This is a genomic window from Photobacterium alginatilyticum (assembly GCF_009910675.1).
GTDB classification, from domain to species: domain Bacteria; phylum Pseudomonadota; class Gammaproteobacteria; order Enterobacterales; family Vibrionaceae; genus Photobacterium; species Photobacterium alginatilyticum.
On the sequence record NZ_RSEJ01000004.1, the window covers coordinates 229,657 to 287,327 of the forward strand.

Sequence of the window (57,671 nt, forward strand, 5' to 3'; positions counted from 1 at the left end):
CAGTGTTGCAGCTTGTGCTCCGGCGACACCACCGGAAACAGGGGCATCAACAAACTCGAATCCCTTCTTTGCAGCCTCTGCGGCCACGATACGAGCCGACTCAGGATCGATTGTCGAAGAGTCAATCAGGAAAGTATCATCATCAACAAGGTTGAGCAGCCCGACGCCTCCATGATGATCGCCAAGATAGACAGCCCTAACATGTTCACCGGCAGGAAGCATCGTAATAACAATGTTTACTCCCTTTACCACCTCTTCAGGAGACGAGGCAACAAAGGCGCCGTGGCTTTCAAGCTTTTTTGCCGCCTCGGTATTCAAATCATAAACTCTTACGTTACAACCAGCTTTCAATAGATTTTGAGCCATTGGGTTGCCCATGTTACCCAACCCGATAAACGCGATGGTGCTCATGATAAACCTCCAGAGTAATAGAAATGATATTGCGTTAATTCAGTCTTGATGCTTAACACCTAATGTGGCCAGAGGGTTTTCGTGCTCAGGCCATAGCGGGGTAAATAAAGAATCGATGACGTTTTGATCAACTTCGCTATAGTTTTTATATAACCAACCAGGCTGACCGCATTTATCAATCAACCTTGCCCTGACTCCCTCTTCAAACTCACCAAGTAAACCGCAATGCACAGATAGGCTTAACTCAAGCCGGAAACACTCTTCCAACGACAAGTGGTGATATTGAGTCAGCTGGCGAAAGCAAATATTTGCCGTAATTGGACTGCCTTCCTCAAGCGTTCTTTTTGCTCTTTCCAGCCAACGACTATCTCCTTCAATCGACATGATTTGGCGGGAGATATCAACCAAATCGTCCGCCTTACAGGCGAGCTGAATCTGAGAAAAGTAAGGACGGATATGACTAACCGGACGATGTGGTTCTGCGGTGTCGGCAAAGCCGCTCAACACCTCTGTGACCAACTTATTGTTGAACGCCAAATTACTAGAAGTTGTTATATCTTTGTTTTTTATGTGACTTTTAGTATCTTCGATACCGCCGCCCCAATTGCTACCCTGTAACTTCTCAAGCACTGACTGCTTCTGTTCGGGCATCAACATATGTTCCGCCATCCCTAATTCAAGCGCATCAGTAGCGTTGATCTGTGCACCGGTAAGCCCAAGAAACAAACCGATACCGTCAGGAAGTTTGTTCAGAAACCAGCTTCCGCCAACATCCGGATATAGCCCGATACTTATCTCTGGCATGGCCAGCCTGGAAGTTGGTGTCGTGACTCTATGACTGGCTCCCATATAGAGGCCCATCCCGCCCCCCATTATTATTCCTTCCCCCCACACTATCACCGGCTTGCTATAGCGATGAATTAAGTAATCGCAGCCGTATTCAACCGTAAAGTACTCTGTAAGAAATTGCTTTGCAGCACTAGCTCGCTCTTGTCTTTCAGACGCGTCGTGCATCATGTTATACATGGTGCGGACATCACCTCCTGCGCAAAACGCCTTCTCGCCAACACCATACAGAAAGACACACACAATACGTTCGTCGTCTTCCCATTTTTCCAGCTTTGCTTTCAGTTGCCTGAGCATGTCCAGTGTCAGCGCATTGAGCGAGGTTGGGTTGTCTAGTTCCACTACCCCAATCTTGTTCCCATCAACACAATCAAGCTCACTGCAGTTCACTTTGCCAACCATTGTCTACCTCATTATTTTGATTACTTGTTCTTCCATTGGGGTGGGCGCTTTTCCAAAAACGCCTTCACACCTTCGGCTTGATCTTCGGTATCAAACAACTGAACAAACAATTCACGCTCTTTCATCAGGCCATGTTGCAATGGCGCTGTCCGGCAGTTCTGAATCAGTTTCTTACAAGCAGCCACAGATGAGGGAGACTGGTTAGCCACAGAATTAGCCAGCTTCATGGCGCTCTCGAGCCCCTGTCCCGATGCCACAACTTCTTCAACCAAGCCAATTTCAAGCCCCTGAGAGGAACTAACCCGCTCCCCGCACAAGATCATTCGTTTCGCCCAACCTTCTCCCACCAGCCAGGTCAGATTCTGCGTACCTCCAGCACATGGCAACAGACCAACCTTGGCTTCTGGCAATGCCATTTCGACATGGGCCTCGGCAATTCGAATATCACAAGCCAGTGCAACTTCTAATCCGCCTCCCATGGCAAAGCCATTGATTGCCGCAATGGATACCCCTCGAAAAGCTGACAAAGTCTCAAAAGCCATCCCAAAGCACTGAGCCATTTCAACTGCCACGGCTTTATCACCATCGGCGAATAATTTCAGATCAGCGCCGGCAGAAAAGAACTTCTCGCCCTGCCCGGTTATCACCAAGGCATAGACATGTTTATCTTTGTTCAATATCTCGATTATCTTTCTGAGCTGAACAAGACTCTCTGCCGTCCAGGTGTTCGCTGGTGGGTTATTCATGGTAAGCACGGCGACATGGCCGTCAATGTCGACTAAAATCGCGTTGTTGTCTGACATAATGGCTTCCTTTATCTCTGTTGGCTTGGTCTATCCAAGTTCGAATTAAAGTAGCTCGGTTCCTTCTTTCAGTACCCGCCGTGAAATAATAAGCCTCATTATCTCATTGGTTCCTTCTAGGATTTGATGGACTCTTACATCACGGAAATGGCGTTCCAGCGAATACTCTTTGATATAGCCATATCCACCGTAGAGTTGCAGTGCCTGATCGCAAACCTTGAAACCAATGTCTGTCGCAAACCGCTTCGCCATCGCGCAGTATGCTGTCGCTTCGGGATCTTGTCGGTCTAGCTTGGTTGAGGCATAGCGCACCAACTGCCTGGCTGCGACCAATTCTGTTGCCATATCTGCAAGCTTGAACTGAACCGACTGAAATTGAGACAGTGACTGGCCAAATTGCTGCCGCTCGGTCACATATTGCTTTGCCTGATTAAGGGCATGCTGGGCCGTACCTAGCGAGCAAGATGCAATGTTTATCCGCCCGCCATCTAACCCCTTCATCGCAAATTTGAAGCCTTCTCCCTCACTACCGAGCAAGTTAACAGCAGGGAGTTCAACATTTTCAAATGTCACAGCACGGGTTGGCTGGCTATTCCAACCCATTTTAGGCTCTTTTCTTCCGTAGCTGATCCCGGCAGCCTCCGCCGGTACAATAAAGGCTGAAATACCACTTGCTCCAGTCGCTTTCGAACCATCACTGCCAGTTCTTGCCATTACGACAAGCACATCCGTTTTACCTGCGCCGGAGATAAAAGCCTTGGCTCCGTTAAGCACATAACTATCACCCTTCTTAACAGCCGTTGTGGTTAGTGATGCTGCATCGGATCCGGCATTGGCCTCGGTCAGACAATAAGAAGCCAACCATTCTCCCGTCAGTAATTTCGGACAAAACGCCGCCTTTGCCTGCTCGGTAGCAAACGAGGCAATCATCCAGCTAACCATGTTATGAATGGTCATAAAGGCCGTGGTTGAGGTGCAGCCCATCGAAAGCTGCTCGAAGATAATAGAGGCATCCAGGCGACTTAGCCCTAACCCTCCCTGCTCTTCCGGCACATATAGACTCAGAAAGCCTAGTTCACCCGCTTCTCTTAGCACCTCTTTAGGAAATATCTGCTTTTCATCCCATTCAGCCGCCTGTGGCGCCAAACGTTCATTGGCAAACTGACGGGCAGTTTCAGCAAAAGCACGTTGTTCTTCATTGAGTTCAAAATCCATCTTCGTCTCCCTTAGCGTTGGTAAATCAACGTAGGTGGATCGTCAAATTTGGTCCGGTTGGAATATCATCATCAAACCACCGAGAGGTGACTGTTTTTGTCTCAGTGTAAAAACGAACAGCCTGCTTGCCATACGCATGCAGATCACCGTAAAAACTCCCTCGCCACCCGGTGAATGAAAAGAAAGGTAACGGCACCGGAATAGGTACATTAATACCAACCTGACCAACCTGAATTTCATGCTGATACTTACGTGCAGCAGCCCCGCAAGCGGTAAAGATTGATGTGCCGTTGCCATACGGATTGGCATTCACAAGTGCAATAGCCTCTTCCAACGTTTCAACCTCAACACAGAGCAGCACCGGGCCAAATATCTCTTCCTGATAGACAGACATTGATGTATTAACACTACTGAATAGTGTCGGTGCGACCCAATTGCCATCGGGATAATCTTCAACTTCACAGTGGCTACCGTCCAGCTCACAAACAGCACCTTGATCTTTACCTTCGCGGATCAAACGTAAAACACGATCTTTGGCTTTTTGGCTAATCAAAGGGCCGTAGCCGGCATTCTCGTCATCCCAGGCCCCGGGCCGGATCTTTGCCATAGCCTGCTTTAGCTCTGGTATCCATTCCTTGGCACCATCAACCAGTACCGCAACAGAAATTGCCATACATCGCTGACCGGCAGCACCAACAGATGAACCCACCAGGTTATTAATCACCTGCTCTTTATTGGCATCCGGCATCACGACCATATGGTTTTTTGCCCCGGCAAACGCTTGTACACGTTTTAGGTGATGAGTCCCTGTCTGGTAGATATGACGGGCAACCGGCACCGAACCAACAAAAGAAATCGTTCTAATTTGCGGGTGCGCCAGTAAATAGTCCACCTGCTCGCGTTGGCCATGGACTATTTGCAACACGCCTTTTGGCGCACCGGCTTGTTCAAACAGCTCTGCTAAGCGAATGGAAGTCAGCGGCACCTGATCAGAAGGTTTCAGTACAAAGGTATTACCCGCGGCTATGGCCATCGGAAACATCCACAGCGGTATCATCGCCGGAAAGTTAAATGGGGTTATCCCGCAACACACTCCTAGTGGTTGCATGATCGAATAAGTATCGATCTCTTTGGCAACGTTCTCGACTGTTTCCCCCATCATGAGACTGGCGATATTGGCGGCCTGCTCAACCACTTCAATTCCGCGCCAGACATCCCCTTTGGCATCAGCAAATATTTTTCCGGTTTCACTGGAAAGCAATGTGGCTATTTCATCATGATGTGTTTTCAGCAGTTGCTGATAGTTCAGCATTAACCGGGCACGTTCCGGTACCGGCACTTCTTTCCATGACTTGAAAGTCTCGTAAGCGCTGGATATGGCCTCTTCAATTTCATCTTCTGTCGCACAAGGTAGCTTGGCAATGACACTGTTCTCTGCCGGGTTGGTAACGTCTACCCACTGCAGCGATTGCGACTGGCGGAACTCACCATCAATAAATAAAGGAACATGCTGGGTCATAATTGCTCCTCAGGGTTTATCGCCCTGTATAAAAAGAAGGGAAAATTCGTGAATTAATGTTTTTCATACACAAAGTGTACTAGCCGGAGTTCGCTGGAACTTCAATAGCTATGGCCGTCGCTTCACCTCCCCCTATACATAGCGAAGCAATGCCTTTCAAAGTCTGCTTATTCGTCTTGGCTTGTTGCTTGTTGTTCAGTGCATGGATTAAGGTGACGAGAATTCTCGCTCCACTTGCTCCTATTGGATGGCCAAGTGCACAGGCTCCTCCGTGAATATTGACCTTTGACGGGTCTAGCTCCAGCTCACGAACGGCTATTTGGGTTACAACAGCAAAAGCCTCATTTATTTCCCACAAATCAACATCATCGACAGACCATTCAAGTTCGGAAAGCAATTTGCGGATCGCGTAAACTGGCGCGGTTGTAAAATCAGCTGGCCGCTGTGCATATGTCGCGTGCCCTTTGATGATAGCGAGCGGCGCAAGCCCTTGCTGACGGGCCGGCTCGGCATCCATCACCAACAAAGCTGCTGCGCCATCTGATATTGAGCTGGAATTGGCCGCGGTAACACTACCATCGCTGGCAAATGCCGGTTTTAACGCAGAGATCTTCTCGATGTTTATTTCACCAGGGTGCTCATCTTGAGAAACCAAAGTGACTCCGTGTGTATTCTCTTTCTTAATAGGGACAATTTCGCAGTCAAACATCTGCTGTTGCTGCGCAGCAACAGCCCGCTCGACAGACATAATTGCCCATTGGTCCATCTCTTCGCGGGAAAACTCAAATTTATCTGCTACCTGCTGAGCATAAACGCCCATTAAATGACCGTCATAAGCATCTTGCAGGCCATCAAGAAACATATGGTCGTAAACAGTGTGATGACCTAATCGCATTCCGCTGCGGGCTTCTTTTTGCAAATACGGTGCATTGGTCATGCTTTCCATTCCACCCGCAATAATAGCTTCAGCACTGCCAGCGCGGATCAAGTCATTCGCGAGCATGACGGATTTCATCCCAGATCCGCAGACCTTATTTATGGTGGTGCAGCCAACCGAATGTGGCAACCCGGCACCGAGGGCGGCCTGTCTTGCCGGAGCTTGGCCGCACCCGGCGGGTAACACGCACCCCATGTAAACTTCATCAATCTCTGGCGGGGTGATTGCTACCTCTTCGAGCACAGCTTGAATAGCAAACGTACCTAGCTCAGGTGCCGAGTATGAAGAAAATTGCCCCTGAAAGCTTCCGAGTGCGGTACGGCGTGCTGCGACAATCCAAACGTTTTTGTCCATTACTTCGCCCTCTTTGAAGACAGCAATAACAGTGAAAACTGAAACCCTTTGATAATAGTCAGAACCGGCTCAATTCCTTGACGTTTACGTAAGCATAGCACTAACATTTACGTAAACGTTAAGAAACAAACTGATCACACTTGTAATTCTGTTGGCAACTCTATGTACAGCATAATTGCCAAACGTAGTCGCAGACTGAGTTCAACATTTCAGTCCCGGCTGTTGCCGGACCTCACCATGTTGTGAGTCCGCGCCTTGAGGAGGCTGTAAGGTGGAGACTTTCAAAATCAGTGACTTAGCGAAAGAGTTCGATATAACAACCCGTAGTATTCGGTTTTATGAAGATGTCGGCCTGCTACACCCTTCCCGAAACGGTAATACTCGGGTCTACAAACGCCGGGACAAAATCAGGCTCAAGCTGATTTTACGAGGGAAACGACTGGGATTCTCATTGGCTGAAATTCGTGAACTGTTCGAGCTCTATGATACCAACCAGAGCCACGCCCAGCTCAATGAAATGCTGAAGATCATTGACGATAAACAGGCCGTTTTAAAGCGCCAGCTTGATGACATCAATGTCGTGCTAAATGAGCTCCAGATTGCCAAAGCCCGTTGCCATCAGGCCCTGAACAACTCAGACACACACTGACTACGACCACTACGCTATCGAAATTAAACCGTTCACCACAACTTGGTTAACCGGAGATGTTATGAAAGATCTGTTTACGCCCCTTAATTTTGGCCTTGACGACACCCTCGATATGCTCCGCGAACAGGTCAACAATTTTGCCAGCGAGGCCATTGCCCCTCTGGCAGCACAAGCGGATCAGGACAATCAGTTTCCCAACCAGCTTTGGCCTCTGATGGGCGAGATGGGGTTGCTCGGTGTCACCGTAAGTGAAGAGTATGGCGGTGCCAACATGGGATATCTCGCCCATGTTATCGCCATGGAAGAAATCAGCCGGGCATCAGCCTCTGTGGGTTTGAGCTATGGAGCGCACTCGAATCTCTGTGTCAATCAAATCTATCGCAACGGGACAGCTGAGCAAAGAGCAAAATACCTGCCGCCGCTAATTACGGGCGAACATGTTGGAGCTCTGGCGATGAGTGAACCCAATGCGGGCTCAGATGTTGTCAGTATGCAACTTAGGGCCGAGCGACACGGAGACAGTTTCGTCCTCAATGGCAGCAAAATGTGGATCACCAACGGTCCTGATGCCCAGACCTTTGTCGTCTACGCCAAAACAGAGCCAGAGTCCGGTTCACATGGGATTTCAGCGTTTATTATTGAACGTGATTTTGCAGGTTTTAGTCATGCTCAAAAGCTCGACAAACTAGGGATGCGTGGCTCCAACACCTGTGAACTGGTATTTCATGACTGTGTCGTGCCGGCCGAGAACCTCCTTGGCGAACTCAACAAAGGGGTTAACGTCTTGATGAGCGGGCTGGACTATGAACGTGTCGTTCTTGCCGCAGGCCCCTTGGGGATCATGCGGGCATGTCTCGATCTTGTTATGCCCTACATTCATGACCGCAAGCAGTTTGGTCAATCTATTGGAAAATTCCAACTGGTTCAGGCCAAAGTTGCCGACATGTACACCCGAACCAATGCTGCACGTGCCTATGTCTATGCCGTTGCTGCGGCCTGTGACCGGGGCGAAAGCACAAGAAAAGATGCTGCAGGCGCCATTTTATACAGCGCCGAACTGGCTACCCAGTTGGCATTGGATGCCATTCAACTGCTCGGCGGAAATGGGTATATCAACGAGTTTCCTGCTGGTCGTCTGCTCAGGGATGCCAAATTGTATGAAATAGGTGCCGGCACCTCTGAAATTCGCCGCATGCTGATCGGCAGAGAACTGTTCGAGGAATCAAAATAAGGACACGGCTTGATGGCAATTATTCAAACACATATTCATGCCAATGAACCCCAGTTCAAGCAAAACAAGCAGAGTATGGCCGAGCTGGTTGACGAGCTTCATTCTCATGTTCACCTATTGCTGCAAGGTGGTGGTGAGCAGGCAAAAGCCCGGCAGAAAGAAAAAGGGAAACTTCCGGTGCGGGATCGGATAGATGCGGTACTCGATCCTGGCAGCCCTTTCCTTGAAATCGGACAATTTGCAGCCTGGCAGGTCTATGACGAAGAAATTCCTTGTGCAGGTGTCATTGCGGGAATTGGCAGAGTGGAAGGTGTCGAGTGCATGATTATCGGCAATGATCCCACCGTCAAAGGCGGCACCTATTACCCACTCACCGTTAAGAAACACCTGCGTGCACAGGAGATTGCCGAACGATGCCACCTTCCCTGCATTTATCTGGTGGACTCCGGTGGGGCCAACCTTCCCCATCAGGCAGAAGTTTTTCCCGATCGGGATCATTTTGGTCGGATATTTTTCAATCAGGCCCGGATGTCTGCCAAGGGGATCCCGCAAATTGCTGTGGTACTGGGCTTATGTACCGCAGGTGGAGCCTATGTACCGGCCATGGCCGATGTTTCAATTATCGTTAAAGAGCAAGGCACAATTTTCCTGGCTGGCCCCCCACTGGTAAAAGCCGCTACAGGTGAAATTGTCTCAGCCGAAGAACTGGGTGGTGCCGATGTGCACTGCAAAACATCAGGCGTTGCCGATTATTTTGCCCACAATGAGCATCATGCTTTAGAGCTAACCCGACAAGCAATAGCAAGCTGTCACATTGAAGCTCAACCCAAAGCCGAATGTTCAATAGAAAACCAGCCGTTGCCGCCACGTTACCCTGCCGATGAACTTCTCGGTATTGTCGGCACCGATCTGAGAAAGCCCATCGAAATCAAGGAAGTGATAGCGCGCATTGTTGATGACTCCGCCTTTGATGAGTTCAAGGCCCTGTATGGAGACACACTGGTCTGTGGTTTCGCAACACTCTATGGCCACCCTATCGGCATTGTTGCCAACAACGGCATCTTGTTTTCAGAATCGGCTCAGAAAGGCGCCCACTTCATCGAACTTTGCGCCAAAAGAAAAATTCCCCTGCTTTTCCTCCAGAACATAACCGGCTTTATGGTCGGCAAAAAGTATGAATCGGAGGGAATAGCCAAACATGGCGCAAAAATGGTGATGGCAGTGGCCTGCGCCGATGTTCCGAAGTTTACCGTAATTATTGGTGGCTCATTCGGGGCCGGTAACTACGGCATGTGCGGCAGAGCCTATAGCCCAACCATGATGTGGATGTGGCCCAACGCCCGCATATCCGTCATGGGTGGTGATCAGGCTGCGGGGGTGATGGCCCAGGTCACTCGCGATATCAAAGAGCGCAAAGGCCAACCTTGGACAGACGAAGAGGAAGCTGCGTTTAAAAAGCCTATTCGCGATCAGTATGAAAAGGAAGGCTCCCCATATTATGCCAGTGCCAGACTGTGGGATGACGGCATTATCGATCCAAGACAGACACGGGAGATAGTCGGCATTGCCCTGTCAGCATCGTTAAGGGCACCGATACCTGAAAGCCAGTTTGGTATTTTCAGGATGTAAGCCATATACAGCTTTATTATGAGTATTTCTGACTAGGGCTTCAAAGGAGATGATCATGAGTCAGCACCCGAATAGAAGCAATTGCCTCAACCACAGTAACAGCTTTAAAGTTGAAAACCTGCACACCGAGCCCGATGCAGATGTACTATGCTCGATTAACGAAACCGGAGTTGCGACAATAACGCTCAACCGGGTCAACAAACACAATGCATTTGATGCCACTATTATTCGTACCCTGCTGGAAGACCTTTCTCAGTTAAAAGCACATCCAACACTCAGAGCCCTCATCCTTAAAGCCAACGGCAAGCATTTTTCGGCCGGTGCCGATCTACAATGGATGAAGTCCATGGCCGATAAGCCCCTTGATGTTAACCAAGCTGATGCGCTCCAGTTGGCCGAACTGCTACATGAACTGGACAACTTCCCAGCCCCCAGCATTGTCTATGTTCAGGGAAGTGCTTTTGGCGGCGCTTTAGGGCTCATTTGCTGCTGCGATATTGCAATCGCTGATAAGACAGCTCAGTTCTGCCTCAGTGAAGTCAAACTCGGCTTGATCCCCGCGACAATCGGACCTTATGTCTGTCGCACTATCGGGCAACGCCAGGCACGACGTTATATGCTGACTGCAGAACGCTTCAATGTCGAAACCGCCCATCAGCTCAACGTGATCCATGAAATAACCAGCACCCAAAAAGAAGCCAGTGAGCTCGTTACTACACTGACTTCCCATATCCTGGGCAATAGTCCTAATGCGATGGTTCAAGTGAAGAAGTTATGCCAACTGTGTGACAGCCACAGTATTGATGAAGAACTAATAAACACTACCAGCGAACTCATTGCTGAAATCCGTATCTCACCCGAAGGACAAGAAGGACTGAAAGCCTTCTTCGCCAAGCGCCCACCGGCATGGAGCATTGATAATGAGTAAAATTACGGATGATAAAGTCATTTCCCTAGCTAATAACACCGGTGACTCTCTGACAGCACTCAATGAGCCAAGAGACATTAGCAGGATACTTATTGCCAATCGTGGTGAAATCGCGTGCAGGGTTATTGAGACCGCCCAAAAAATGGGCATTGAAACCATCGCTATTTATTCTGAAGCAGACAGGCTAGCCAAGCATGTCAGCATGGCCGATCACGCTATTTTGGTAGGTGAAGCGCCAGCCGCGAATTCCTACCTCAATATTGCACGGATTATACAGGCCGCCAAGACACTCGAGGCTGATGCCATTCATCCGGGTTACGGTTTTCTTTCTGAAAATGCATCGTTTGCCGAAGCTTGCCTTGAAAACGATCTAATCTTCATCGGTCCACCGTCTTCGGCGATGAAAGCAATGAGCTCAAAATCTGATGCCAAATCCATTATGGAACAGGCCCATGTTCCCTTAATACCGGGGTACCACGGTGACGATAATAGCGTTGAAACGCTAACTGCGACAGCCAACCAAATCGGCTACCCTGTCCTACTCAAAGCGGCACTCGGTGGCGGTGGTAAAGGCATGCGAATCGTCGAATCTGCACATGAAATGCCCGAAGCCATTGCCAGCGCCAAACGCGAATCAACGACGTCGTTCGGGGATGATTTACTGCTTATTGAAAAATACCTGGTCGAGCCAAGGCATATTGAAGTTCAGATGTTTGCCGACCAATACGGTAACGCGATCTATCTTTCTGATCGTGATTGCTCAATTCAACGACGTCATCAAAAAATCGTCGAAGAGGCACCGGCTCCCAATCTCCCTGCCACCCTTCGCCATGCAATGGGCCAGGCTGCTGTCGATGCCGCCAAGGCGATTGGCTATATCGGTGCCGGTACTGTCGAGTTTCTACTTGATGCTTCCGGCAAGTTTTACTTCATGGAAATGAACACCCGACTCCAGGTCGAGCATCCGGTTACAGAGCTCATAACAAGGCAAGACTTGGTTGAATGGCAGATTAATATTGCCAAAGGTATCCCGCTCCCGCTCAGCCAAAGCGAGATAATCCATCAGGGTCACGCGATGGAAGTAAGGATTTATGCAGAGGATCCAAACCAGGACTTCTTGCCTTCATCGGGTCATATTCATCATCTTAGTGAGCCAGAAAAAAACAGCGAGCAAACAATTGTCAGGGTAGATTCCGGGATCCAACAAGGTGACACCGTCACCTCTCATTATGACCCAATGCTGTCAAAGCTCATCGTCTGGGCAGCAACAAGAAACTCAGCAACATTGGCTTTATCTCAAGCTCTTGCAAATTATCGCTTAATAGGTCCGGCAACCAATATTGATTATCTGCAACGAGTCATTAACCACCCCGCTTTCAAGAATGCCGATCTCACTACCCATTTTATAGAGCACCATCAAGCTGAGCTTATTAGTGATCATGCTCCCGGCATCGAGCTAAAAGTGACTAACAATACCGATAGTAAGAAATCCGGCAACAACTCAGATTTACTCACTATTTCCAAACTTTCGCTTTTCGCTGCGATCTCTTCCATCCACCGGGAGGGTAAGTTCACTCATTGGCGCTTAAATCAACCATCTAGCCAAGAAATAACTGTGAGCGACTCCCACGGTGAACATTTTCAGTTTGTTTTTCAGTTCCCGGGTATATCCCAACCATTCTCAAATACTTATACGAGCACTGGTATGCAGATCCAATTGGTCCAAGTAGCTTCGAATGACCGACATTGTGACCTGGCAGCTCAGGTTATCCACTTGTTATCTATTACCAATACCGATGGTGGGAATCGCTACCAGATAGAAGTTAATGGTCAGAAAGAGCACTTTACGCATATTGAATCAAATGAAGAGCAGCATATTTATTATCAAACCTGGCATGATAATTATTTCATCGGTAACGACACTGACCATGTCCATTTACATAATGAAGAAGAAAATCAAGCCATTGCTCCCCTGAATGGCATCATCACCGCCCTACTCTGCCAACCGGGTGATAACGTCGACAAAGACCAGCCTCTGTTAGTTATAGAAGCCATGAAAATGGAATATACCGTCAGAGCACCATACAAAGGAAGAGTTTCGAAAGTGCTATTCGCACTCGGTGATCAAGTGGATCATGGCGAACTACTCGTGCGCATTGACCCAGAAAAATAACAGACGGAGAGCCCTGATGTCGATTTTACCCAAGTATGTTTCTATTGTTGAAGTCGGCGCACGAGATGGCCTGCAGAATGAAAACCAAGTCACGACTGCTGACAAGGTCCACTTTATTAACCAACTCTCAGAAACAGGCCTAAAACATATTGAAGTTGGTGCATTTGTCTCACCGAAATGGGTTCCACAAATGGCCGACTCTCTATCTGTTATAAACCAGATAAACCGTATTTCTGGCATTACCTACTCGGCGCTGACACCAAATGTAAAGGGTTTCGAGCTCGCTCTTCAGGCTGGCGCAGATCAAGTCGCTATATTTGGTTCAGCCTCGGAAGGTTTCAGCCAACACAACATCAACTGTTCGGTCAGCGAAAGCTTGAAACGATTCGAACCTGTGATGGAACTGGCCCAGCAATACAAGATACCCGTGCGGGGATACCTTTCATGCGTCGCTGATTGCCCCTATGATGGTGCAACACCACCAACCAAAGTAGCCGAAGTGGCCAACGAGCTGATCAACCTTGGTTGTTATGAAATCTCACTTGGCGACACAATCGGAACCGCCACCCCGCTGCGTATTGCCAAAATGCTTGAATCAGTTAACCAACATATTCCCATTAACCAACTCGCCGTTCATTTTCACGATACTTGGGGACAAGCACTGGCCAATATTTATCAAGCTTTAACCATGGGAATCAGTGTCATCGACAGCAGCACTTCAGGCCTTGGCGGTTGCCCCTATGCCGACGGGGCGAGCGGTAACGTGGCAACCGAGGATGTTATCTACCTCTGCCACGGATTAGGCATCGACACTGGTATCGACTTAGACAAGGTTGCTGACGCAGGCTGGAATATATGCCAACAACTTGGCAAGTTACCATCATCAAAGGCCTCTCTTGCTATTCGAGCCAGAAAGATCAGAGACGAACAAAAAAGATGATAGTTACTTCGATCAGTGTAACCATCGTCAAAGACAAACGGGGCATTGCTTTATTGCTCAGACCTTAAGAAACGTTGCTCGGCTTCAAGTTCGTTCACTGCCCGCCATATTTTCTGCTCCCTGGATTGATGCTTTTCAAAGTTATTAGTGATCCCTTCAACACTAAGCTCATCCATTGGGCCAATATATTGATCCGCATATCCAGAAAACAGTTTCCTAAACTCTTCCATCGTCGGCAAGCAGTTGTTGTCTTGCTCAAAGTCTTCGAAAATATCATTTACCGTTAGTGAAATATCTCTTTTAATTCCATCAAAGTCCGAACTATCCATCGTGTTATTACTCCGCAAATAATCCTGTACTCCAATGTACAGATTTTCAAATCAAATAAAGTGTAGTTGATAATTTATTACTTATAAGATTTTTGACTTTTTTTAACATTCAATCTGTAATTAACTGTAAGACACTGTTTCTGTTCCTGTTAACTATCTGAATATCAAGACACAATGAAATTAAATAACGCAAAAAAGTTAATTTTTTAGAAAAACATCTCATTTTTCAGGCGCAAGGTTTCAGAACAATAAAGTGACAGCTGAGTAAGCTACACTTATATTATCTTTATTTCAAAAGCTTATCCGAGGTGAGGCAGTGATAACCCCGTTTCATTATCACCCCAGAAAGCCAGTGTGGTTTCAGGCTACTGCGCTCACAAATTCGATTAAATACTCATCTTTGGTAATAAGTATTTTGCTCTCACCGCCTTCTAATGGGGAGGAATCATCATCTGAGTCTATGCTCAATGAATACAAAGGTGAGAAGGTAACTGAACCTGAGCAAGACGAGACCTTCCAATCATGGATTGACGACACACAACTGTCCATATCCGATACTATCCAAGAATATGGTGCCTCAGTTGACCACTTTGTCGGTAAAGCAGAAGATGAAGAACCCATAAGCAACCGAAGTTATTTACGCCTTCGGTTCAAGAGCCGCTATACCCACCGTGAACATTTCGATCCTGATGCCAGTGTCTATTTAAAACTCGACCTTCCGCATACCAAGAAAAACTGGAAACTGATCTTTGAAACCGATCCGGATGACTTCGACCGATTAGAGGATAAAGAGCGGAGTATTAGCAATAACAGTGACAATAGTCTAAACAGCGCAATCGGCGGTGTGCGCCTCCAGGGGAGAAAACTGGGAGAATGGAAAACCAATATAGACCTTGGGGTAAAACTCAAATGGCCATTAGACCCCTTCACTCGCGCTGACCTTCGTCGAGTTGACCAACTCAGTCACAATTGGACAAGTCGGTTCAAACAAGAAATTTTCTATTATCATTCAAAGGGACCGGGCAGCCTGTCCTCACTTGATCTCTATTACGCTCGCCGAGATGACCCCTCGACAATATTAAAACTCAGTTCAAACTTGCAGTATCTTGATACAGACAATAATTGGGAATTTGTACAACAAACAGAAATCCTTGATCGTATTGATGATGATAACTTACTTCAATACTCACTCGGTATCAGCGCAGACTCAAGACCCTCATACTCTATAACAAACTCATGGATATCCGCAGGGTGGAAACATCGGTTATACAAGCAGTGGTTATACCTGACAGTTACGCCCGAAATCGATTTTCAAGACAAATTTAACTACAAACTAAATCCGGGAATTATGGTAGAGCTCGAACTATTCTTCAGCTCAGACCGCGGTATCGACAGGTTAAAAAGAACCATACCAACACCTTAATATGGTTTATCTCAAGCAGATAACCATTAGTTCAGCGAGATACTTACCCCAATAGTAAATGAAGACGCTGACAGTTCATCAAGCCCGATAAGCGTACTGGCTTCAGCATAACCGTGCCAATCCTCATTAAAAGCACCAGAAAGCCCGAAATGCATCCGTCCATATATAGCATCATCAGACTCAACAATAAGCGGCAGTACACTGCCAGAATGATCAGCTTTAAGCTGGCTGATGATCCGTTCGGATCCGCTATCAATATCATAGTGGACATAACCGCGGACATAGGGCTGGAATATCCCCAAACTTGAACGGAACGGGTGGGATATGCTGACTCCCGTGATCACCATCGTTGATTCCAGATTGTTAATATTATCAACCTTAGATATCAGATAATTTGCATTACCTTTAGAAAGCCGTTCGGCATAGCGATCGGTGTCAGAAAGTGTATATTGGAGGCTACTTTCAAAGGCGATATTCAAATAATTGAAATCAATAACATAGCCGCCACCAAGCGAAAAAACCCATATGTCTGAATCAGCTTCACTCGTATCATTGATAACACTATCACTGTAATGCGTGATACGCCTTTCTATATCAGTGTCCATTAATGCGTAGCTTGCAGTAAAATCAACATACCAATCATCTTGGAAATAACTGAAGTAACCGGAGGCGACCAATCCGTCGACATCACTTTCAGTATTTTCCTGGGCACCATCGTAAAACGGCAAACCAAGCGCCAGACCAAATAAATAATGGTCATTCAATAAGTAATCACCCCCGAGAGTTAATGAGTACCCTTCTTGCTCCTGGTTTCTCGAGCCAGTAAACATCGAATTGTCATTATTGACGGCATTTGAGTTCACTCTGAAATAGGCGCCAAGCCGGGAGTAGTTTTGATCTCCCAGCAAACCATCCTGATATAGTGTTAGCTCAGAGTATTGGCCACCATAAGTCGTTGGCTGGGCATTCGATTTCATTGCGGTCCGTAAATTACTTGCCCGTTGGCCCATTTCACTGCTATTGCTGGCAAAATATGGCATCGAAGAAACTTGCCCAAGAGGAGCAGAAGCTGAGTCCGGTTTATCGCCTCTAAAATCACTAGCCAACGCCATCAAATCAGAAATTGCCTTATACACTTCAGAAGATAATCGGCTTGTAACCGACTCTTGCTGCTCGGCATCTGCGGCACTTACGGCGGGATGGCTCAACATGGTTCCTGCAACCAAGGCTGGTGTAATTAGTCTAATTAGCTTCGCAGACATACAACTTCCCCCAGAAATTATTGCCCTTCATCACAGTTAAATTGTTAAAATAGTCAGTAGCAATGAAGTCACTAATTAGTATAGGAAGCGAGCACTTTTGCCCCTGTCGCAAAAATGACCATATCGATAATTTTTCAAACAAAAAAATCTGAACTGAAAAATAAATGCTAACAAGCAGTAAATGTTCATCTATTTAATTGATATACAGCTCTTTTCTACTAAGACTCAAACTAGCTTCTATATATATTCTGTGGCAGTATTTAACTTTCATGTCATAGGATTTTGCATGAAATCAATGGATTGTTTTGTGTCGAAATCTATAAAGCTAAAGTCACCTTCTATTGAGCAATACCAGCATGCCTGATAACCACGAACAAACAGATAAAGTTATAATCGGCAAAGCCCTCGTTTTTGATTGCTCGACTAAGCAGCTCTTAAACAAACAGCAAATCATTAAGTTAAACCGTGCTGAACGAGAAGTACTCTATACTCTGATAGCCAATGCACCCCGAATGGTGACAAAGGCCGAGCTGCTGAAGGCAGGCTGGGTAAGAAAAGAAGTCACTCCAACCTCTCTGTTTCAGACCATCCGTAACCTCAGGATAAAGCTCAAAGAAGAAGAGAAAGGGCAAATCATTGAGCTAGTACCTAAGCTGGGTTACAAAATAAACATCATGCAGCCCAGCAAGCCAGCCCCTTCGGATGAAACGCCTCATGAAACAATTAATAAATCACGACGCGGAACCAAGATCGCACTTTGTTTTGCATTTACTCTATTCGCAGGCCTCTCCATATTGTTATACAGCCATCTGAAAAGAGACCAATTTTATCATCGGACTATCACTGATGATGATAACAATACTGTGGTACTGCTATCTAAACTCGAAAGTGATCTTATTCCACTACATGGTTATAGCAATCAGTATATTACCCCCAAAAGCATTCACGATAAGCTATTTTTCATTTCAAAATCAGATGAATACTATTCAATAGCTTTCTGTAATAAGACTAAGCAAAATTACTGCGATCCAGATTCAGCCCGTGCAGTAACCTTTAAGCATTTTGACATTGATACGTTTTGGCCGCTCTTAACCGAGGAGTCAATGACGATAGGTGCGATGTCAGTTTATGAAAATAAGACCAATATGCAGGCTTCTGCAAAGTCATATAATTTATACCTCGAGAACGGCAACATCTACCCTAACCTGTCTCAATACTTCGTACGCAAAAAAGGCAAGGACACATGGAAGTTTACCGGGATCAGCTTCCGTATGAATAAAGATAAATCGGAGTTTGTCGCTATTTCATTTAAAGGAGGGCAATTCTCGTTGATTGAATCTAACATTTCGCCATTCATTGCCACCAGCAAGATAACCCCCGGATACTTCTATTGGATTAATTCTCAGGAAGAGCTCAAGAAAATGGGCGTGAAACTCCCTGGTGAAGTAAAGAACTATGAAAATAGCCTGTATACCAAGGCTGTTGGTTATGACACTTACATGTTATACCGGCAAAAAGGGCTCTTCCTTTGGTATTCACCGGATGTAGGTTTCTATTGGTATGCTCAGCAAGGAGAAACCGACTCAAACTTCGACGAATATTTCCAGTTTGCCAAATGCCATGGGGATCTTCAGCTCAATCCTGATCCAGAATGTGACTAGAGAACTCCGGTATAGTCTTGGTTCCGGCCCCCCTGCCGGAACCAAGACTATAGCGATTCAGCTATACTATCCATGACATCAGATCCTCCATACAAATTCATAACGAAACGTGAGTATCCAATGAATCGGTATATCTTCCCTGCTACAGTACTGGCGCTAGCTCTCTCCCCACATCTCTTTGCGGCAAACCTCGAAGCGGCTGCTGATGATGTCTGTGTTTGCCTTGAAGGGCCTTACCAACATGCGGAAGAAACATTAGCGCTCGTAAACGAGGCGCTGCAATCCGGCGACATGTCCAAGATATTAGCTTCACAAGATGAGATGATGAAAGTGATGAACACGTCTGAGCTGTGTATTGAAGACCTAAGTAAAAAATACCCAGATATCAGTACCGACGAGTCACTCCAGAAAGAGGTTATGCGTATTGCAGACGAAAAATGCCCGAACCCTTTAGAACAGTTAAAAAGCGCCTCAGCCCCTTCAAGTTAAGTACATAGCGAATACCTGAAAGTGCTTAATATAGCTATTGCCATCCCCGCGTTATTTGTTAAATTATTGTAACAGCAGCTTAGGGGGGGGGTTGGTATGTTAACGTTGAAACGGCTACTGTTTAGCACATTCATAAACTTACAGCCCTTTTTTAACCTGGCTTATCCGCTTTTGTTTGGCTTAAGTGTACTAGGTACTACATTAGGGATAATACTTATGGCGACACCTTCCAACGTGCACGACTCCAGCCAACTGATATGTTTGGGCTTTGTGCTGACTGGAGTGTATCTGATGTTATTGAAAAAACACTACGCGTTGATCCTGGCCTGGGCTGATACTCGTGAGTGCCAGGTCATTCCGCTTAGAACTGATAACAGCCGACATTTGTGAGCAACAACTAGAAGCCTGGTGCAATATCTAACTAACAAGCTAGTTGATGTCACTCAGTTATTTTTTCGCTTCGCGACGTTCCAATAGCGCTTCAATATTTGCTGTCAATTGATCGATCTTGTCATCAATACTGTCTAGGCGCTCATTATCCATACCAACCATTTTCTGAACCAATTGGTGAGCACGTTCTTCAGCAGAAACAGACTTATGGATACGAGTTGTATGAATACGCTCTTTCAGCTCAGATTCAACGCCTCGACCTTGTTCGATCAGGTCGTTGTACATAGCCTTACCTTTGCCCGAGAGCTGATTCAATTCATCCCCACCTTTCGCGTATACACCTAGCCCAGCAAGCCAAACCTTATTATGGAGCTTTTCTTCACGGGCTGAATCTTCTATTTTTCGTTCTTGGTCTTTCATGATCTTGTCCTCATACACTAGCTTACAACTGCCAGCCAATGATAAAGCTGACTTCTTAGTATCAGGATAATGCTTTCAATTAGAGTGATCCCACTAATTTAGCGAATCATTCAGGTAATATGTACAGAATGAGGTAAACAAAAGCGGGAGTGCATCTCCCGCTTTCAGCTTAGTTAGATATTAATGCTAGGCGGGATTTTACTTGGTAACAGGAAGCTGTATTCTTCACGCGTTTCATTTCGGTCGTTGATGATTTTTTCAATCTCTTGCAAAGAGGCATTAAAGTCACAAAGCGGACCGCCTTCTTTCGTTATCCTGTCATCTTCAAACCACTCAAGGTATGGAAAGTTATTCGTACGGTATTCACCTAGCCTACGATAATAAACACCGCCAAGAATCTGCAATAATGACAACTGCTCAAGCGACTGCTTCATAGGCGGGAAGTTATTCAGCCACCCCTCTTCCGTGTGTACATTCGACGGATCTTTGCCCCATACCGCCCCGGTTACTGCAGGTGCAAAGCTCATCAATGAACTTTGTGGAAAGTTAACAGCTGCATGTTGTGCGCTGGCAGTGAATATAATCATCGTGAGCACTTCGGACAACTGCTCACGAGTTGTGATCGGCTTAAACCCTTTTATTGAACCTTCTTTCATCAAAGATTCTGTCCAAGCTGTTAGCTCATAATCTTCAGTTACAGCGGCATCCTCAGAGTAATAAACATTGATATAGGACGTCGTCCATTCCTGAATCGCATCCCAGATCAAAGTAGCATCATCACGGTATGGGTAATCCAGAATATCTTTATTATCTACACAGCGCGTTGCTAAATCAGCAGGCAGCATATACCCATAAAAGTCCAGATTAAGCCTGTCTATACCAGCTGCCTGTTGGGTAGCTTCAATCTTGGCTCCAAAGATACTATCAATAGGCCCACCTCCTGCGATTAGCGAACCTGCGGCGCTATTGTTGATAAACAAGGTCCCTTCGAAATGAGGTAACAGCAACACATTAATCGGGTGAGATTCAGCAAGGTAGCGATTAGTCGCTATGGTAAAGGCTTCAATAATCAAGTGAGTTCGGCCTAGGTGTACAAAAAGCTCATGGTAGTTACCATCCGCAACCTGAACCAAAGTCATAGCAGCCTGCCACTGCCAGTATTCCGCAGGATTTTCATTATTCTCAACCGCATAGGTTAAGATGGATTTGTCTTTATCCTGACCACTTTGTATTGCTACGGGCGCTAGTGATTTTTGGCCCTTGGGAATAGCAAACAGTGCCATTGGTGCAAAGACTTGCTTTTCTGGCCCCTGAGGGTTGTCGGCAAGCATCTCTAGCTCATGGTAATCAAGCAGGTAGACACGATTATTGGCCAGAGCCTCGGCTAACGAATCATCGGCCCCCATTACTTTTTGAAATCCTGCTTCACTGACGGGGAAATTACCCGGAAGACTAATAACACCTTTGATTAGCATTGGGTTTTGACCCGCAACCCGGAATCTGGCAAAAATCTCATTTTGCTGGAACACTTCGGCGACTGCTGGTAGAGGGATCTTCTTAAACAGATCTTTGTACGCATCAAGGCCGGCCTCATTGCGGTATTCCTTCACCTCCGATTGCACCAACCTCAAATACATCTCGACCAGTGTCTTCAGCATTTCGGATGTGTTTCTGATCAACGTCCACTCTTGCCCAGGCTTCAGGCTAACAGCTGCCTCGGAAACTTCTTTCAAGCCATCCTTGATATCAACCAGATCTGCTGCATCTTTGACATTGGCGATAAGATTCTCAACTATAGGTACCAAGGTTTGTAGAACGGTGATCTTCCAACTTAAAGTAGGATCCGCCTCTTTCGGCACTTCTTTTACCATAGGTACAGGCGCAACATTTGGATGCTTAAGATCCCAGACATATTGATCTTGTGTTGTCTCTAATTGCTTCCGGCGCTTTTCTTGTTCTCGTTTACTATCATTTTGCGGCAACGTCGGGTGCATACGAGGAAATAAGTTAAACATGGTGAGTCCTTTCTTCTTAATAGTAGGGATATATAAGAATGACCGTTACATGCAAAAACTAAAAATGGTCATTGGCATCACTCATCGAGCCACTGTATTACTACAGGTCAAACCACTATTCGATAAGATTGATAAAGAAGATAGTTCAGGGGCTTTAATTAACCAGCCAAAATCAAACCAGTTGCATATCGTATATTCTAAACTGTTAATTCACTCACCTATCGTGAAGTTTTTATTTCCACAATCCAACAACATAAATGAAGAGAGATCACATTATGTAGTCTGTTAATAGGTATAGATCACCCTATGGTAACTTCTGACACTTTATAAAGATGAAGTTTGGATTGTTAGATAAGTACTCATAATGCTGCAATGAAAACTCTTTAATTTTCTCCGATACAGTACATCCATTCCCGACAAATCGTCCAGCATTGCTTGCAGAGACGGCCTTTCAAAATGGGCATTGTAAATATTGTCTTTCACCGCTTAATCGTACTTTTCAGCATGCTTTGAATACATATCTGATTTCATAGAGTTCCTAAATATACAAAACATGGTATTTATTGCGCAGGTTGGGAGAGATTACAACACTAAAACAAGCAGGAACTTACCAGCCAACAGGCATCCAAGCAACCAAAAGTAGAAATATCTGCAAGTTAGATTCAGGCTGGTAAGGATATATAAAAGAGCAATAAATCAAAGCTATAAGTTTCAACAGTTACCTATATTTTCAATGGTGAACAGAATTGGATTCTGTTGGTTAAAGGGGGTCATGCCCCCTTAATATATTAGGCACTCACACAAAGTTGCTGCACTTTCATGCTAGAAAGTGTCTGACCATGTATATACCCTAATTTTGGATGACACCATTACTCACTGCTGGTGGCCAACTGTCCGCTAGTTTAAGCTTGGCATCGAAAAATGCTCTCAGGTTGGCATCAATCGATTGACCAACCGGATAGCCTTTAACTGTACCTTTCTCATCAACCATGATGTAAGTAAGATCAGTAAAGCTCATATGGCTGGCGTTGTTGAAACTTAAAGAACACATAGGAACAGAGTCATTAAACAAGGCATCATTGAGACCTGGAAATGATTCACCGTAGTTGGAATAAAAGAAACATGCAGGTACCTGAAGTTTTTCATCCATAGTCCAATTAAACATTGCCCCATCAAGATTGACTCCAGCCTTTATTTCGGGGTTCTTGTTAGCCAGAATGACTGAAACGTTCCCCCCAAAAGAATGACCAAAACTGGCTATTGCCTCTAGATCCATATGTTGTTGTAATGGAGTAGTAATCGTTCCTGATTCAATTCCAGCGAATGCGTTTAGCAAAATCATGTTATTTGCATACCAAGTATCAAATCGGTCAGCGAAACCGTTAGAAAACTTCGCTTTTAAAGCATGCCTTAGCTGCTCTTGCCACTCTAGTTGAGATTCAGCTTTAGACATACGTTTTAAGCTTGTTATCAAGACAGTCAGGTCATCCTTATCAATAGTTCCATTAATGTTTTCATCTAGCTGATAAATCACTTCCCCTGTCTCTCTTTCTATCGCCATCGTATCTTCAGGATGGCCGACCGCGAGTACTATGTAACCATGGCTGGCTAGGTATTCAAACCGAGTCATGCTCTGACGCGGAAAGGTATTAAAGCCATGGTTATAGATTAGTACAGGGTGTTTCCCTGAGGCCGCAGGCAGATCAACAAACGACCACGACGCTGGCAACCCTTTATATTCAGACTCATGGAAACCATTATTCTGGAGTACTTTGGCAATAGCAGGGATCACATAGACCGCTCGTTCACCAACTGCTTCTGCTTCACTCGGGTACCAGGCTGAAACTTGAATCCACCTTTCCTCTTCAGCAACTTCGAATTGATGAAACCCGATTTGATACTGGCCATCTGGTTTCGGAAATACCGCAGTATGCTGCTCAACAGTCTCTGCATGTACAACTGCCGGATATTGCAAAATACCAATAAAACCGACTAATGCCAGTCTTCCCAACCCTAATTTCCATTTCATATTAAAGATTCCTACTTCTCTCAATATATCGATATTCATACCCAAAAAGGCGATAACAACGGCTTGCAAGACAAGACAATCACCAAAAAGCAAATATTTAATTAACAATATGCAATCACATGCAATCTATATCAATATGATTAGACTAATCAATGAAAGTGAGTATTCTCATATGTTATACCTGCCGAAATGTGACAACGGTAATCACTCAAGCTTAGGTAACTTTTATTCAGACTATGGAGTATTAATGATTCAATATCGAGAAATGGAGATCTCAGATTATCAAGGGGTAATTAACCTTTGGACAGCGTCGGATGGCATGACTCTTCGTGACGCAGACTCACAAGAGAACATAGATATGTACCTTCAGCGAAACCAAGGGCTGAGCTTTGTTGCAATCCACAACAGCCAGATAATTGGTGCCGTTCTGGTTGGTACAGATGGACGCAGAGGATACCTGCAACACCTGTCAGTATCATCAGCCTACCAATCACGAGGCATTGGTCAGAAGCTGGTTGATTATGTCATATCAGCTCTCGGTAATATTGGGATATCTAAGACTCATCTGTTTGTTCACAATGCAAATGAAAGAGCCCAGCATTTTTATCAAAAAATGGGCTGGTTTCCCAGAGACGAAGTACGTATGTTTTCCTATAACTCATCGACAAACTCTGACGTATAGCTCGGTAGATATTTTAACCATTACATTCACGTTATTGGGCATATATATAATGACATTTGTCACATCCAATCTATGATATGCCCTATTCCCCAATTAATGTTAGAAGCAATAAGATAAAGTCTATATAACAACCACTCTAAGGGATTTCGAGAAATATGGAACCTAGAATTGTCGAACTCAATGAGATACAGGTTACTGGGATTCAAGTACTAGCCTCTCCTGAGTCAGGAGAGTTTGGAAAAACTTGGCCTAAGCTGTTTGAGCGCTATAATGAAATCGATCCCCTCGACGGCCTGAAAAGTTGGTATGGTGTCCAGTCTTACGATAAGGAACTTATGTCGCAAGGGATATGGAAATACACTGCTGGAACTGAAAGCAAAGCAGGTATCAAAACGCCAATCGGTATGGAAACACTCCACCTGCCAAAGTCTAAATACGCTGTATTCGAGTATCATGGAGCTATAAGTCCAAAACTGGGAGAGACCTTCGGTTATATTTACCGGGAATGGTTACCCAACTCTGAATATAATCCTGCGGGTATGTTTGACTTTGAGAGATATGACGAGAGGTTTTTGGGGCCAGAACATCCCGACTCTATCCTGGAAATCTATGTCCCAATCATAGAAAAATAGACAACATAACGCCTTTAAAGCAACGCAATGTTATCTTTAACATTGCGTTGCTGGCAGAGCTAAATCCTCCCCCTTCCACAAAAGTGTGACGAACATCTAATTTACGGGGGAATAAATTATTATACAATTCGCGAAACAGCACCAAAGAACAGCGTTCAAAAGTCCACACCTTTTTTTGGTAAGAGAAGTGATATGGAAACCTTGTGCGTTGAACACAATGTAAGGTTATAAAGGAAAAAATGAAGCCTACAGTTTTTTTTAGTTTGATACTATTAAGCGGATGTACTTCTTCTCAAGTTTCATCATTCGAAATACTCAGCCATGAAGTAAACGATAACAGATATACTTTGATAGCCATTAGTGATAAGGAATCTGTGATCTCAAATAGTGAAGTCGATAGTGTTTTCAAGAATAAAGCTAGCGAACTTTGCCCACATGGCTATTTATTTTCTGAGTCAACAAAAGCTAAAGGCTCGAATGACGCATGGAAAAAGAGAAGCATGGAGCAATATATCAAAACCCACAAAGTGAAAGGTGCACATAGCTACTTTAAAGACATAATTTGCACAATGTAGTACTTAATTAGACGAAACATCCAAGCTGAAGCTGTGACTCATATTTTAATATGAATCACAGCGCGTTGATTGAGTCATCATGGCGCAACTTATGTTTAGCGATAAACTTAAGGAGATTAAGTATGGACAAAACTAATCATGAAGCAACTTGCCTTTGTGGCAAAGTGACCCTGAAAACACAAAAGCTCACGGATGAGTTCATCGTCTGCCATTGTGACACATGCAAAAAGTGGAATGGCGGACCGCAATTTGCGATGCCATGCGGCGCAGACGTTGAAATTCAAGGGGCTGAATATCTTTCAGAGTTCACATCTTCCCCCTGGGCTAAAAGAGGCTTTTGTCGCAATTGCGGAACGCATTTGTATTTCAAAATGAATCAGTCAGGAAGCTACAACATCTTATTAGGTGCTCTGAATCTTGATAAGAAAGAAAAATTACATATGTCAATGCAGTACTTCATTGATTTAAAACCAGACTATTACAGCTTTGACAGTGATTGTCCGGTCATGACTGAAGCTGAAGTTATTGAAAAATTCAGCTAATAAGAACACACAGAGGCATCAAGTTGGCAAATCAGACAAAGATGGAGATTTTGTTTGCTAGAAAAGTTAAATTCACTGATCTATAGCACGTTGGGATTAAGGACTAAGCCCTTTATATTTCGAGTATACGGGTTAGCTCTTACGTGGGGATTAACTCTAGTCGTTCTGCATCACTTCATATTCAGTGATATTCCTGACGTTGTTCCTACTCCGACTGAGGACGAAATTTCAGCAGCTCTGTTTTTCCTCCTAGTTGATGCGCCAATTACTGAAACTCTAATCTTCCAATGGTTTATACAAGCAGCTTTTCGTCGTATAACAGGTAGCCCAAGTTTTTCAATTGCTGGCTCGGCTATTGTGTTTTCTCTGGTTCACCTGAATAATTCAGTTATTAATGCAACTATAGTTATAGCCCTTGGGTTTGCACTGGCTTTAACTTATGAATATGTCAGAATGAGAGTTGGAAATATCTCTGCACTAATTCTTGTCTGTGTGGCACATATTTGTTGGAACTTCCTTACTATCCTTGGTGACCTGTCATTTTGGTGATAAACCGGCATGCAATCTTTCAGTTCATACACCAAAGTTTGTTGAACTTAGGGCAAGAGCAAATCTCAGACATCCAACTTCGCAATACTTACACTAATGTTAAATATCAGACAAAAAATAAGACTAACCATGTGATCCCACTGGACTAATTGTCGTATCAAACTGTCTGAAAAAGTAGAATACCCAATATCATTCATCCGTCCATACGTTCTTAAAGTTAGGCTATGACCAGTCTGTCATAGATACACCTTGCAGGACACCGAGCCATTTGAGCGTTTGTCGGTGATGAAACAGAGGTGTTAACCCGTTTTCATAGACCATTGTGGTCGCCTGCGACTCGAGTATTTGAAGGTAATAGCGTACTCCATATTGTTCACGAAGCTTGGCCAGCTCCTCCTCGAGCCACTGCTTTGCTTCAGCTGGTAAACCTTGATGTAAAATAGGATTTGAACAGAACCAGTGGAACATCGAAACCGGTAAGTTATCATCGGTAATAAGACTGGCAATGATGAGAGCTTCCGTTAGCTCATTCCGTTGCGCCCGTTCATGCAGCTCTGAGAAAGAATAAACATTTACCCGGCTTTCGATTCCCATCTGATTCAGTTTTTTGCTCAGTACTCTGGCGCTATCAAGGATAACTAAATGATCATATACAGCGATATCAAACAGTCGAGATTTTCTTATTCGAGCTTATTACTCTCAAAGTCGTGAAATGTAATTTGATGCTCATAATCATACCTTTCGCGTATTCGAGGGCGTACCTAAGCGTGGTATTTACGACAACATAATAACAGCGGGTCGATGCGGTTATAAAAGGCAAAGAATGTATCGTAAACCTCCGTTTCTTCTTAGCTATGGTTAGCCACTATCTTTTTGGCAGCGAGTACCAAGAATACAAAGCCTAGCCGAACTGGATGAGTGGCTGGAAATACAGTTTATATTGGACTGGCAAACGCGAAAACAGCTTGCCCCTGTAAAGGGATTGTCGTTTTTCACCAAGATCGAAAATACCTGCTAATTTACCGTCCTTACTTCCGTCAAGCCCCTCGAATTTAGTACGTACAGCAGGTATTGGCTCGATTTCAATATCAAGGCTAGCATTAGAAAAGATAAAGTTTGCCAGGTGAGCCTATCTCCCTTGTTCAATAAGGCCAAGCATACTAACAAACTAAAATTTATCTTCACATTGAACTGTTGAACTCTATGAACAAGCACACCGAGCCAATACCTCGCCCATCAAACTCATAACTTAAATTCACCTACTGCTTTATCTAACTTATCAGCGGCCAGCGTCAGATCATCAGCAAGTTGGGCGTTACTTTCAGAGTTACCGTATGTACCTTTTGCTAGATCGTTTATACAAACAATACTTGCATTAATTTCTGCGGCCACAACAGTTTGCTCTTCAGCAGCAGTAGCAATTTGGCTATTCATATCTTGAATATGAGTAACTGAATTTTTAATTGACTGTAAGGCGTCGCTAGCGTGTTGACCCGCAATCGTAGTGTTGTTGGCATCAGTCGCATTCTTTTCCATTAGCTCAACGGATGTCTTCGCTTCGTTCTGAAGCTTGACGATAACTTCCTGTATCTCATTGGTGCTCTCTTGTGTACGATTAGCCAGATTCCTAACTTCATCAGCGACAACCGCAAACCCTCTGCCCTGCTCACCTGCCCGCGCAGCTTCGATGGCTGCATTCAGAGCAAGGAGATTAGTCTGGTCTGCAATGTCACGTATAACATCAAGGATCTGACCAACATTCTCTGTTTCTGAATTCAAGCGATTAATAACGTTCTGTACATTGAGAATTTCACTTGACAGGTTTTCTATGCTTTGGTTCATATTTTGCACTGTCTGAATTCCATTTTCAGCAAATTCATTCGCCTCTGTAGCAGCACTTGAAGCATCTACCGCATTTCTTGCTACTTCATCTACAGTTACCGCCATTTCATTCATGGCTGTCGATGTATGCTCCAGCTGTTTCATCTGTGACTCAGAGCTTTGATTAATCGTTGTAGCCGAATCAGAAATTCTTGTTGCCGACTGACTAAGTAAAGCGGTCGTATTGTTAATATCACCCACGATGCTTTTTAAGTTCTCCGTCATAACTGCAATTGCCGCGCTGATTCCTGTCTCTTTTCCTCTGCCAGTGCCTGATGAAGTTAAGTCACCATTAGCAACACGCTTAACCACCGACTCAATTTGTTTTGGCTCGCCACCGATAGGCCGATACATCAGCTTTACAACCATCAGATAGGTAGCAAAGAGAGAAACCACTATAAACACTAAAGCTAATACCATGTTTTGTATTAGGTTAGAGTTTGAAGCCTCATAAATATTGGCCCAAGAATCCCAAGCCCACACTTTCCAGCCCAACCCAGACAGTTTAGAGGAAAGTACAAAGTAGTCATTGTCGTTAAACACATATGAATGTTGACTAGTTTCACTGTTGGCGAACTGACGATAGCTAGGGCGTTTCTCAAATAAATCTTGTCCTATGTAATCGGGGTACTTAGCAGCAAGAATATAACCGTCCTCTCTACTTAAGAATAACTGGTTGTTTTTTGATAACTTTTCTGCGAACTTGGTTATCTGGTCGACCCTGATATTGGTACATAGCACCGCTATTGTTTTACCACCACGTTTTACAGGTACAGCAATAGCCATGACCGCATCACCCTCGTTACTCGTATAGGGAGTGGTTACTATGTTAGTATCACCGTTAAACGCTCGCAGGAACCATTCTCGCTTTTTCTCCTTGGCATTGAAACCAGAGACCAACCCGTTAGCAGATGTTGAATAGGTTTCACCACTTGCGGTAGCAGTATAGGCATTAATTACGTCTAATGAGTTAGCTATATGGTGCAGAGTCTTTACCACTTCCTGCTCATTGAGACTGCCGTCTGCTTCAATAGAAAGTTGTTCTGCCATCGTGTTTAAAACATCAAAATTGCGCCTCATCCTCTGCTCAATAGTGTTCGCAATTAGAAACGCTTCTTTCTCCAAAGAAGCGGTATAGTCTTCGACCGAAGCGCTTTTAAAGTTGTTGTAGCCTACACCGGACAGTACAGTAATTATGAGACCAAGCATTACCCCAATAATTCCCGTAATTTTTATTTTTACAGACATACTAAGCCCCTGATTATTAAAAATAACAATTCAGACCATTCTTTGACTATTATTGCAGCAAAGTAAAACTGAAAGCGCTTTCTTGTGAGCTGTATCTCTAAATGAATGGATTAATATTCATCATATTGAATAAAAATCCGGTCATTCTCAGTAACGATCGACTACTAAGTAATTACATTTAAAGCGGTAAGGGTATGATGAGGTAAAGATGGCAGCTCAAATCGTGTCTGCCATGTTGTTTGTGTGTACCTGTACGGGTGATGTCTAAGAGGCTCAAAAAGTCGCTTACCCTCTCCAGGTGAGACCTATGTTTTGTACAACACCTTAGTCATATGTTGAGTTACACATAACTTTTATCACCGATCACTTTTTGATCAATTCTCACGTTCGCCAAAGAATTTTAATAATGTGATAACCGAACTTAGTTTTAACCGGGCCGATTGGCTCTAGTACTTTACCGGTAAATACGGCTTTATCAAATGCCGGAACCATTGCGCCTTTGCGAAACTCACCCAAGTCGCCGCCGCGCTTTCCTGATGGGCAGGTAGAGTATTTCTTTGCCAGGGTCTGGAACTTAGCCCCTTTTTTCAGTTGCTTCAGAATGTCGTCTGCTTGTTCTTTATGCTTTACCAGAATATGTAGAGCTGCTGCTGTTGAGGCCATGATACAAACCTAATGTAACCAATATTAAACCGGTGAAAGTGTGCGATAAATCACTAAAAGTCGCAAGCGCTATCTCGATGAAATTACTTAACGCATAAAAAATGCCAGTCGATATGTCGACTGGCATTCTTGTCTGTTCGCTTAGAAGCTGATTACTGTGTCTTGAAAATATCAGCTGTTTCAAGATTGGTCATTTGGCGGATCTGACGCCAGATGAAGTAGAAGATCCCCATCATCATCACCATCGATGGAATGGCAATCATTGGGTAGCTCATCAGAGTCAGCTTACCCAGCTCTTCATTGAAGGCCTGAGAACCCGACGGGCTTGTCACGATCATCGTTGCCAATACATAGTTCATCACCGAAGAGAATACGAACGTACCAGAGAACAGGTAATTTGATTTAGCCAGGCAACGCTGAAAATCTTTCTCTTTACCATTCTCACCCAACTTCTCTTTAATGAGAGACAAGTTTAGTACCGTGTCGTTGAACAACATTTTGCTCACTACCGGATACTTGGTAAAGGTTGAGATAAAGACTCCCAATCCAATCAAGCCTGGGATAAGCGCCTCTTTCACTGCCAGCCACTTGGCATCGAGCTCCAACAGGCCGATACCGCCAGTCAGCAATACGCTGACGAAGCCAAGCAACGAAATAAAGTTAAACTTCTTGTACTTAATTAACTCATAGCCACCAAAAACAATCGGGAATGCTAAAGCGACAACTAACGCGCCAACTGATCCCAGATGCTCATCTCCACTCAATTTCATGAGGACAACAGACGGGACAATGACGTTAAAAATCAAATCAGTAAATGGGTTCGCTTTTTTTTCTGCCATAATCTCTTTCAAACGTTACCTAAAAGTTAATACCGTGCCATTGTTCCGTGAATCGGGGCTGGTGTAAAGGGTATTGCAGTTACAAAGCGTAAATTATCATTCTTGATACGCATATTCTTCTGTTTATCTGCCTGCAAATTCGCTCATCCTCTCCCATACTCTATCAACATATCTATGAATTACCTTGTTACTGTCAGCCAGAAACAATAAACAAGGAGCCGAGCAATGGCCAAGCCGCTAATCGCCAATAATAAACCCGCCAAAGTCAGCCTTGAAAAAGGTCAGGAATACTACTTTTGCCGATGCGGCCGTTCAACAAAACAGCCCTTCTGTGATGGTTCCCATAAAGGTACCGGCATCACACCACTCCCCTTTAAAGCCGAGCAAAGTAGCGAAGAGTACTTGTGTGCCTGTAAGCACACCGGAAACGCCCCGTTCTGCGATGGTACTCATAAACAGTTTAGTGGCTCTGACGTCGGAAAGGAGGGTCCCGGGGTAACCGCAACCAAGGATGAAATGCCAGTAGCCTCTGCCACGAAGGAAGAACCCACTGTCGCTTTAATCCATCAGCTCGCCCGGGAAGGATTATCGCAGATGGGACATCACGGACCTATGACAGCCATGGGAGTACCGCGCTATCAGCTTCCTGACTGGAATGATATTCAAATCATGGTGGCTCAAATGGCTACCAAGCCGCTGCTTGAAAATGCCAAGGTTGGCAAAGAGCTGGTCATTGGTCCCAAAGCAAAACGTCCACTGCTGCTTGATATTCCCCTGCTTGTCTCTGATATGAGCTACGGGGCACTATCCGAGGAAGCCAAAACAGCCTTAGCCATGGGAGCTGAGATGGCCGGTACGGGTATCTGCTCGGGAGAAGGCGGTATGCTTGCAGAGGAACAACAGGCCAACAGCCGATACTTCTATGAACTCGCCAGTGCCAAATTTGGCTATCACGAAGGGCTGCTAAAAAAGGTACAGGCCTTCCACTTCAAAGGGGGACAAGGTGCAAAAACCGGTACGGGAGGCCACCTGCCTGCAGCTAAGAACACAGGAAAAATCGCCAAGACGCGTTGCTTGAAGGAAGGTACAGACGCTGTTTCTCCCCCAACATTTACCGATTTAAAAACCGTGTCCGACTTCGCCGAGTTTGCCGACAATGTCCGTGAGATAACCGGCGGGATCCCAATCGGCTTCAAGCTCAGCGCCAACCACATCGAGCGTGATATGGGCTTTGCCCTTGAGGCAGGAGCCGACTACATCATCCTCGACGGCCGCGGAGGCGGTACCGGCGCAGCACCTCAAATATTTCGGGATCATATCAGCGTCCCCACTATCCCAGCCCTTGCCAGAGCACGGTATTTTCTCGACAGAACTGGTATGTCTGATCAGGTCACACTCATTATTACCGGTGGTCTGCGTGTACCTGCCGATTTCGTTAAAGCCCTGGCGCTTGGTGCCGACGGCATCGCCATCGCCAACAGCGCTATGCAGTCTATTGGCTGCGTAGCTGCGCGAATCTGTAACACCAACAACTGTCCGGCAGGCATTGCGACACAAAAAGAAGACCTTCGCCAGAAATTAAATCCCGACAAGGCAGCCAAACAGCTCGCTAATTTTCTTACTGCCTCCACTGAACTCATGCAAGTGATGGCCAGAGCATGCGGACACTCCCATCTCAACGAATTCAATAAAGATGATCTGGCTACCTGGCACCATGAAATGGCTCGACTCGCTGGCATTGAATATTCCGGCTTTAAGCAACGCGAATAACAAGGCAACGGTTCTGCGAAATACTACTAACCTATTATAGTTAAAAGAATATACCTTGATATTCTGATATGCTGGTTTCAGAGCAAACGGCCATGCTCTATATTGCTCACTCTCAAAAAAGGACTTTAAAATGCTTAAAGCTGATAATACTGCCCTCGTCATTGTTGATGTCCAAGGGAAGCTGGCCCAGATAATGGATCAGAAAGATGCGCTGTTCAGTAACCTCGAGGCCATTGTCCGAGGTGCCAAGATCCTTGAACTACCAATTGTATGGGTTGAACAGATCCCAGATAAACTGGGTCCGACGATTCCGCAAATTGCCGATCAATTGCATGACCACCAGCCTATCGCCAAAAATAGCTTCAGCTGTTACAAGTCTTCTGCCTTTGTCGAAGCGCTGGCTGAAACGCATTGCCAGAACGTTATTGTTGTTGGCATTGAAGCGCACATCTGTGTTTATCAGACCGTTCTTGAAATGCTCAGCGCAGGCTTCCATGTCGAAGTGATCACCGATGCTGTGTCATCACGAGACCCGCAGAACAAACAAGTGGCCTTGAACAAACTTCAGCATGCAGGTGCAGAGCTGTCGTGTACAGAAATGGTACTGTTTGAGCTTCAGGAAATCGCCGAGGGCGAACGTTTCAAGCAAATCCTGAGTATTATCAAGTAACCTCTTTTTATAGCAAAAAGCCGATGGTTTCCCAACGGCTTTCAATCTATGCATTCAGCCTTGTTATGACTGTTCTAATCTGTCGTTAATAGCCTACCCCAGCGCAGTATGACGAGATAAAGATCAAGCCCAGGGCAAACGTCATCACATGTAGAACAGGCTTACTTTTCGTCAAAGTCGGCATCAACCACACACCAACCGCAGCTAACAGCAACCCTAAGCTCAGAACATGTGCGATGAACGGTGATAACTCATTGTATGCTTCAGCACGGCTCGCAAGATCAGCAAGCTGGGAAATACCAGTAAAGAGGCAGACTACGGCAATGACACTACCTAACAAAGGCAAGTAACGGTTAACCTCTTCGACTTTGTGATCTGCCCTAATCAATGCAGTATGGGCAAGCAAGATTCCACCGCATAATGTTGTCGCAATAAAATGAACAGCCACCAACCACTGTTCGCTACGCTCTATCAAACCATGGCCGAAATAAAGGAAACCACTTATTAGAACAACTGCAAGCATCCCCTTTCTGATACCATCACTACCAACAAGGGCTTTCTCGGCAAACCAGTAAAGCAAGGCAAGTACGAAGAATACGGTTGTCATCAGCGCTTCAACACTGAAGCTGTATACCGAATGGGTATTAGACATCATCAAATTGATTTCGCGTAGGATCAACGAAGCAAATAGTAACATCCAGAGTAATGGCATCGTTTTATGCAGACGATCGCTTTGACCAAAACACAACTTTCCGCTGAAAATCACCAGGCCCAAGACAATGAAAGATCCAATAGAAAGCTGAGCAAACACACTGGATAAAATAAATGGCCAATCAAACCAAGCCATGATCTACCTCTTCAATCTGACCCCTGTTTCGCCACAGGATGTTCAGAGATTATATGGAGTAATGAAAGCCGCGTATTGTGCCTGAAGCCGAACCGATGTGCCAGAATTGATAGTGTTAAGCGCATAGCTCAATACCTAAATCGTCAGGCAATCATGGGCAGACTCACAACAAAAGAATTTGCTTCAAGAAATAAGCATCATAAGATACTGCTCTGATCACAGGTTTGAGGCCTGACCATCAATTTTCAGACAAAAAATATCGGTTAGTTGTTGACTAAAATCCCAACTATCCGCTATCTTATTTTTAGAGAAAAAATAAGTATCATTAAATTTGTACATTACGGTTGGAAGCGAAGAGGCCGCATTACTTTGCCACTCACTTCTGGAATTGAACAGATTAATTATTCAGAGACGCCTATGTTTGCAATAACTCACGTTGATGTATTTGATGGCAGTAGCATCCTTACTAATCAAGCCATACTTGTTGAAGGTGACACAATTCAAGCCGTTGTCCCGATGAATCACGCATCATTACCTCAAGAGACCTACGATGGTAGTGGGTTAACAGCAACAGCCGGATTTATTGATATTCAGTTGAACGGTTGTGGCGGTGTTCTGCTCAACACTGATATCCGCAAAGAAACGCTGAATATCATGAACCAGACCAACCTGCAGAACGGCACCACCCAGTATTTACCTACCTTCATTACTAGCGGTAACGACGCAATGCGTCAGGTCATCGATATGGTTGGTGATATTGATAACAGAGCATCTGAAGGGATCCTTGGGCTGCACCTTGAAGGGCCCTTTATCAGTAAAGAGAAAAAAGGCGCTCACGATCCTATCCATATTCGTCACCTTGACGAAATGACCGCCTACTACCTGGCTGACCACGCCGATAAAATCAAAGTGATCACTCTGGCACCTGAAAACACCTCCCAATCTGTCATCGACATTCTCACTGAGGCGGGTATTACTGTCTCTCTCGGCCATACCAATGCCACTTACAAACAGCTTAATGAGAAGCACGGTATTACCATGGCAACTCATTTGTACAATGCTATGAGCCCGCTTGGGTCACGCGAGCCCGGTGTGGTCGGATACGTATTCGATAAAAAGCCGCATGCCGGCATCATTGTCGACGGCATTCACTCTGATTTTGCTTCTGTGCGTATTGCCCATGAGATCATGGGAGAGAACCTGTTTATGGTCACCGATGCTGTTACCCCTGCCGGAACAGACATGACGGAATACGATATGGCCGGAACCAAAGGCTATGTCACCAACGGAAAGTGCCACTATGAAGACGGAACAATAGCAGGTGCTGCAATCACGATGATTGAAGGAGTGCAAAACCTAATCAATCATGTTGGAGTTAGCAGAGAGGAAGCATTACGTATGGCCAGCCTCTATCCAGCCAAAGCCTTAAAGATTGATGACCACTACGGTGTCATTGCCAAGGGCTACAAAGCAAATATCACCTTGCTGACGCCAAACAACGAAATTCACAGCGTGTATCAGATGGGTACCAAGCGCATTTGATAGGCAGTGTGAATCAATAAACCCTCAAATATAACAAACATAAAAAAAGCGAGCCTTTAGCTCGCTTTTTTACTGAATGCTGCAATTAAGCTGTTTTCGCTTTTAACTTGTTTGCCTCAGTGGCTGCCGTAGCTCTGGCCATCTGAAACTCACGCAGTTTTGAGTAGAGGTAAGTGACCACAATTGAAAAGAACAAATACGACAGAGCAAAAACAATTGGTGAGTTAATCACGTTCGCTTCCAGGCCCCACATAACGCCAGCTATAGTGACCGCCATTTTGGCCATCATCCCCATCAATAGCAGCAATAATGCAAGCTGTGGGTATCGAGTTGAGCAGCGAAATGCCAACCAGTAACCTGTACCTACTGCAACTGATGCAATACCTAACCCGGCCATAAATGAATGAAAATGTTCTCCAGAAAGCACGCCGCCTAAAGTCGACATTAGAAAAATCAGAGCGAACTTCATACATACTCCTCTAAAACGAATAAGAGAAAAACAACCTTTCAAGGTTAATCATTGCTAACAGGGGTATTTTCCCATCTTTTGTTCAATAATCATACTTCCCCAAAAGAAGCCGAAACCTAAAAGAATGCTAAAAGCTTATTTTTTTACATCCTGTAACATGCTAAGAGCGCATTATTACAGGAATATTTCACAAAGAGTTAATTAATTGTTAAAAGCAGTGTTAATTGTAAGAAATCTTTTCAAAAAGTTAATATTGAAATAAATCTTCTAGGAAAAACAAATTTCTTCCAAAAAAATCAGCAGGAGAATTTATCAACAGACCTAATTGGTTTATTAAATATGGAATTTAAGATTTATCGAATGGATGTGTTGTTTGCGTGATTTTGGCGAGATTTATGCTTAAAAACCGTTCAATAATTGACCACCCGCGCTTCTAGTAGCTGACTACAGATAAAAAAAACACCCGACCAAGGCCGGGTGTTCGAACGTTAGAGCTAATGCTACAGAGCTGAGTTAAATCAGTTCTAGGCTATCGCTGCTTCCAGTTTTTCAACTTTCACTGCCGCAACCTTGAACTCAGGGATCTTGGCGTGCGGATCCGTCGCTGTAATCGTCAACCGGTTTGCCGGTGACTCAGCAAAGTGGAACGGCACGAATACAACGCCTGGTTGCATACGCTTAGTCACAAAAGCCGGCGTCTCTATACTCCCCCTTCGAGTCGATACACGTAGCATCTCGCCATTACCGATACCCAAACGCTCTGCATCAGCCACAGAAATCATTGCACGCGGACCAGCCAGATTATCCAGCCCTTTAGTCTTACGTGTCATGGTTCCGGTGTGGAACTGCTCAAGCAGTCGCCCGGTTGTCAGGATTAATGGGTAGTCCTCATCCGGAAGCTCTGCCGCATAGCGGAACGGTATTGCAACCATTTCCCCTTTACCACGGATAAATGTCTCCTGGTGCATAACCCGGGTACCCGGATGCTGGGCATCTTTACAAGGCCACTGGATTCCGTCTCGGCCAACACGCTCCCAGTGAATACCGGCATATTGAGGTGTTACCTGACAGATCTCTTCGGTAATATCCTGCACAGATTCATATCCCCAGTCGCTACCCATCGCATTGGCAATGCTCTGAATAATCCACCAGTCTTCCTTTGCCTCGCCAGGCGGGTTGATGGCCGGTGCGATACGCTGAACACGACGCTCGGTATTGGTAAAGTGCCCTGACTTCTCGGCAAACGAGCATGACGGCAGAACAACATCGGCATACTGGGCGGTTTCGGTGAGGAAGATATCCTGTACGACGAGGAAGTCGAGCTGTTCCAGTGCCTCAATCACATGTGCCTGATTAGGATCGCTGAGTACAGGGTTCTCACCCATGACATATAAACCTCTCACCTCCTGATGGCAGGCGGCGTCGATTATTTCTGTCAGCGTCAAGCCCGATTCAGATGGCAAATCCGGTTTATTCCATGCCTTGGCAAACTTGCTGTGGACCTCGGGGTTATACACCTTCTGATAGCCCGGCAGGTTGTTCGGCAGAGCACCCATATCACACGCGCCCTGAACATTAGACTGACCACGAAGCGGGTTAATACCCCCGCCTTCAATACCAATGTTGCCACACAATAGCTGCAAGTTGGCAATCGAACGAACGTTATCATGTCCTGTCGTATGCTGGGTGATCCCCATTGAGTAATACACGGCTGTTCTGTCCGCAGTACCGATCATCTCGGCCATCTTGATAACATCAGCAGCACGAACGCCAGTGATCAGCTCGATCTTGTCCGGTGTATATTCATCACGCATCACTTCGGCTTTCAGTGCTTCGAAGCCTTCAACACGATCGGCAATGTATTGCTCGTCATGCCAGCCATTCTTGATGATCTGCTGCATAATGCCATTCATTAGCATTACGTCTGTTCCCGGACGATGAGCCACATAGAGCTGCGCATGTTCGGCAATATCGATCTTTTTCGGATCGGCAACAACAAGACGTGCTGTTCCGTTACGGATCGCCTGCTTAATATGCGATGCAATGATTGGGTGTGCCGAGGTAGTATCCGAGCCAATAATGAACACGACGTCCGAATGCTGGATGCTCGGAATATCATTGGTCATGGCTCCGCTACCGAGAGAGGCCTCTAACCCTGTTACCGTTGATGCATGACACAGACGGGCACAGTGATCGACGTTGTTTGTCTCCAGCTCGCGGCGAATAAACTTCTGGAAGGCATAGTTATCCTCATTGGTTGTTTTTGCCGATGAGAACCCTGCCAGTGCGTTGCCGCCATATTGAGACTTAATGCCACCAAGTTTCTCGGCAACCAACGTTAACGCTTCATCCCAGCTTGCTGGCTGCAACTCGCCATCCTTACGGATCAGCGGAGTGTTCAGTCGCTCTTCGCTCTGGATAAAGTCAAAGCCGAAGCGACCTTTAACACACAACATACCCTGATTGACCGGTGAATCCTTGGCACCCTGTACATATCGAATTTTGTTGGTGATCTCATCAACAAACATGGTGACCTTACAGCCCACCCCGCAATAGGTACAAATCGTATCGACCGGTTTTAGCATTTCAATTCGGCCTTGCGATTTGTCCCGGCTATCAACCAGCGCACCAGTCGGACATACCTGAACACAGGCTCCGCATTGCACACAGTTTGAGTCGCCCATACTATAACCGTTATCAAAGCCCGGACGACATTCCGGACGTTTGGCACTGCTGCCATCACTATCTTTCATGAAGCTAAGCGCGCCATGGACTGCCTGCTCATTACAGGCCTCGACACACTGACCACAGCTGATACAGCGGTTAGCATCAAAGACAATAAACTCTGAGCTATCATCAACACTGAACTTCTGACAGCTGCCCAAATCCAGATCTTTGTTCTCTACCTTATATTCGGTGGCATAATCACGAAGGCTACAATCGGTATTGGCCTGGCACCCACACTCAAGGCAGCGCTCGGCTTCCCGAATAGCGTCTTCGTTCATAAAGCCAGTTTCTACTTCGGCAAAGCTAAGTTCACGCTCTTTGGTACTCAGCTCCGGCATGACAGAACGCATAACTTTTTTGATCCCGGCGAACTGCTGAGGGTCAACCTGCTTCACCTTAGGTGCCTTCTGGGAATTGAACGGCTTGACCGGGATCTTTTCCATATCGCCATTGAAGAAGCGGTCTATAGACTCAGCAGCAATGCGTCCGTCGGCCACTGCCTCGATGGCCGTAGCCGGTCCGCGACGGAAATCACCGATACTGAAAATATTTTCCAACCCGGAGTGCATCGTATCCGGATCCGACTCCTGAGTGAGCCAGCGGGTAACAGGCAGTTCAATATCGTCATTTTCAAGAAACGCCAAATCTGGTTTCTGTGAAACTGCCGCAATTACCGTATCAAAATCTTCGGTGAAGTATTCGCCAGTAGCCTCAGGACGTCGGCGACCCGAGGCATCAGGCTCACCCAATGCCATCTTCTCAAGCTTTATCTCGCAAACGCGGCCGCTTGTATCAGCAATATTCTCGACGGGATTGGTCAGGAAGTGGAATTTAACGCCTTCATGCTCTGCTTCAAGGATTTCATAATCTTCAGCAGGCATCTCATCACGGGTTCGACGGTAGATCAGTGTGGTATCTGCCCCATCACGGACAGCTGTTCGTGCACAGTCTATCGCGGTATTACCGCCACCAATTACAGCGACTTTTTTGCCTGTCGTATACTGGTGTCCGGTGACATAGTCTTTTAGATAATCGACACCAAGGTAACAGCCATCAAGCTCACTACCGGTATAGTTCATCTCGACAGCTTTTGATGCGCCAACTGCCAGGCAGACGGCATCATAGTCGTTAGCAAGCTCGGATAAGAGGAAGTCTTTACCCAGCACTTTGCCGGTTTCAACCTGCATACCGTTTCGGCACATCAGCTCGATTTCTTTGTCCAGTATCGCCTTCGGTAAGCGGTACTCTGGAATACCGTAACGTAGCCAGCCACCAGCATGAGGCATCGACTCAAACACAGTGACGTTGTAACCTTCATTACTAAGGTAGTAACCACAGGTTAATCCGCCGGGTCCGCTACCAATAATCGCAATAGATTTGCCTTTGGCAGGTTTTACTTCAGGAACATATTGTTCCTGTGCTTCCAAGTCAGCATCCGCTGCATGACGCTTTAGCTGTCTGATAGCCAGTGGCTCGTCAACAAGCCCTCGACGGCATTCCGTTTCGCAGAATGCCGGGCAGACACGACCGATAGAGAGCGGCATTGGCAAAGTGCGCTTGATTACTTCGACCGCTTTTTGATGATCATTCTGAGAGATATGATAAAGATAAGACTGAATATCAACCCCGGCCGGACAAGCCGTCTGACACGGTGCCTCACAGTCTGCGTAGTGATCAGACAAAATGCGATTCAATGCTTTTTTGCGCGCAGCAGATAATGCATCACTCTTCGTAGTAACATTCATCCCCTCGCTAGGATGAATTTCGCATGCGCGCTTTGTGCCCTGTCCTTCGACTTCAACTACGCATAATTCACAAGGAACTTTTTCACCGTTTTTATTTAAGCCACATAGAGATGGAATATCAATTTGGCATTGTGTAGCGGCTTCAAGCAATGTTTGTTGACCATCAACAACCACGGCCTGTCCGTCTATTGTGACATTTATCATATATTGCCTCTTTCTATTGCTTGGCGCTGCATCAAGGTAATGAGTTATACGGATAAGCCGGATATATACTCAGCTATTAACTCGTAACTAACTTCTTGTTCATAGGGAAAGCCAGTACAGCGCTCACGGATGATTTAGATAAATCATCATTTTTTTGTTATTTCCCCAACGTATCAGGCTCAGGATAAAATTCCTTGATTTGGAACACTGTAGTGGATTATTTTCCAAGCAAAATAAAGCAAGCAATAATCTCTGCACCGCCTTAAATAGTCATATATTGAAATATATTTACATTATTAATTTTCAGCCAGACTACCCCCAATGCGGTATATATATAATTCTAAAGTGTTAATTTCGTTAAATCATCACGACTAATTAAGATTAAATTTATAAACATACTGCTGACAGAATTATTAAGTGAAACAATAATACACAAAATGTCCTTTTATTAGACAGCGAAATACATTTTCACCAATCGATTATTACTTGACGATAAAACAAAGTTTTGTGCAATCAGTAAATAGCAATTTCAAAGCTATATCGAACAGCCTTTCAAGCATGTGGTTCTTGTATTCCCTTTGTAGTTATCAACTGATAGCAGATAACAGATAACAGATAACAGAGTGTGGTGAACCATGGCGTAGGCATACACCCCGCTCAGCTTTGGCGAAAGAATGTAGTGAGAAAGCGAGGATAATCACAGAGTTGCCACAAAATCCGTTACCAAGCTATCAGGAAACGTTATATAAGGCGTGACTTTTACTTAATGAACATCATATAATTTGATGATAATGTTAATAATTTTGTGAGCTGCCGGGCAAATTATGGCCAATATTCTAGATTCTGTTGATCAGCGTACCCAGCTTGTCGGTGAAAACCGACTTGAGTTACTAATCTTCCAGCTGAACTCATCACAGCTATTTGCCATCAATGTGTTTAAAGTTAAAGAAGTTGTTAAGCTTCCTCGACTGAACTCACTTCCAGGTTCGCACCCAAATATCACTGGTGTTGCCAACATCCGTGGCCAGTCAATTCCTGTCATCGATCTACGCCAGGCAATTGGTATGCGCCCCGTCGATACAGACGGCGAAAGCAATATGATCATCACCGAATACAACCGTTCGGTACAGGCATTCCTTGTCGGCCAGGTAATGAACATTGAAAACCTAACCTGGCGTGATATCCAGCCACCACCGAGCCAGGTGGGTAAGAACAACTACCTAACTGCCCTGACTAAATTGCAGCGTGATGGTGTCGACCGACTAGTAAGTATCATCGATGTCGAAAAAGTGCTGGCAGAGATCATTGACTATGACATTCAGATCTCCGAAGAAGTTCTTGATAACAATATCGTGAATCACTTCCACGGCCGCAAGGTACTGATTGTTGATGACTCTTCAACTGCTCGTGCGCAAATCCGCGACACCCTTTCTCAGCTAGGGTTGCAAATTATTGAAGCTAGCGACGGCCTGATGGCCCTGAACCTGCTTAAGAGCTGGTGTGATGAAGGCAAGAATATTAATGAGGAAATCCTGATGATGTTCACCGATGCCGAAATGCCGGAAATGGATGGATACAAGCTTACCCACGAAATCCGCAATGACCCAAGAATGAACGACCTATACATCGCGCTGAACACTTCTCTCAGTGGTAGCTTCAACGAGGCGATGGTGAAAAAAGTCGGCTGTGATCGGTTTATTTCTAAGTTCCAGCCAGATCTCTTGGTTGAGGTTGTGCAAGACAGATTACGAGCAGTACTCTAACCTTATCAAAACAAGAAGAACTCGCCTGTGGGCGAGTTTTTTCTTTCTTCATGCCCCCTCCCTAGAAAAAAACCTAGCAATAAATAAGACTGAAATGAAGTACGGTCAGTTTCAGCAACAAGGTTAACCACAACTGGTCGTCAGCAAACATTATTCATACTCCTTATGGGCCACTGGCTCTAGTTCATTCCAAGCTTTAAGCGTTTCTCCGTGCAAAATATCAATTTTCTGCTCTGCCACGTCTTCAGCTTTAACCGTTAGCTGCATCGTTAGCAACACGATGATGAGAAGAGGAAGCACCCAATCAGGTGCTCCTTTTGGTGTCTTTGGGGTCATACATCATCGCTCCCTCAGTGCGTATTTGCCGTACGAACCTGGCTCTGACTGCTACGAAGCGTTACACGTCGGTCGAAGAAGTCACCTTCGAAGTTCTGCTCTGCTTTCAGTGGCTCCTGATCACCGTAGGCTGATGCGAAGATCTGGCTACCATCCACACCACGTTGCTCCAGGTAATCTCGAACAGCATCAACACGTTGTTGTGACAGGTTGTAGTTCTTCAGGCTGTCACCACGACGGTCCGCATAGCCAGCCAGTTCCCATTTCACATCAGGCGCCTGCTTCATCAGCTCTGCCAGTTCTTCCAACTGGGCTTCAAAGTGCGGTTCGATCCGGGCAGAACCGGTACGAAAGTGCACGTTCATCTCCAGTGCCAAATCTATTTGCCGCTCCTCAAGGCTGTTTTGGTCGATGATTTGCTGCTGCAGACGTGCAATCTCAATCTGTGCCTGGTTATAGCGCTGGCTAATGCGCTCAAGCTCGCCGTTACGTGCTGTCAGCTCTAACATTTCTTCGTCTTGAGCCTCAATATACTGCTCCTGCCCCATTGCCGTACCGGCAATCCCGCCAACAATAGCGCCAATCACTGCCCCTGCCGGGCCACCGACCAGCGCACCAAATGCCGCGCCGGAACCCAAGCCGATTAACTGCTCATCCTGGCCTGCGGTATACGCATCCTGAGTTGAGTTAAGCCCGGATGTCTGCCCCTCTGCCGCCTGTGTTGCCGGTGCAATAACAGAAGCCATCATGGTGGTTGCAATCAGTGTTGAAATAAGCTGCTTTTTCATTTTTCATTCCTCATCAGTAAACAATGTGCTGATTGGTTGTTTGGTATCGACACCGTTTCTAAAGCGTTTGGGCTGTACCGATGTCGTTTCGATGAGGTAATTAAACCAACTGGATCTGGCAATCTTCGGGAAGAAAAAGGGCAATATGCTGATCAATTGTGGCAAAAAAAAGGCAATTGGTTGATGTGGCTTTTTTCAGGCATTTTTTATTGTATAGTCAGCACATATCAACATCCCGTACCACCCATTAACACCCGCTAAGGTCATACATGAAGAAGATTGTGATTGTCGAAGACGAAGCCGCTATTCGCGAAAACTATATCGATGTGTTAAAGAAACACGGCTATAGCGTGCAGGGGTATGACAACCGGCCTGAAGCACAAGCGGCATTCGAACAGAACCTGCCTGATCTCGCCATTATTGATATCGGCCTTCAGAATGAAATTGATGGTGGTTTTGCGCTGTGTCAGTCTCTTCGCGCGCTGTCTCCTACTGTACCTATTATCTTTCTGACCGCGCGGGATAGTGATTTTGATACTGTCTGCGGACTGAGAATGGGTGCCGATGACTACCTGACCAAGGATGTGAGTCTGCCCCACCTCATGGCCCGAATTGCAGCCCTGTTTCGTCGTAGTGATCTGCTCGCTGTCCCAACAGAGCAAGAAACGCTAATTGAGCGCGGAGCGCTGACGATTGATAAGAATAAGATGCAGATTTTCTGGAACAAGCAGCTGGTTGAACTCACCGTCACCGAATTCTGGATGGTCTACGCGCTGGCTAAACGGCCGGGTCATGTCAAAAGCCGTCATGATCTTATGGATGAAGCTCAAGTTGTTGTTGACGACAGCACCATCACTTCCCATGTAAAACGGATCCGCAAAAAATTTCTGCAATATGATGATAGCTTCGACTGCATCAACACCGTGTATGGCATGGGCTATCGGTGGGGCTCGTAACCGAGGTTGATCATGATTATGCCTAAATTTCGTATCGGCCTCCGATTAAAAGTCATTCTAATTTCAAGCTTTCTGCTCACCCTGCCCTGGGTTGGCTATAAATATATCCTTGAAATGGAAAAACTGCTGCGTCAGGGACAGGAACAGACGCTGGTAGGCACAACCCGTGCTGTTGCCACAGCTTTGAACGAACGCCCAAAACTGTTTAGCTCTCAAGCCAGCTTCCTGGAGTCAGTCAAAAAAGGGCGCGACTTATATGCCTATGAACTTCAGTCTCCCATCACGCTCAATGGCCAGCTTGCGGACTGGACAGATTATGATGACAGAATGGTGCACTACGGACGAGAATATGTTCAGTTCAGCCGTCGCCCGTATAGCAATAACAGTATCAGCTTTCGCCATCTTGTCGGAAAATATGACGGCTACCTGTATGCCGCCTTCGAGGTGAAGGATAAGAACCCGATCATGCGCCGGAAGAACTCCGTTCGAGTCGATCGCAACGACCACCTGATCATTGCCATGACTTCACCTGACGGCGAGTTCTTCCGCTATGTTGTTGCCGCCCATGAAGATGGCTGGGTCAATGCATGGCAGATCACCGATGATATCACTGACTCAACCAACCTGATCCTGCAAAACCAAATTCAGGGCTTTTGGCGAACAACCGACAAGGGATACAACATCGAGCTCAGGATCCCGCTCTCGTTCCTCGGCAACAAGCTGGGCTTTGCGTTCTACGATGTCAATAATGGCCAGAACCGTGAAATCGAGACCATCATTGGTACCTCCAACACATCTCACCTCAACCGGTTGGGCACGGTATTGGTTCCGTCCCCGGAAATCGAGAAAATCTTAAAGGGTATGGGACATACCAGCACCCGTATCTGGGTTATTGATCGTCACCAGCGCGTACTGGCTCAAACTGGCAATATCCAAGACTCAAACGGCGTATGGTCGTCATCGGTTAAATACGCCGGTAATGAAGACTCCTGGTGGTCGACTATCGAGAAAAAAGTGCTTCATCCGCTTTATTATCGCTACTTCATTTCCGAGCCTACCGAATTTGTGGACTCTCTCAAGGATGAAGCCTTGGTTAAGGGCGTACATGTCTCGCAGGCGCTGAGTGGACGCGGGTACTCCCACTGGCGGCAGTCAGAAGATGGGAAGGCTATGATCCTTGCTGCGGCCTACCCTATCTGGTTGGGCGACAATGTGATGGGAGCCGTTATTGCCGAAGAATCGACAGTCGGTATCCAAACCTTGCGTAACCGGGCAATGGAGCAGCTGTTTAATGCTATTTTGACCATTATGGCTATTGGTACCATCACTCTGTTCTTGTTTGCCTCGAAAATTTCATCGCGGATCCGCCGCCTTCGTGACGAAGCCGAACAAGCTATTGACAGCCAGGGACGTATTCAGCAACACATTTCACCAACCGAAGATACCGATGAAATCGGCGACCTTTCCCGAAGTCTGGCTGCGATGGTTGGACGATTAGGGCAATATAACCATTATTTGGAAAACCTATCTTCTCGTCTTTCGCATGAACTGAGAACACCGGTTGCCGTTGTTCGCTCCTCAATAGAAAACCTGTCAATGCACAACCAGGATGAAGACTCGCAACGTTATATCGCCCGCGCACAGGACGGCGTGCATCGCTTGAGTACCATCCTCTCAAGCATGACAGAAGCGACACGAATTGAGCAAAGCCTTCAGGGAGCAGAAAAAGAGCGGTTTCCACTCAACGAACTTGTGACGGGATGCATGCAGGGTTATCAAATGGCCTATCCGCATCAAACTTTCGATGTACAAACTGGTAAGTCGGACATTTTCATTTACGGAGCACCCGATTACCTTGCCCAGCTTCTGGACAAGTTAATTGCCAATGCAGAAGACTTTAGTAAGGATGAAGATGCGATTGAGGTTTCATTGGTACAGAAAGGGTTGTCTGCAGTCCTCACCGTCAGTAACCGGGGACCATTACTACCTGACAATATGTCGGATCAACTACTCAACTCAATGGTATCGGTACGCAGTCAGCAAAAGCAAACCAAACCCCACCTAGGTCTAGGACTGTTTATTGCCCGTCTGATTACCCAATTCCATCACGGTGAAATCGAACTCAAAAACCGTCTTGATCAGCAGGGTGTTGAGGTTGTGATTACCCTTCCCGAGCAAATCATCGATAAATAAAACTATACCCAAACTACTTAATTTGATTTAAATAGTTTGGGTATAATATAGCACTTTAACGTGCTTCACGTTTGTCTACACCACGGCTGTATACAATCCGATAGCAATCGTAATAGCAGCAATAGCTAACAACACTTCAAACAGCATATTTTGCATAAATTATCCAACCAGCAGTCCCGATTAAACTTGGGACGCTTAAGATCCGATGAGTGCTACCACGCCAAAGCTATGCCTTCCCACCAGGAGCGAGCAAGTTACCGGGCTTTGTTAACAACAACGAAAGAAGTGACTGTATGACACGGGCTCCATTGATAAAAACAAGTTTGGTTATTGATTAATAACAAACTAACAATGGTGTCCAATATGCCTTCCTCTGTTTAGATTACGTTATTGATACTACCGACCTTGGCTAAATCGAACCTGAACAACACAACAGAAGCAGCTTTGTGAATGTAACATTTTGAATTTTTTGCTTTTGAACCTCTACTACTCACATTATTACTATTATTATTTGTTATCACTCGCAGAGTTACACCTACCACCTTGAACAACAAAGTACGAATCGCCACATCAACTCAGTGATAATAAAATCGTCAACTTGCCTTTTAACCAATACAAAGCCCTTAAACTGTTGGCAAAATGGAAAGTCAGTACGATCGAACTCGCGATTCATTGATTCAGAAAATAATGGTCTCTACGGTGAAGATAATAATCACAATCGAATAAGAGACGATTATGGAAAAGCGCTCTCTTCTCGCAACTCATCGTATGAAGACGTTGGCATCCACGATTTTGGCTCACCGTTATCAGCCTGCGCCATCAGCTCCTGCTCTTTCTTTTCAATAGCCTGGTATTGAGACTCACAGACACTTTTCGTCACCTTGTCTTCGCCATAAGTACTAAGACAACGATCCATGTATTCATCATATTTCATTAACAAGGTTTCTGAATGTGCTGGCGCCATAACTAAAACAGCTATACCAGCCATCAAGAGTGCACTTCGTTTCATCATCATTCACACCAAGGTAATTTTTGACCTTTTAAGTGAAGTTGAGGAACAACGACAACGCCAGCTTATTAATGAGACACTCAATAAAAAAGGAGCCATCGGCTCCTTTTTCTTCAATATCAGGCAGTTTAACTATCTACTCACCACGGTAGGCTTTGTTCTTAACCACGGTAATAGTTTTGAGGCACGAACGGCATTTTCTCGACAGTCATCGGTAGCTTCTTACCACGCACTTCAGCGAAGAGCTCAGTACCAATCTGGGCCAGATCCGTCTTCACATAAGCCATTGCAACCGGTGCACCTTTAGTCGGACCAAACGTACCGCTGGTTACGACACCCACTTCGTTATCGTCAGCATCAAACAGCTTGCTACCTTCACGAACCGGAGCCTTAGACTGACCAACCAGACCGATACGCTTACGAGCAACATCTTTGGTCTTGATTTGCTCAAGGATCAAATCTGCACCAGGGAAACCACCAGCGCGCTCACCGTCTGCGCGACGAGGCTTGCTGATACCCCACAACAGGCTAGCTTCTACTGGCGTAGTCGTCGGGTCGATATCATTGCCGTACAAACATAGGCCACATTCCAGACGCAGTGAATCACGCGCACCCAGACCAATCCACTCAACTTCAGAGTTGCCAAGCAACTCACGTGCTAATTCTTCAGCCTTATCTGCTGGAACAGAAATCTCGTAGCCATCTTCCCCAGTGTAGCCAGAACGGCTTACCAGACACTGTGCGCCTAACAACTCAATAGATACCGCATCCATGAACAGCATATCGCTGACAGCAGGGTTCAGGCGAGCCAGCACTTCTGCTGCTTTCGGGCCCTGAAGGGCAAGCAATGCACGATCTTCGATAAGCTCCATCTCAACATCTTCAGGCAAGTGCGCTTTGATATGAGCAATGTCCTGCTCTTTACATGCCGCATTCACAACAACAAATAGGTGATCACCAAAGTTTGTCACCATCAGATCATCGAGGATCCCGCCCTGCTCATTGGTAAAGAAGGCATAACGCTGCTTGCCTGCTGGCAGGTCAATAATATCGACAGGAACCAGAGCTTCCAGCGCTTTAGCGGCATTGGCACCATGAAGGCGAAGCTGCCCCATATGCGACACATCAAACAGGCCTGCTGCTTCACGGCAGTGAATATGTTCTTTGCGAACGCCTAATGCGTATTGAACAGGCATGTCGAAGCCAGCAAAAGGAACCATTTTTGCACCCATCTCAATATGAAGTGCGTGCAGAGGTGTTACCAGTAATTCTTGGGACATACGTTTATACTCCGTGAACCGCGAGCATGCGGCTATTTTCCATATCACTTGTTGCGACTATGTTAAACTAGGTTTCCTATAGTAAACAAAGTTTCTTTCAGTTCAAACTGCGCGACATCACATAATTTCACAAAGACGTAAAATAATTCCATTTGTCTGACTTTGCTGTCATACAAAAACGAACGATACGGTATTCAGGGAGCTAGCTTTGCCCAGTTGTTAATAACCTGTATCACCTGTTCTGATGAGTTACAGCCCTCCGGACTGGTCACGTTTGGAATGGCAATAAACATCATAGTTCATTGCCAAACAATCGCCCGTTGCGAGGTTTTCACGATGCGGTTACCCATAGGATATGTGCATCCTCTTTACTTATAGACACCAGCATATGCCCCATTGTGGCATCGTAGTAAACGGAGTCACCTTCTTTGAGCTGCACCGGCTCGTAGAATTCAGAGAAGAAAGTGATCTCGCCGGAGAGAACAAGCAGAAACTCTTCGCCGTCATGGCGGATCCAGTCTGAATAGTCCTCAAACTGACGGGCTCTTACCCGTGATTTGAACGGCATCATCTTCTTCTTGGTCAACTGTGTGGCCAGCAACTCATGCTCATAGGTCGTTGTCGGGTGAGGTTTGCCTTCATCCTGACGGGTAATGTCTCGACGACCCGTTGCCTTAATCTGCTTGGGAGGCGCAAATAGCTGAGGAATATCAATTTCCAGGCCGCCAGCCAACTTTTGCATAGCCTGAAATGTCGGGGAAATTTGCTCGTTCTCAATCTTTGAGAGCGTCGAACGGGCCAAACCAGTACGCTTGCTGGCTTCTTCCAGTGTCAGGCCATGGGCCATCCGGATTTCTTTGAGTCGCTTGCCGAGTTTCAGCGGTTCAATTTTTTCGTCTTTATCTGCACCCTGTTCTTTCGCCACCGTCATCGATGGGTAGACATCAAGCTGTTGTTCGTCACTCATTACATCCCTCCTTGGTACTACTGATACTTCATTTTGGCATAGCCGATCGGAAACTTAAAAGTCATACGAATAAAAAAGTTTGACCCATGCATCATATTTGAAACAAAGTTTCCAAAAGGAAACTTCAACTTTTCTGCTTCCTTTTTGACCGCCAAACAGGGCAATAATTGCACTGCGGCACATTCCTTTCTCCCACATTACCTCATTTGCAAAATACTTACAAAACCCTTACTGCAGCTGGGCTTGTTACCAAATTTAACCACATCGCAACAGCGACGTTAAACATAATGATGACTAAGAAATTGGCCTTTTGACAGAAATTCACATGACAAGACGCAAACGTTTGCTTAAAATGTGCGACACTAAAGTGGACGATGTTCCACTATTGGAAATTTTCGTTTGATCGGCTATCTATAGAAAGGTATGTTACGCAGTTGTTAGGGTCAGTTAGACATTCAGAATCATTTTTTCGTCTGATTAGGGCAATAAGCTGCAGATATTATCCATAACAACAAAACAGCCAACGGCTCTGGAAATGGAACACCCACTAGGGCGCACTTGAGGATAACGTGAAATGAAAGCTTCATACCAAAACCACGATTTAGAAATGTTCTTCTCCACCAATCTTGCTCAGGTGGACGGAGCAGTCAACGCAGGCATCGAGGCAGAACTAAACCGCCAGAACCAGCAAATCGAGCTGATTGCCTCTGAGAACATCGTTTCTAAAGCGGTTATGCAAGCACAAGGTAGCTGTTTAACCAACAAATACGCCGAAGGCTACGCAGGGCGCCGTTACTACGGTGGCTGTGAACATGTCGACGAAGTAGAGAAAATCGCCATTGCTCGTGCCAAACAACTTTTCCAGTGCGAGTACGTGAACGTTCAGCCACACTCTGGCGCCCAGGCCAACGGTGCAGTCATGCTAGCACTGCTTCAGCCGGGTGACACCATCCTGGGTATGTCTCTGGATGCCGGTGGCCACTTAACTCACGGTGCTCGCCCTGCCCTTTCCGGCAAGTGGTTCAATGCGGTTCAATACGGTGTCAGCGAAGGAAACTGCGAAATCGACTACGACCAAGTGCGTGAGCTTGCTATCGAAAGCCAGCCTAAGATGATTATTGCCGGCGGTTCAGCCATTCCTCGTCAAATCGACTTTGCCAAGTTCCGCGCAATTGCCGACGAAGTTGGCGCATATCTGATGGTTGATATGGCACACATTGCCGGCCTAATCGCCGCAGGTGAACACCCTAACCCAATTCCACACGCTCACGTTGTAACCACTACAACGCACAAGACACTGCGTGGCCCTCGCGGCGGTATGATCCTGACTAACCACGAAGACATTAACAAGAAAATCAACTCAGCGGTATTCCCAGGCCTTCAAGGCGGTCCGCTGATGCATGTTATTGCCGGTAAAGCGGTTGCTCTGGGTGAAGCCCTGGAGCCTGAATTCAAACTGTACATTAAAAATGTGATCAACAACGCGAAAGTATTAGCAGAAGTCCTGCAAGCTCGCGGTTGCGATATTGTTACTGATGGTACAGATACGCACCTGATGCTGGTTGACCTTCGTCCTAAGGACCTGAAAGGTAATCAGGTTGAAGAGGCACTGGAACGTGCAGGTATCACCTGTAATAAGAATGGCATCCCATTCGACCCAGAAAAGCCTATGGTTACATCAGGTATTCGTCTTGGTACACCAGCGGGCACAAGCCGCGGCTTTGGCTCTGAAGAGTTCAAACAAATCGGTGAGTGGATCGGCGATGTACTTGACGGTCTGGTTGCCAACCAGGAAGACAACAGTGAAGTTGAGCAACGTGTGAAACAGCAGGTACAGAAACTGTGCAGCCGTTTCCCGCTATATCAGTAATCCTCTACGATTATTGATTACGACAAACCGAAATCTGTGGCCCGGTGCATTTCTAGACGGGCCTGTAAAAATAAACAAAATCTGCGGAAGCATTGCGCAAGGAGTAAAAATGGAAAATACATTGAAGTTCGCTGAAAGCCATGAGTGGGTACGCGACAACGGTGACGGCACTATCACTATGGGTATCTCTAACCACGCTCAGGGCCTACTAGGTGACGTTGTTTTCGTTGATCTTCCAGAAGTTGGTGACTCAACAGAAGCTGGAGAGACTTTCTCTCTCGTTGAATCTGTAAAAGCAGCCTCTGACATCTATGCGCCTGTAACCGGTGAAATTGTTGAAATCAACGAAGAGCTGGAAGACAGCCCAGAGCTGATCAACGAAGAACCGTACGAAGGCGGCTGGATTGCTAAGATCAAAGTGGCCGATGTTGAAGAGCTAAGCAAGCTTATCGACGGTGAGAAATACCTAGCGTCTATCGACGAAGATTAATTGAATACCGGCTTTTAGGTAACGAGAAAACAATTTCCGCTTAAAAGCCGTTTTCAACCTACTCTCGATGACTTCCCACTATTGCATCATGCTCAGGTGTAATAGGCAGTAACTGTTCAGGAAAGAACCATGACCGACATGACTCTTCTAAATGCATTAAGTGACGATAAGGAATTCGCAGGTCGTCATAATGGCCCGGATTCAGCACAACAAAAAATCATGCTGGAAACTATCGGCGTAGCAAGCGTTGATCAGCTGATTGAAGAAACCGTCCCGGCGGCAATTCGTCTGCCAGAACCAATGAAGTTAGACCAGCCACAAAGCGAATCAGATATGCTTGCCAACCTTAAAGCAATGGCGAGCAAGAATATCATCAACCGCAGTTTTATCGGTCAGGGTTACTACAACACCTTTACGCCAAACGTCATTCTGCGTAACGTCCTGGAAAATCCAGGTTGGTACACAGCCTATACCCCTTACCAGCCAGAAATCTCTCAGGGTCGCCTTGAGTCGCTGCTAAACTACCAGCAGATGATCATGGATCTAACTGGTATGGAGCTGGCTAACGCCTCGTTGCTCGATGAAGCGACAGCAGCAGCCGAAGCCATGACTCTGTGCCAGCGCGCGGGGAAAAACAAGAGCAAAGCATTCTTTGTATCAAACGACCTGCACCCGCAGACTGTAGATGTCGTTCGTACCCGTGCCGGTTATATCGGTATTGAAATCATCACTGGCTCTATCGACGAGCTGGACAACCACGACGTATTCGGCGCCTTGGTTCAGTACCCGGGCACCAGCGGTAACGTGGTCGACCTGACTGAAACTATCGAAAAAGCACACGCCAAGAAAACACTGGTTGCCGTTGCCTCGGATCTGCTTGCACTAACGCTTCTGAAATCACCTGGCGAAATGGGTGCCGACGTAGTTATCGGTAGTGCCCAGCGCTTCGGTGTACCAATGGGCTTCGGTGGTCCCCACGCTGGCTTCATGGCAACCAAAGATAAGCACAAGCGTACTATGCCTGGCCGTGTTATCGGCGTATCGAAAGATTCCAAAGATAACCAAGCCCTGCGTATGGCAATGCAGACGCGTGAGCAGCATATCCGTCGTGAGAAGGCGACGTCTAACATCTGTACCGCTCAGGCACTTCTGGCAAACATGGCTGCATTCTATGCCCTTTACCACGGTCCGGAAGGCCTGCGTAAAATCGGCCGCCGTGTCCACCACCTGACAGCAATTCTGGCGGCTGGCCTGCGCAACTCCGGTATCGAACTGACACATGACACCTTCTTCGACACCATTACGCTAAACACTGGCAAGAAAACGAACGAGTTCTACAAAAAAGCACTTGATGCAGGTATCAACCTTCGTAAGTATGACACTCAGCTTGGTATCAGCATTGACGAAACCACCAAGGTTGAAGATATCGAAGAGCTATTGGCTCTATTCAGCGGTAATGAACTGAAAGCATCCATGTTCACGGCTGATATCGCTTCTGACGAATTTGCAGCTATCCCAGAAAGCTGTCGTCGTACCAGCAAGTACCTGACGCACCCAGTATTCAGCGAGCACCACAGTGAAACGCAGATGATGCGTTACATGAAGAAGCTGGAAAACAAAGACTACTCACTGACTCACGGCATGATCCCGCTAGGCAGCTGTACCATGAAGCTGAATGCCGCAGCAGAGATGATCCCTGTCACTTGGCCTGAATTCGGAGCCCTGCACCCATTTGCTCCGGCTGATCAGGCGAAGGGCTATGCTGAACTGGCTGAGAAGTTCTCTGAAATGCTGTGCTCTGTAACAGGCTACGATGCATTCTCGCTACAGCCTAACTCAGGTGCTCAGGGTGAGTATGCCGGCCTGATTGCAATTCAGCGTTACCACGAGTCAAACGGTGAGTCACACCGTAACGTATGTTTGATCCCAAGCTCTGCACACGGCACTAACCCGGCTTCTGCGGCTATGGTATCGATGAAAGTCGTGGTTGTTGGCTGTGACGATCTGGGTAACATCGACGTTGAAGATCTGAAAGCGAAGATCGAAAAACACCGCGACAACCTATCGTGCATCATGATCACCTACCCTTCTACCCACGGTGTATACGAAGAAGCCGTGCAGGAAGTGTGTGAACTGGTACACGAAGCTGGCGGTCAGGTTTACCTTGACGGTGCTAACATGAACGCCCAGGTTGGCCTAACCAGCCCTGGCTTCATCGGCTCTGATGTCTCGCACCTGAACCTGCACAAGACCTTCTGTATCCCACACGGTGGCGGCGGTCCGGGTATGGGTCCTATCGGTGTTAAATCGCACCTGGCTCCGTTCCTGCCGGGTCACACAGAAAACTCTGAAAGCAACAAGCCTCAGTACGCGGTATCAGCTGCTGAACTAGGTTCTGCTTCAATCCTGCCAATCTCATACGCTTACATTGCGATGATGGGCGAAGAAGGCCTGACTGAAGCCACGAAACTGGCTATCCTTGGCGCAAACTACGTGATGGAGCGTCTACGTCCGCACTACCCTGTTCTGTACCGCGGTACGCACGGCCGAATTGCTCACGAATGTATTATCGACATTCGTCCAATCAAAGAAGCCTCTGGCATCTCTGAGGAAGACGTCGCGAAGCGTCTGATGGATTACGGCTTCCACGCGCCAACCATGTCATTCCCTGTTGCCGGTACACTGATGATCGAGCCAACAGAATCTGAAGATCTGGCTGAGCTGGATCGCTTCTGTGATGCGATGATCGCAATCCGCCACGAGATTGCCCGTGTTCAAGATGGCGAGTGGGATCTGGCAGACAACCCGCTAGTCCACGCCCCACACACTCAGGCAGACTTGATGGAAGCCGAGTGGAACCGCAGCTACAGCCGTGAGCTAGGTTGCTTCCCGTCAAACCAGACCAAGGACGCCAAATACTGGCCGACGGTTAACCGGGTTGATAACGTATTCGGTGACCGTAACCTAGTATGTTCTTGCCCGGGTATTGAGAACTACATTGAAGACTAATGTAGTGGTCTATTTAAAATTTGGACAAACCTAATAAAAAATGGACAAACTTCGGTTTGTCCATTTTTCTTTCTCTTATCGCGCTAATCACTGTTCTATACATGTTTCCCTTTTTTCTGCTTCTTTTGCCAAAGTTGAAGCAACTACCTCTATCAATGCAGCTCTAGCATCGTCATAACCTTGATAAAGCCATGCATTGAACTTAACGAAAACATATTTATTTCCTCCAGCTTCATCACGGGCTTGCAATTCATTCTCAATAAGCCGGATCATTGAGGATTTACCAACTCCCCATGCCCCCGAAACTCCTATCGATATAGGTCTTGATTGCGCTTGAATGATTATCTCTGCAACAGTTTTTGCAACACCATCAAAGTTTAAAAAGTCCTTATCGGCTTAGTTATCAGTCCACATACAACCTTCATATAAGCACCTAATCTTATACAAACCAATTTGATATTGAGTTGATAAAGATCGATTAATTGGATAGTTATTGAAGGTATAAGTTTTCTACAACCATTTGGTGCTTTACATACTTTTACTAAGTTTGGGGCTAACCCTTGATAGGTTCTTTAATGACATCAGTCTACTTAGATCAAATCCGGCTCTATCAACTGATAGATTGACTCTTACCTAATCCAATTACTTAATTGCATCTGTCAATGACTAGTACGGCAAACAGTAAAGCACTTTGGGCAAATGTAACCTTGTTTTACCGACCAAGTGGTGTGGCAGCTGGCACAACGATGATGAGTCCTTTCTTTTTTGGTTGACCGTATCTTCACCTCCGCCTCGGCCATAGCCCTAAAGCGACTGGCTTGCGAAACATCAGCTTTGACCCCACTTTTTTTATGCTCTAACTCCATTCTTAACGTCATGGCATTTAAGTGCTTCTCAGCAGACTCTTTAACTCTTTGGAACCTGGGATGAGATATCCATCTCTTCGACTTTAGATCCGTCCTCAGAAATTCCAGAAAAAGGTTTTTAAAAGGTTCCTGACCATCTTTCTTGCGGCTCTCTATGAATACCTTATGCAAAGCATCCAGTTTAATCTCAATGATTCCGCTTTTACTGTCTCTAAGCCACTCTAATTCGTGAGGAACGGTTCTATCTGGATGAGTGAAATAGATACAGAAATCGTAACCCGATATATCACCAACGATATCAACATGGTGCCCATGAAAAGTAGATTCCACCTTGACATCCAGGAGGGTGATTTTACTCGAGGGTGTGATTAGGTATGGAACTTCAGCGTATTTGCCGCTTGAAGTCTTTTTGGCTAAGGTCTTTTTATACTCAGGTAGTGCGATGGTCAAATTGTCTGATATCACTTGCCTTGCCATGAGGCGCAGTGAGAGATAAAAGTTGTA

At 45.9% G+C, this 57,671-nt stretch carries 47 protein-coding genes and 3 pseudogenes (2 of these 50 only partly in view); 24 read left to right on the top strand and 26 right to left on the bottom strand.

The window, feature by feature from the left end:
* The 6 genes from mmsB to EIZ48_RS06325 form a co-directional block, all read right to left on the bottom strand.
* Positions 1-411 carry the 5' portion of a 3-hydroxyisobutyrate dehydrogenase gene (mmsB, locus tag EIZ48_RS06300; protein WP_160649372.1) on the bottom strand. 507 nt of this gene lie to the left of the window's left edge, so the window shows 411 of its 918 coding nt (coding positions 1-411); its start codon is at positions 409-411; its stop codon lies beyond the left edge, outside the window.
* Between the two features lie 39 nt (positions 412-450).
* A complete protein-coding gene (locus tag EIZ48_RS06305; protein WP_160649374.1) occupies positions 451-1,659 on the bottom strand; it encodes an enoyl-CoA hydratase/isomerase family protein in 1,209 nt (402 codons plus the stop codon).
* 20 nt (positions 1,660-1,679) lie between these two features.
* A complete protein-coding gene (locus tag EIZ48_RS06310; protein ID WP_160649376.1) occupies positions 1,680-2,462 on the bottom strand; it encodes an enoyl-CoA hydratase in 783 nt (260 codons plus the stop codon).
* A gap of 45 nt (positions 2,463-2,507) precedes the next feature.
* Positions 2,508-3,677, bottom strand: a complete 1,170-nt coding sequence (locus EIZ48_RS06315; protein WP_160649378.1) for an acyl-CoA dehydrogenase family protein — start codon at positions 3,675-3,677, stop codon at positions 2,508-2,510.
* A 25-nt stretch (positions 3,678-3,702) separates the two neighbouring features.
* Positions 3,703-5,196: a CoA-acylating methylmalonate-semialdehyde dehydrogenase gene (locus tag EIZ48_RS06320; protein WP_160649380.1), complete on the bottom strand. Its 1,494-nt coding sequence runs from the start codon at positions 5,194-5,196 to the stop codon at positions 3,703-3,705.
* 79 nt (positions 5,197-5,275) lie between these two features.
* Positions 5,276-6,487 carry a thiolase family protein gene (locus EIZ48_RS06325; protein WP_160649382.1) on the bottom strand — a complete coding sequence of 404 codons (1,212 nt, stop codon included), beginning with the start codon at positions 6,485-6,487 and terminating at the stop codon, positions 5,276-5,278.
* A 271-nt stretch (positions 6,488-6,758) separates the two neighbouring features.
* On the opposite strand from EIZ48_RS06325, the gene EIZ48_RS06330 reads away from it, so the two are divergent.
* From EIZ48_RS06330 to EIZ48_RS06355, 6 genes are all read left to right on the top strand, one after another.
* Positions 6,759-7,136 (top strand): MerR family transcriptional regulator, encoded by a 378-nt coding sequence (locus EIZ48_RS06330; protein ID WP_160649384.1) that lies wholly within the window; start codon positions 6,759-6,761, stop codon positions 7,134-7,136.
* A gap of 61 nt (positions 7,137-7,197) precedes the next feature.
* Positions 7,198-8,367 carry an isovaleryl-CoA dehydrogenase gene (locus EIZ48_RS06335; RefSeq protein WP_160649386.1) on the top strand — a complete coding sequence of 390 codons (1,170 nt, stop codon included), beginning with the start codon at positions 7,198-7,200 and terminating at the stop codon, positions 8,365-8,367.
* A 12-nt stretch (positions 8,368-8,379) separates the two neighbouring features.
* Entirely contained in the window at positions 8,380-9,996 is a 1,617-nt protein-coding gene (locus tag EIZ48_RS06340) for a carboxyl transferase domain-containing protein (protein ID WP_160649388.1), read from the top strand.
* A 55-nt stretch (positions 9,997-10,051) separates the two neighbouring features.
* Complete coding sequence (locus tag EIZ48_RS06345) at positions 10,052-10,924, top strand: enoyl-CoA hydratase-related protein (protein ID WP_160649389.1); 873 nt, start codon at positions 10,052-10,054, stop codon at positions 10,922-10,924.
* On the top strand, positions 10,917-13,097 hold the full coding sequence (locus EIZ48_RS06350) for an acetyl/propionyl/methylcrotonyl-CoA carboxylase subunit alpha (RefSeq protein ID WP_160649391.1): 2,181 nt from the start codon (positions 10,917-10,919) through the stop codon (positions 13,095-13,097). Before EIZ48_RS06345 ends, EIZ48_RS06350 begins: the two co-directional genes overlap by 8 nt.
* Before the next feature lie 16 nt (positions 13,098-13,113).
* Positions 13,114-14,037, top strand: a complete 924-nt coding sequence (locus EIZ48_RS06355) for a hydroxymethylglutaryl-CoA lyase (RefSeq protein ID WP_160649393.1) — start codon at positions 13,114-13,116, stop codon at positions 14,035-14,037.
* Between the two features lie 50 nt (positions 14,038-14,087).
* Here the strand turns inward: EIZ48_RS06355 and EIZ48_RS06360 are convergent, their stop codons facing one another.
* Positions 14,088-14,366: a hypothetical protein gene (locus EIZ48_RS06360; RefSeq protein ID WP_160649395.1), complete on the bottom strand. Its 279-nt coding sequence runs from the start codon at positions 14,364-14,366 to the stop codon at positions 14,088-14,090.
* Positions 14,367-14,682: 316 nt separating this feature from the next.
* Here EIZ48_RS06360 and EIZ48_RS06365 point away from each other — a divergent pair, with 316 nt between their 5' ends.
* A complete protein-coding gene (locus tag EIZ48_RS06365) occupies positions 14,683-15,789 on the top strand; it encodes a hypothetical protein (RefSeq protein WP_192928476.1) in 1,107 nt (368 codons plus the stop codon).
* Between the two features lie 26 nt (positions 15,790-15,815).
* Here the strand turns inward: EIZ48_RS06365 and EIZ48_RS06370 are convergent, their stop codons facing one another.
* Positions 15,816-17,051 carry an autotransporter outer membrane beta-barrel domain-containing protein gene (locus tag EIZ48_RS06370; protein WP_240152888.1) on the bottom strand — a complete coding sequence of 412 codons (1,236 nt, stop codon included), beginning with the start codon at positions 17,049-17,051 and terminating at the stop codon, positions 15,816-15,818.
* Between the two features lie 356 nt (positions 17,052-17,407).
* Here EIZ48_RS06370 and EIZ48_RS06375 point away from each other — a divergent pair, with 356 nt between their 5' ends.
* Both EIZ48_RS06375 and EIZ48_RS06380 read left to right on the top strand, forming a co-directional pair.
* Positions 17,408-18,712: a winged helix-turn-helix domain-containing protein gene (locus EIZ48_RS06375; RefSeq protein WP_160649397.1), complete on the top strand. Its 1,305-nt coding sequence runs from the start codon at positions 17,408-17,410 to the stop codon at positions 18,710-18,712.
* A 120-nt stretch (positions 18,713-18,832) separates the two neighbouring features.
* A complete protein-coding gene (locus EIZ48_RS06380; RefSeq protein WP_160649399.1) occupies positions 18,833-19,201 on the top strand; it encodes a hypothetical protein in 369 nt (122 codons plus the stop codon).
* Between the two features lie 447 nt (positions 19,202-19,648).
* Here the strand turns inward: EIZ48_RS06380 and EIZ48_RS06385 are convergent, their stop codons facing one another.
* The 4 genes and pseudogenes from EIZ48_RS06385 to EIZ48_RS06395 form a co-directional block, all read right to left on the bottom strand.
* A complete protein-coding gene (locus tag EIZ48_RS06385) occupies positions 19,649-20,011 on the bottom strand; it encodes a phasin-related domain-containing protein (RefSeq protein WP_160649401.1) in 363 nt (120 codons plus the stop codon).
* A 173-nt stretch (positions 20,012-20,184) separates the two neighbouring features.
* The gene (locus EIZ48_RS06390) at positions 20,185-22,026 is read right to left on the bottom strand and encodes a lipoxygenase family protein (protein ID WP_160649403.1); all 1,842 of its coding nucleotides are present in this window, start codon (positions 22,024-22,026) and stop codon (positions 20,185-20,187) included.
* 399 nt (positions 22,027-22,425) lie between these two features.
* A pseudogene (locus tag EIZ48_RS29380) lies at positions 22,426-22,545 on the bottom strand (SAM-dependent methyltransferase); the annotation flags it as partial.
* A gap of 331 nt (positions 22,546-22,876) precedes the next feature.
* The gene (locus tag EIZ48_RS06395; RefSeq protein WP_160649405.1) at positions 22,877-24,163 is read right to left on the bottom strand and encodes an alpha/beta hydrolase; all 1,287 of its coding nucleotides are present in this window, start codon (positions 24,161-24,163) and stop codon (positions 22,877-22,879) included.
* A gap of 139 nt (positions 24,164-24,302) precedes the next feature.
* Between EIZ48_RS06395 and EIZ48_RS06400 the strand changes: the two genes are divergently transcribed.
* From EIZ48_RS06400 to EIZ48_RS06420, 5 genes are all read left to right on the top strand, one after another.
* Positions 24,303-24,737 (top strand): GNAT family N-acetyltransferase, encoded by a 435-nt coding sequence (locus tag EIZ48_RS06400; RefSeq protein ID WP_160649406.1) that lies wholly within the window; start codon positions 24,303-24,305, stop codon positions 24,735-24,737.
* 155 nt (positions 24,738-24,892) lie between these two features.
* On the top strand, positions 24,893-25,369 hold the full coding sequence (locus EIZ48_RS06405; RefSeq protein WP_160649408.1) for a GyrI-like domain-containing protein: 477 nt from the start codon (positions 24,893-24,895) through the stop codon (positions 25,367-25,369).
* A gap of 239 nt (positions 25,370-25,608) precedes the next feature.
* On the top strand, positions 25,609-25,944 hold the full coding sequence (locus EIZ48_RS06410; protein ID WP_160649410.1) for a hypothetical protein: 336 nt from the start codon (positions 25,609-25,611) through the stop codon (positions 25,942-25,944).
* Between the two features lie 122 nt (positions 25,945-26,066).
* A complete protein-coding gene (locus EIZ48_RS06415; protein WP_160649411.1) occupies positions 26,067-26,486 on the top strand; it encodes a GFA family protein in 420 nt (139 codons plus the stop codon).
* Positions 26,487-26,540: 54 nt separating this feature from the next.
* Positions 26,541-27,035 carry a CPBP family intramembrane glutamic endopeptidase gene (locus EIZ48_RS06420; RefSeq protein ID WP_160649413.1) on the top strand — a complete coding sequence of 165 codons (495 nt, stop codon included), beginning with the start codon at positions 26,541-26,543 and terminating at the stop codon, positions 27,033-27,035.
* A 222-nt stretch (positions 27,036-27,257) separates the two neighbouring features.
* Here the strand turns inward: EIZ48_RS06420 and EIZ48_RS06425 are convergent, their stop codons facing one another.
* Complete coding sequence (locus EIZ48_RS06425; RefSeq protein WP_160649415.1) at positions 27,258-27,629, bottom strand: SgrR family transcriptional regulator; 372 nt, start codon at positions 27,627-27,629, stop codon at positions 27,258-27,260.
* Positions 27,630-27,693: 64 nt separating this feature from the next.
* On the opposite strand from EIZ48_RS06425, the pseudogene EIZ48_RS29385 reads away from it, so the two are divergent.
* A pseudogene (locus tag EIZ48_RS29385) lies at positions 27,694-27,922 on the top strand (IS21 family transposase); the annotation flags it as partial.
* A 355-nt stretch (positions 27,923-28,277) separates the two neighbouring features.
* Here the strand turns inward: EIZ48_RS29385 and EIZ48_RS06430 are convergent.
* The 3 genes from EIZ48_RS06430 to EIZ48_RS06440 form a co-directional block, all read right to left on the bottom strand.
* Positions 28,278-30,164, bottom strand: coding sequence for a methyl-accepting chemotaxis protein (locus tag EIZ48_RS06430; RefSeq protein ID WP_160649416.1), 1,887 nt, complete (start codon positions 30,162-30,164; stop codon positions 28,278-28,280).
* Between the two features lie 381 nt (positions 30,165-30,545).
* A complete protein-coding gene (ppiC, locus tag EIZ48_RS06435) occupies positions 30,546-30,827 on the bottom strand; it encodes a peptidylprolyl isomerase PpiC (protein WP_160649418.1) in 282 nt (93 codons plus the stop codon).
* 152 nt (positions 30,828-30,979) lie between these two features.
* Positions 30,980-31,666, bottom strand: coding sequence for a VC0807 family protein (locus tag EIZ48_RS06440; RefSeq protein ID WP_160649420.1), 687 nt, complete (start codon positions 31,664-31,666; stop codon positions 30,980-30,982).
* A 225-nt stretch (positions 31,667-31,891) separates the two neighbouring features.
* Here EIZ48_RS06440 and EIZ48_RS06445 point away from each other — a divergent pair, with 225 nt between their 5' ends.
* Together EIZ48_RS06445 and EIZ48_RS06450 are read left to right on the top strand one after the other, a co-directional pair.
* Complete coding sequence (locus EIZ48_RS06445) at positions 31,892-33,436, top strand: glutamate synthase-related protein (RefSeq protein ID WP_160649422.1); 1,545 nt, start codon at positions 31,892-31,894, stop codon at positions 33,434-33,436.
* Between the two features lie 130 nt (positions 33,437-33,566).
* Positions 33,567-34,106: a hydrolase gene (locus EIZ48_RS06450; RefSeq protein WP_160649424.1), complete on the top strand. Its 540-nt coding sequence runs from the start codon at positions 33,567-33,569 to the stop codon at positions 34,104-34,106.
* Between the two features lie 85 nt (positions 34,107-34,191).
* Here EIZ48_RS06450 and EIZ48_RS06455 read toward each other — a convergent pair whose 3' ends face one another.
* Positions 34,192-34,953: a DmsC/YnfH family molybdoenzyme membrane anchor subunit gene (locus tag EIZ48_RS06455; RefSeq protein WP_160649426.1), complete on the bottom strand. Its 762-nt coding sequence runs from the start codon at positions 34,951-34,953 to the stop codon at positions 34,192-34,194.
* Between the two features lie 417 nt (positions 34,954-35,370).
* Here EIZ48_RS06455 and nagA point away from each other — a divergent pair, with 417 nt between their 5' ends.
* Positions 35,371-36,495: an N-acetylglucosamine-6-phosphate deacetylase gene (gene nagA / locus EIZ48_RS06460; protein ID WP_160649427.1), complete on the top strand. Its 1,125-nt coding sequence runs from the start codon at positions 35,371-35,373 to the stop codon at positions 36,493-36,495.
* A gap of 85 nt (positions 36,496-36,580) precedes the next feature.
* On the opposite strand, the gene EIZ48_RS06465 is transcribed toward nagA, so the two are convergent.
* Both EIZ48_RS06465 and fdhF read right to left on the bottom strand, forming a co-directional pair.
* Complete coding sequence (locus EIZ48_RS06465) at positions 36,581-36,964, bottom strand: NADH:ubiquinone oxidoreductase (protein ID WP_160649429.1); 384 nt, start codon at positions 36,962-36,964, stop codon at positions 36,581-36,583.
* A gap of 524 nt (positions 36,965-37,488) precedes the next feature.
* Positions 37,489-41,640: a formate dehydrogenase subunit alpha gene (gene fdhF, locus EIZ48_RS06470; protein WP_160649431.1), complete on the bottom strand. Its 4,152-nt coding sequence runs from the start codon at positions 41,638-41,640 to the stop codon at positions 37,489-37,491.
* Positions 41,641-42,464: 824 nt separating this feature from the next.
* On the opposite strand from fdhF, the gene EIZ48_RS06475 reads away from it, so the two are divergent.
* The gene (locus EIZ48_RS06475) at positions 42,465-43,403 is read left to right on the top strand and encodes a chemotaxis protein CheV (protein ID WP_160649433.1); all 939 of its coding nucleotides are present in this window, start codon (positions 42,465-42,467) and stop codon (positions 43,401-43,403) included.
* Between the two features lie 150 nt (positions 43,404-43,553).
* Here EIZ48_RS06475 and EIZ48_RS06480 read toward each other — a convergent pair whose 3' ends face one another.
* Both EIZ48_RS06480 and pdsO read right to left on the bottom strand, forming a co-directional pair.
* The gene (locus tag EIZ48_RS06480) at positions 43,554-43,739 is read right to left on the bottom strand and encodes a hypothetical protein (RefSeq protein WP_160649435.1); all 186 of its coding nucleotides are present in this window, start codon (positions 43,737-43,739) and stop codon (positions 43,554-43,556) included.
* A gap of 14 nt (positions 43,740-43,753) precedes the next feature.
* Positions 43,754-44,527: a sortase-associated OmpA-like protein PdsO gene (gene pdsO / locus EIZ48_RS06485; RefSeq protein ID WP_160649437.1), complete on the bottom strand. Its 774-nt coding sequence runs from the start codon at positions 44,525-44,527 to the stop codon at positions 43,754-43,756.
* 269 nt (positions 44,528-44,796) lie between these two features.
* On the opposite strand from pdsO, the gene pdsR reads away from it, so the two are divergent.
* Positions 44,797-45,483 carry a proteobacterial dedicated sortase system response regulator gene (gene pdsR, locus EIZ48_RS06490; RefSeq protein WP_160649439.1) on the top strand — a complete coding sequence of 229 codons (687 nt, stop codon included), beginning with the start codon at positions 44,797-44,799 and terminating at the stop codon, positions 45,481-45,483.
* Positions 45,484-45,501: 18 nt separating this feature from the next.
* Positions 45,502-47,676, top strand: a complete 2,175-nt coding sequence (gene pdsS / locus EIZ48_RS06495) for a proteobacterial dedicated sortase system histidine kinase (RefSeq protein WP_160649441.1) — start codon at positions 45,502-45,504, stop codon at positions 47,674-47,676.
* Positions 47,677-48,409: 733 nt separating this feature from the next.
* On the opposite strand, the gene EIZ48_RS06500 is transcribed toward pdsS, so the two are convergent.
* The 3 genes from EIZ48_RS06500 to EIZ48_RS06510 form a co-directional block, all read right to left on the bottom strand.
* A complete protein-coding gene (locus EIZ48_RS06500; RefSeq protein WP_160649443.1) occupies positions 48,410-48,610 on the bottom strand; it encodes a hypothetical protein in 201 nt (66 codons plus the stop codon).
* Between the two features lie 236 nt (positions 48,611-48,846).
* Entirely contained in the window at positions 48,847-49,965 is a 1,119-nt protein-coding gene (gene gcvT / locus EIZ48_RS06505; protein WP_160649444.1) for a glycine cleavage system aminomethyltransferase GcvT, read from the bottom strand.
* 331 nt (positions 49,966-50,296) lie between these two features.
* Positions 50,297-50,932, bottom strand: coding sequence for a helix-turn-helix domain-containing protein (locus EIZ48_RS06510; RefSeq protein ID WP_075767615.1), 636 nt, complete (start codon positions 50,930-50,932; stop codon positions 50,297-50,299).
* Between the two features lie 574 nt (positions 50,933-51,506).
* Between EIZ48_RS06510 and EIZ48_RS06515 the strand changes: the two genes are divergently transcribed.
* The 3 genes from EIZ48_RS06515 (at position 51,507) to gcvP (ending at position 56,301) form a co-directional block, all read left to right on the top strand.
* Positions 51,507-52,802, top strand: a complete 1,296-nt coding sequence (locus EIZ48_RS06515) for a serine hydroxymethyltransferase (protein ID WP_160649446.1) — start codon at positions 51,507-51,509, stop codon at positions 52,800-52,802.
* A 109-nt stretch (positions 52,803-52,911) separates the two neighbouring features.
* The gene (gene gcvH, locus EIZ48_RS06520) at positions 52,912-53,292 is read left to right on the top strand and encodes a glycine cleavage system protein GcvH (protein WP_160649448.1); all 381 of its coding nucleotides are present in this window, start codon (positions 52,912-52,914) and stop codon (positions 53,290-53,292) included.
* A 129-nt stretch (positions 53,293-53,421) separates the two neighbouring features.
* Positions 53,422-56,301: an aminomethyl-transferring glycine dehydrogenase gene (gene gcvP, locus EIZ48_RS06525; RefSeq protein ID WP_160649450.1), complete on the top strand. Its 2,880-nt coding sequence runs from the start codon at positions 53,422-53,424 to the stop codon at positions 56,299-56,301.
* An 87-nt stretch (positions 56,302-56,388) separates the two neighbouring features.
* Here gcvP and EIZ48_RS06530 read toward each other — a convergent pair.
* A pseudogene (locus tag EIZ48_RS06530) lies at positions 56,389-56,664 on the bottom strand (P-loop NTPase fold protein); the annotation flags it as partial.
* A gap of 296 nt (positions 56,665-56,960) precedes the next feature.
* Positions 56,961-57,671: the 3' portion of a competence protein CoiA family protein gene (locus tag EIZ48_RS06535; RefSeq protein WP_160649452.1), read on the bottom strand. It continues 204 nt past the right edge of the window; only the last 711 of its 915 coding nucleotides appear in the window; its start codon lies beyond the right edge, outside the window; its stop codon occupies positions 56,961-56,963.

Coding starts and splice junctions, on each gene's coding strand:
- EIZ48_RS06305 (WP_160649374.1), bottom strand. CDS start 1,659: ATGGTTGGCAAAGTGAACTGCAGTGAGCTTGATTGTGTTGATGGGAAC.
- EIZ48_RS06310 (WP_160649376.1), bottom strand. CDS start 2,462: ATGTCAGACAACAACGCGATTTTAGTCGACATTGACGGCCATGTCGCC.
- EIZ48_RS06315 (WP_160649378.1), bottom strand. CDS start 3,677: ATGGATTTTGAACTCAATGAAGAACAACGTGCTTTTGCTGAAACTGCC.
- EIZ48_RS06320 (WP_160649380.1), bottom strand. CDS start 5,196: ATGACCCAGCATGTTCCTTTATTTATTGATGGTGAGTTCCGCCAGTCG.
- EIZ48_RS06325 (WP_160649382.1), bottom strand. CDS start 6,487: ATGGACAAAAACGTTTGGATTGTCGCAGCACGCCGTACCGCACTCGGA.
- EIZ48_RS06335 (WP_160649386.1), top strand. CDS start 7,198: ATGAAAGATCTGTTTACGCCCCTTAATTTTGGCCTTGACGACACCCTC.
- EIZ48_RS06340 (WP_160649388.1), top strand. CDS start 8,380: ATGGCAATTATTCAAACACATATTCATGCCAATGAACCCCAGTTCAAG.
- EIZ48_RS06345 (WP_160649389.1), top strand. CDS start 10,052: ATGAGTCAGCACCCGAATAGAAGCAATTGCCTCAACCACAGTAACAGC.
- EIZ48_RS06350 (WP_160649391.1), top strand. CDS start 10,917: ATGAGTAAAATTACGGATGATAAAGTCATTTCCCTAGCTAATAACACC.
- EIZ48_RS06355 (WP_160649393.1), top strand. CDS start 13,114: ATGTCGATTTTACCCAAGTATGTTTCTATTGTTGAAGTCGGCGCACGA.
- EIZ48_RS06360 (WP_160649395.1), bottom strand. CDS start 14,366: ATGGATAGTTCGGACTTTGATGGAATTAAAAGAGATATTTCACTAACG.
- EIZ48_RS06370 (WP_240152888.1), bottom strand. CDS start 17,051: ATGTCTGCGAAGCTAATTAGACTAATTACACCAGCCTTGGTTGCAGGA.
- EIZ48_RS06375 (WP_160649397.1), top strand. CDS start 17,408: ATGCCTGATAACCACGAACAAACAGATAAAGTTATAATCGGCAAAGCC.
- EIZ48_RS06380 (WP_160649399.1), top strand. CDS start 18,833: ATGAATCGGTATATCTTCCCTGCTACAGTACTGGCGCTAGCTCTCTCC.
- EIZ48_RS06385 (WP_160649401.1), bottom strand. CDS start 20,011: ATGAAAGACCAAGAACGAAAAATAGAAGATTCAGCCCGTGAAGAAAAG.
- EIZ48_RS06390 (WP_160649403.1), bottom strand. CDS start 22,026: ATGTTTAACTTATTTCCTCGTATGCACCCGACGTTGCCGCAAAATGAT.
- EIZ48_RS06400 (WP_160649406.1), top strand. CDS start 24,303: ATGATTCAATATCGAGAAATGGAGATCTCAGATTATCAAGGGGTAATT.
- EIZ48_RS06405 (WP_160649408.1), top strand. CDS start 24,893: ATGGAACCTAGAATTGTCGAACTCAATGAGATACAGGTTACTGGGATT.
- EIZ48_RS06410 (WP_160649410.1), top strand. CDS start 25,609: ATGAAGCCTACAGTTTTTTTTAGTTTGATACTATTAAGCGGATGTACT.
- EIZ48_RS06415 (WP_160649411.1), top strand. CDS start 26,067: ATGGACAAAACTAATCATGAAGCAACTTGCCTTTGTGGCAAAGTGACC.
- EIZ48_RS06425 (WP_160649415.1), bottom strand. CDS start 27,629: ATGGGAATCGAAAGCCGGGTAAATGTTTATTCTTTCTCAGAGCTGCAT.
- EIZ48_RS06430 (WP_160649416.1), bottom strand. CDS start 30,164: ATGTCTGTAAAAATAAAAATTACGGGAATTATTGGGGTAATGCTTGGT.
- ppiC (WP_160649418.1), bottom strand. CDS start 30,827: ATGGCCTCAACAGCAGCAGCTCTACATATTCTGGTAAAGCATAAAGAA.
- EIZ48_RS06440 (WP_160649420.1), bottom strand. CDS start 31,666: ATGGCAGAAAAAAAAGCGAACCCATTTACTGATTTGATTTTTAACGTC.
- EIZ48_RS06445 (WP_160649422.1), top strand. CDS start 31,892: ATGGCCAAGCCGCTAATCGCCAATAATAAACCCGCCAAAGTCAGCCTT.
- EIZ48_RS06450 (WP_160649424.1), top strand. CDS start 33,567: ATGCTTAAAGCTGATAATACTGCCCTCGTCATTGTTGATGTCCAAGGG.
- EIZ48_RS06455 (WP_160649426.1), bottom strand. CDS start 34,953: ATGGCTTGGTTTGATTGGCCATTTATTTTATCCAGTGTGTTTGCTCAG.
- nagA (WP_160649427.1), top strand. CDS start 35,371: ATGTTTGCAATAACTCACGTTGATGTATTTGATGGCAGTAGCATCCTT.
- EIZ48_RS06465 (WP_160649429.1), bottom strand. CDS start 36,964: ATGAAGTTCGCTCTGATTTTTCTAATGTCGACTTTAGGCGGCGTGCTT.
- fdhF (WP_160649431.1), bottom strand. CDS start 41,640: ATGATAAATGTCACAATAGACGGACAGGCCGTGGTTGTTGATGGTCAA.
- EIZ48_RS06475 (WP_160649433.1), top strand. CDS start 42,465: ATGGCCAATATTCTAGATTCTGTTGATCAGCGTACCCAGCTTGTCGGT.
- EIZ48_RS06480 (WP_160649435.1), bottom strand. CDS start 43,739: ATGACCCCAAAGACACCAAAAGGAGCACCTGATTGGGTGCTTCCTCTT.
- pdsO (WP_160649437.1), bottom strand. CDS start 44,527: ATGAAAAAGCAGCTTATTTCAACACTGATTGCAACCACCATGATGGCT.
- pdsR (WP_160649439.1), top strand. CDS start 44,797: ATGAAGAAGATTGTGATTGTCGAAGACGAAGCCGCTATTCGCGAAAAC.
- pdsS (WP_160649441.1), top strand. CDS start 45,502: ATGCCTAAATTTCGTATCGGCCTCCGATTAAAAGTCATTCTAATTTCA.
- EIZ48_RS06500 (WP_160649443.1), bottom strand. CDS start 48,610: ATGAAATATGATGAATACATGGATCGTTGTCTTAGTACTTATGGCGAA.
- gcvT (WP_160649444.1), bottom strand. CDS start 49,965: ATGTCCCAAGAATTACTGGTAACACCTCTGCACGCACTTCATATTGAG.
- EIZ48_RS06510 (WP_075767615.1), bottom strand. CDS start 50,932: ATGAGTGACGAACAACAGCTTGATGTCTACCCATCGATGACGGTGGCG.
- EIZ48_RS06515 (WP_160649446.1), top strand. CDS start 51,507: ATGAAAGCTTCATACCAAAACCACGATTTAGAAATGTTCTTCTCCACC.
- gcvH (WP_160649448.1), top strand. CDS start 52,912: ATGGAAAATACATTGAAGTTCGCTGAAAGCCATGAGTGGGTACGCGAC.
- gcvP (WP_160649450.1), top strand. CDS start 53,422: ATGACCGACATGACTCTTCTAAATGCATTAAGTGACGATAAGGAATTC.